Here is a 56,112-nt window from a genome sequence, read left to right as displayed (position 1 = left end):
ACGCAGCCCCGGCACCAGGCCACAACGGTCAAACGCGCGCGCAGCCTTCTCCCAGCCGCCTGAGGCCAGCCATTTCAGTCCTCGGGTTCCGAGGGCCGGGCAGGCCGGCGCCCCGACAGCGTCTGGACTGCCTCTGCGATGCCCTCATCCCCTCGTTCAATCTCTTGCATGTAGAGTCTTCCGCTCGTAATGAGGCCGTCCTCGGTCTCGAAAATCGTCACCCCGCGCATGTCGAAGGGCCGCCCATCAGTCCGGGTGCCGGCCCAGGTCCATTCGCTCCACGTGGTATTACCGTCGTCCACGGAGCGGAGCACTTCTGCGTGAAAATCGGGAACGCCAGCGAACATCGCTGCCCAGTTCGCGTGCATCTGCGCCCGTCCCACAAATGCCCTGCCCGGGTGGACCGGCTGCACGCTTTTGTACGACTCATGGAACAACGCGGCCGCTGCCTCAAGGTCGTGGTCATTGAACGCAGCAAGCAGGCGTTGGATAAATTGGCTCATGTGATCACTCCTCGGTGTGGCGGAGCTCGTGCTCTGTTTCATGCACAGGCCCATTAACGGGCCCCCACTAGGGCCGGGATCCGGCCAGCCCGCATCGTCAATCTACGCCTCCGCCGTCGCCCGGTTCCAGACCGATTAGGTCTGGCCGCACAGGTCCGGACCGATCGGGCCCAGACCGGTGAGGTCCAGGCGCCAATCGGTCCGGGAATTCCTGAACTGACGCGGGCACCGCTAGCCAGTGACCTTCTTCATTGTTGCGTTCCACGTCAGGCGGCCGCGTTGAAAGTCCGATGCCCGGCCGACAGAAACCGAGTACGAGTCGCTCGTGGGATATCCCAGCCGGCTCGTCTCCCAGCCAAGCGACGCCCACTTAGACCGGATCGCACCGGTCACCGGGTGCGCCAGGGTAGCCGGCGTCCAGTAGATCGATGCCGAACCGGAGAAGTGGTTGTAGCGCCCCACTTTATCCGGGGTGCCCTTCTCGTCCGTGATCGGGTAACGCAGCGGGCCGGTTTCCCAGCCAAGTGCCGCCCATTTGGACCGGATGGCACCTAAGACAAAGTGCGCCCCCGTCGTCGGCGACCAGAAGATCGAGTTTCCACTTGCACCTGAGAAGTGGCTGTAGTGGCCCACCCCGTCCGCCGACGCCGTAGTGTCGGAAGTCGGATAGCCAAGCCCGGTCTCCCAGCCCAGGGACGCCCACTTGGCGCGGACCGCACCCGTCACCGAGTGCGCCCTGGTTGTCGGAGACCAGTAAATCGATGCCCCGCCGGCACCGAAGAAGTGGTTGTACCGTCCCACTCCGTCCGGAGTGCGCGTCTCGTCGGTGATCGGATACCCCAGGGGTCCTGTCTCCGCGCCCAGGGCCCTCCATTTGGACCGGATCGCGCCGGTCACCGAGTGCGCCCCGGTGGTCAGCGAATAGTAGATCGAAGTCCCGCCCGCACCAGAGAAGTCGCTGTACCGTCCCACCGTGTCCGGCGACACTTTCTCGTCTGTGGTCGGGAAGCCGAAGGCACCTCCGGCGCCGCCCTCGGCCCTGTAACGCTTGTAGATCTCATTGAGGACTGCATGGGCCCCGGTCTTGGGTGACCAGCAGATCACTCCTCTGGTGTAGTCCTGGCACTTGCCTTCGCCCACGGCGTACTCCGCGGTCAGCGACCGGCCGAGGCTCGAGCCGGGGCGGCCTGCGTCTATCTTCCACCCGTAGGCAGCGATGGGGTCATCGGTACCGTTCCCGGTGAGCATGACCTTCTTTGCACCCTGGCCGTCATCCGCGGTGATCAAATAATAGGTTTCTGTTGTCCCGGCCTGCCCGACGGCCGTCGGCGCGAAGGTCACGGTCTGGTAGGCGGTTTCACCGGCGGGAATTTTCAAGCCCTCGGAGATCGGATCCTTAGTGGAGAAGACCCCCTGCGGCGCTTTCGCCTTCGTGATAGTCATCGGGACGTTGCCGGTGTTCTTTATCTCGAAGGCCCTGATAACCGACGTCCCGGCGGGGACGTCACCGAAATCCAGTGAGCGCGGCATCTCCAGGTGCGCCGCGCCGGAGACGGCGGTCGCGGCCACCTTGACGGTCACTTTCCCGCGGTCGCTGGAGACCGCGACCGTATCGGTCACCGGAGCCGCCGATGTGGGGCTGAAGGTCATGGACACCGCAATCGATGCGAGGGGCTGGATGGTCTGGCCCACGACCGGAACCGTGGCCGGATCGACCCTGAGCTGGGAGTTAGCCGGCAACGCGACTCCGGTGATCTTGGCAACGGTTGTGCCCGTGTTGACGATGTTGACCGTCTGCCGGCTGACCGTTTTTGTCGGGACGTCGGTGAACTGGACCACGGCAGGAGTCGCGCCCAGGCCCTCCTTCGTGCCGACGCCGTGGACGCCGAGGAGGTCGGTCTCGCCGTCGGCCGTTTTGACCGTCAGGGTGCCGTCCGCCTGGCCCGGAACGGTCGGCGAGAAGGTCACGGGTACCGTCATGCTCGCGCCCTTGGCCAACTTCCGGGGCATCGTGAGCCCGGTTCCGATTTTGAACGGGTCGCGCGTCGTGATGGAGCTGACTGTTACCGCCCGCGACGCGGTGATCGTTACGCTCCCGGTCACGGAGGTGCCCACCTTGGCGTTACCGAGGTCGGTGTCCTTTGCCCCTACCGCCGATGTTGTCGGGGCGCCGAAGCCCATGACGTGCCCGTCCCGGGTGCCCACGTACACACGGCCCTTGTCAGTGGCCACCGAAGAGAACTTGGCCCCAATACCCAAGGGGGAGCTAAACACTTCCTTGAGGTTTCCCGTATTGTCCGGGATTGCCCGGTAGGCGCGCAGTTCCGCATCGGCCCCGGTGCCAGCGCTGACATAGACCACCCAGACAAGGGCGGAGGACCCGTCTTTACCGGTGGACGTCACTACCGGCGAACCGGAGCTGAATCCGAACATGCCGGCGGAGGTCCCGACGGCGGCAAGGCTGACACCGCCCGCAGCGCTCGTCACGATCTTGAACGCGCGAAGGTACCCGTTGCTCTCGACGACGTAGAGGTAGCCACCGTTGGTGGTCCCGAGAAACCCGGGCTTTCCCCACACTCCGCTGTACGGACCGGCTTTGTCCAGGACGGCGTCGGTTCCGCCTGGCCCCTGCGCCATGCCGCCCAAATTGTCCCGGTCCAGCAGGTACATGGTGCCGTCTTTACCGATTTGGGCCAGCAGGTGCGGGTGTGCCACGGTGCCATAGCCGTCCGGGATCGCGACGGGAGCGCCGGAGCCTAGATCGGCGTCGTTACGGTTCAGCTTCGCGTTGTCGGCCGGGCTGAAAAAGTCGGTGGGTTTCAGATTGCCGTCGCTGCCGACCCGGAGCCGGACCACCGCCTCCGCCAGCGTGGTGGGGGGCTTCGATCCCGGCCCGGGCTTGGGGGAAATGCCGTTCCCCGTGGTGAGCAGGATTTGACCCGGACCGTCGGACACCAGTCCACCGCCGGATTGCCAGATCCCGCCCTCGGCGTTGGCGTTGCCCGATTCGGTCGCCCACATCGTCGTCTGCCGGCCGGCGGTCGATACGCCGACGACATAACCCACGAAGGGGGTGTAGTCGCAGTGGCTGGCGAACCCTGCGTAGACCACGCCGTTCAAGAGCAGCAGCCCTGGGCGCTGCATCGCCGTCATCGGGTTGAACGGGCGGGTGGGGTCATTTGTCGGGGTGCCTTGGATTGTGACAGGGAATCCTGGTTTCTCCGCGCCGGTCGCCACATCCAGGGAGTGCATGTACCAGTGCGGGAACTGCTTGCTGGCCCCGTCATTCGTCTTCGCTAGCAGGAAGACGCTTTTCGTCGCCGGGTCGTAGACCGGAGTGGACGTGATTCCAATGTTGGGCGTGAGGTCACCGCAGTGAACAGTCGACGCCGGCCACGCTGGCCCGAGTTTGCGTGTCCACTTTGCCGCACCCGTGGCGCTGTCCAGCCCGTACACGGCATTGTTTTCCGTCGCGGCAATCACCGTACTGCCTACTACGAGCGGCTGGGCGTAGACCTGCCCGTCCACGGTTGCAGAGAACAGTTTGCCGAAGTTCGAGGATGCTACCGCCGACGGCGAGAGCCCGGGCTCATCCTTGTCCCATCCGGTCCGCAGCGAATCGTTGGCGATGGTCCCCACGTCCGCAACGGCGGTCTCGCCGACGGTCAGCGTGGCGAGGGCGAGTGTTGCCGACAACAGCGAAGCCCAGGCGCCTCGGGACCACGGCCGTCGTCGGGGCTCAGTGGCGTGGATCGCGGCCGCCTGCTGCCGCCGGAGATTCGGTGCCCCACCCGTCGGTCCACCGCGTAGCCGACCCTGAAAATGGCCGGACAGCACCCGAGATTTTGCTTGATCATGCATGGCTGAGACCCGATTCTGACCACTACATTGACTTTATTAACCCAGTACTTTGGAGCCTAGAAGCGGGGGGTGATGAGCGCGCGAGTGGAGGCTACTTGACTTTTCGCGTGCGATTCCCGAATTCTTCCGAGTGCTACTTGCACCGTCCGCGGGCGCGCCCGAGTGCCTACTTGCCGGGCGCGCGGAATCGCCCCGGCACTCCGGCCCGGGCCGCGGACTGCCCCGGCGTCGCGTTAGGCTCCTCCCATGCCGCCCGATCAATTTCTGGCCGAACTGGCCAACTCCCTGGACCACCTCGGCACGCTCGCCCGGCAGCCGCGGGACACTCTTGCCGGCGCCGTTCCGGCGTGCCCCACCTGGACGCTCGAGCAGCTCTTCGGGCATCTCGGCTCAATCGAGAGGTGGGCAGCCGGGGTGGTCCGGACGGGCACCTTTGTCCAGGAACCTGCACCGCCGGCCGAGGGCGCCGCGGCCTGGTTTCTCGCGGGCACCGCACCCTTCCTCGAGACGATGACGGGCCTTGATCCGGAGAGCGAATGCTGGACCTTTGGGCCGCCTCCGCGCACCGCCCGGTTCTGGCTTCGGCGGCAGGCCCACGAACATGCCATCCACCTGGTCGACGCCTGCCAGGCGCTTGGCCTGGAGATCCCCGTGCTGGCGGACAATTTCATGCTCGACGGTGTCGATGAGGTCCTTGCGATGTTCGCGCCGCGGCAGCTGCGACTGGACCGGATGCCGCCTCCGGACAAAGCTGTGACCTTCCAGGTGCCAGGGGCCGCCAGCTGGACACTGGGACCTGGTGCCGCCGTGGCCTTGATTTCCGCCCCGTTGCCGGTGATGTATCTGGGTCTTTGGGGTCGATCCAACCTGGCAGAGAACGCCGTCATTGAAGGTGACGCCGCCGCGGCCCTGCGTGTGCTTCGGGGTCCGCTCACACCATGAGTTCCGGCCTCGGGATTAGGATACGAACACGTCCCGCGAAGCCGTGGACGCTCCACGAGCCGCCCGATGCTTTCGTGACCGCATGTTCGAAGGGAACCCAAACGCATGTCAGAGCACGCCACACCCGGCACCGCAGGTCCCTCCACGCCCCAGGCCAGATGGGGAATTCTCGGCACCGGGTTTATCGCCGGGCTGCAAACGCCGGACCTGATCGACAACGGCTCAGTGGTCCAGGCCGTCGGCTCCAGGACCATGGCATCCGCGACCGATTTCGCGGCCCGGTTTCAGATCCCCACGTCCCATGGAAGCTACGCGGACCTCGTGGCCGACCCGGACGTCGACGTTGTCTACGTTTCTACGCCGCACCCGTTCCACCTCGAGAATGCGCTGTTGGCCCTGGACGCCGGTAAACACGTGCTGATCGAAAAGCCCTTCGCCATGAACGCCTGGCAGGCCCGGGAGATCGTGGAGCTCGCCGAGACGAAGGGGCTGATCGCCCTTGAGGCCATGTGGACACGCTACCTTCCGCACATGGTCCGCATCCGTGAGCTGATTCGGTCCGGCGCCCTGGGCGAGGTCCGCACAGTGATCGCTGACCACAACCAGAATCTGCCCAAGGATCCGGCGCACCGCCTCAACGACCCGGCGCTGGGCGGCGGAGCGCTCTTGGACCTGGGCATCTACCCCGTCTCCTTCGCCTTCGACGTCTTCGGGGCCCCGACCGGGATCCGGGCAGCGGCCAGCATGACTGAAACCGGAGTTGACCGGCAGACCGCGATGATCTTCGAATACGGTGACGGGCAGCAGGCCGTGCTGCACTGCGCGCTGGACACGGCAGGACCAAACCAGGCCTCGATCATCGGAACCGAAGGCCGGATCGAGATCCCGTCAGTCTGGTACACGCCGTCGGCCTTCACCAGGTATGACGCCGACGGAAACATCGTCGAGCGATTCGATGAACCCGTCACCGGCCGCGGCATGCAATACCAGGCGCGGGAAATGGAGCGGCTCATTGCGGCCGGCTCCGTTGCCAACGACATCCTGCCGCCCCGGCAGAGCGTTCAGGTCATGGAGGCCATGGACGAAGTTCGGCGCCAGATCGGCCTCGCCTACGCCAGCGACGACAAGGACCACGGGCGCGAATAGTAACGGTGCTGCGGCGGCCCCAGTTTTCCGTGAGGAGGCACGGCCGACGCTCACCCTCGCCCGATCAGCCCGGCCACGCGATCGAGTTCTTCATCCAGATTGTAGAAATGTACCGCCAGCCGGATTCTGCCCTCCCGGACCGATGCCACCACGTTGGCCTGGCGGAACCGCGCCAGGACCGCCTCAGTGTCTGTCACCGGCACGGAGAAGATCGTGGAGCGGTGCTGCTCGGCGAACGGCCGGAACGCGGAGCCCTGCGCCGCCAGGGCCTGCTGAAGGTGAAGGGCGAGCCGGGCGTTGCGATCGAGCAAGGCCCCGATGCCAAACCTGCGGAAGATGCCGAGCGCCGCCTGCTCGGCCAGGGCGGGAAACCAGGCCAAGGAGGTGTCGAGCTTCGAGGCCGTGGGTGAGAGGTCCATGGCCGGTCCGTAGAAGCTCCCGGCCGGGTTGCGCGCGGCCTTCCAGCCGGGACCGACGGGCTGGATCCGGTCAAGCAGTCCGCTGCGGACATAGAGGTAGCCCATGCCCCGGGAGCCGAGCAGGAACTTGTGGCTCGCGGCGGCCAGGAAATCCACGCCGTCGCGCACCACATCCAGGGGCACCGCGCCCGCGGCCTGGCAGGCGTCGACGAAGAACCAGGCGCCGGAGCGGGCCGCGACCCGGCTGAGCGCGGCCAGGTCCGCACGGTAGCCGTTGGCCGAATGGACGGCACTCACGGCGATCAGGCGGGTGCCGCCGTCGGCCGCCTGGCCAAATTCCTCGGCCGTCACGCCGTCCCCGCCCGGTGCCACGGCGCGGACCTCGTAACCGCGGTTCCGGAGCAGGAGCCAGGGGTAATAGTTCGAGGCGAATTCGTTCCCTGCAACCACGACGTTCTCGCCGCGCTTCGCCGGCGGCAGGTTGGCGGCCACTATCCCGGCGGCGGAGCTCACGGCCGGGACGATCGCGATCTCCCCCGCCGTCGCCCCGACGATCTCCGCGAACATGGCGCGGGCCTCCTCCCCTGCCCGCTCGGCATCCATCCAGTCAAACCTGCCGGCGGACCATCGCTTGACGGCCAGCTCGTAGGCCTCGCGGGCGGGTGCACAGCCGACGTTCATCGAGGCGGTGTTGAGATAGATGGTCTCCTGTAGCCCCGGGAAGAGTCCGCGAATTTCGGCCGCCTGCATGACACGGACCGCCTAGCCGTGCCCGCGCACGGAGTCCAGGCCCTTTGCGTAGGCCGCCTGCCCCACGTGCTGGAGGCAGTCGGCAATCGTGCTGACCAGCCGCACCCCGAGGGTGACGGGCGGGTCCCAGCGGGTATCGACGATGCGGTCGAAGTCGTCGTCGCCGAGGTTCTCCAGGAAATTCACGGTCTGCCGGTGGACAGCTTCGTAGTATTCGAGCAACAGTTCCGGCGGTGCCTGCACCGCGTCCACCTGGCCGCTCGTATGGCCGTAGCCCGTGTCCCGCTTGGAGAGCGGCAGGCCGAAGCGGGCGGCAAACCCCTCCGAGGTCCACACCTGGTCCAGGCCCGCGGCGGAGGCGACTTGCGCGTCCTCGACCCTGCTGAGGTGCCAGATGAGCCAGGCCATTGAATTCCCGTTGCTTCCGGGCCGTCGGAGCAGGGTGGCATCATCAACCCCGGCCAGGGCCGCGGCCACCGTCTCACGGATCCGGCCGAAGGCATCCAGCAGCAGTTCATTGGATTTCATCGAGTCCCCTCCCTGTGCATGATCGGAGTGCTTGCATGATCGGTGATCCCCATGCTTGCATGGAGGCCGCACCGGCGGATAGGGCCGGGCGTCGCCGTGTCAACGGCGCACGCGGAGACGATGACGGGGGCAACACGGCCACGCGCAGTTCCGCAGTCCACGAGGTCTTGGCAGCGGCGACCCCCGCGCCTACCCTTACGGATTATGAGCAACTTGTTGCCTGTAGCGCAGCCGGTTCGGGCGACGTCCAGTCGCTGGGAACGCCGGGACAAGTTCCATCTCGCCGGCATCACCGGCTTCGTCCTCCTGCTCAACGTGGTCGGCTGGAGTGTGCTGACCCTGGCCGTGGCTCCGCAGAACTTCGCGCTGGGCCGCTCCGGCGTGTACGGGGTGGGGCTGGGCGTTACCGCCTTTCTGCTGGGGGTGCGGCACGCGTTCGACGCCGACCACATCGCCGTCATCGACAACACCACCCGCAAGCTGGTCGGCGAGGGAAAGGCCGCGCTGGGGGTGGGCTTCTGGTTCTCGCTGGGCCATTCCACCGTGGTGTTCGGCGCGGCGCTGCTCCTGGCCCTCGGCGCGAGGGCCATGGCCGGCACCGTGCAGGACGGGGACTCGGCGCTGGTGCAGACGCTGGGACTGGTGGGAAGCGTCGTGGCTGGAACGTTCCTGATCCTGATCGGTCTGATGAACCTCGTCTCGGTGGTCGGCATCGCCCGGGTGTTCCGCGGGATGCGGACCGGGGAACTGGACGAGGCTGAGCTTGAGCACCAGCTCAACAACCGGGGCTTCCTGGCAAGGCTCCTCGGCGGAACCATCCGGCGGATCACCAAGCCATGGCACATCTATCCCGTCGGCCTGCTGATGGGCCTGGGATTCGACACCGCCTCCCAGGTAGCCCTGCTCGTGCTCGCCGCCGGTTCCGCGGCCTTCTCCCTGCCCTGGTACGCCATCCTGGTCCTCCCGGTGCTGTTTGCCGCCGGAATGAGCATTTTCGACACCGCCGACGGCGTGTTCATGTCCCGGGCTTATGGGTGGGCGTTCCTGAAGCCGGTCCGCAAGGTCTTCTACAACCTCACAGTCACGGTGCTCTCGGTGATTGTGGCGCTGGTGGTCGGTGTCACCGTGCTGCTTGGGCTCGTGGCGGACAAACTGGGACTCGAATCGGGGCCGGCGGCCGCCATCGGTTCGCTGGACCTCGAAAACGTCGGGTACATCGTCGTCGGACTCTTCGTCATCATCTGGCTGATCGCGCTCGCCGTCTGGAAATTTGGCCGGATCGAGCAGCGCTGGAGCCACGCCGGCACAAGCTGAGCGGATGCGGGCGCAACGTGGGTCAGCAGCTGGGCGAGTCGAACTCGTAGGCCCCCGAATCGGCAGCGGCCGTCCCGTTGCAGTCCCCGTCCTGGGGCACCGGACTTCCGGCGAGGTCGACGGCGGACAGGCTCGTTCCGGCGCGGTCGATGGCCGGGCTGGTGCCGGTCAGGCGGAGATCGGCCGGTGCGTTCACGAAGCGCGCAGACGCAGTGGTGGACGTGCTGTTCGGTACGAAGTTGACCGGGCCATTGAGGACGTTCTGGTTCTCGGTCCAACCCGAGCCGTTGATCCATAAGGAGTTCCTGACGCCCGCCAGGATGTTGCCGCGGATCACGGTCGATGCAGGGCAGCCCGCATGGCAGACAACGGCCTGGGACTGTGGCCCGTTCAGATACACGGTGTTGAATTCGAAGACTGTGCCGTTCGTCGGCCCGAAGGACGTCCCTGCACCGCGGGCGATCAAGCCCTTGGCCTGGGCACAGTTGGCACCACAGGTCGACCGGACCAGGTTGTAGCGGTAGGTGTTGCCGTCGGCCGTCCCGGAGGACCTTCCGATCTCGGAGAAGTTGTTGTTGTCCAAGGACACATTGTGATGGATGTAGTTCCGGCTGCCGTTGTAGATTTCGAAAGAACCGCCGTCGCGGGTGTAATCGTAGGAAAACGCAGTAGAGCCGCTGACCGTGTTGCCGGAAAGTTCGTTGTCGTTGCCGTTGATCAGCACGCCGGAAGCGCCCGAGTCGTCATTGCAGTTCACGGCCTGGGGTGTCCCGCAGTTCGTGCCCTGCGTCAGGACGTTCATGACGTTGTTGCTGGTCAGGACGTTGCCGGTGTATTTCCCGAAGTCAGACCCGGTCCCCGCCTTGATGCCAACAGCGTTGTTGGAGGCACTGGAATTCCGGACCGTATTGCGGTCGCCGGTGACGCTGATGCCCGCGTAGCCGCAGGAGACGCCCCGAAGTCCGTCAACGGTGGTGAAGTTGCCGTTGATCCTGATGCAGTTTCCAGACTTGCCGCCGGTAATCGTCGGGGCATTGCCGGTCCCGTAGCCGATCAAGGTGATGGGTGCGGCCTCGGTTCCGCTCTGGGTGGTCACAATGCCTCCGGCCCAGGTGTCGCCCCTGCGGAAACTGACCGTGTCGCCGGGCTTGAGGACGATCGAGTTGACCTTCGACAGTGACTTCCACGGCGCAGCGCTGGAGGTTCCCGGATTGGTGTCACTCCCCGAGGCACTGACGAAGTACGTAGTGCCCGCGGCCTGGGCCGGCGCCGGGAGGCCCACCGCCAACCAGCCGGCCGTCAGGATCAGGGTGGTTACGGCTGCGCGAACGGAGTTGATTCTCATGGCGATCCTCGCGGTTTGATGGTCAGAGGAGGAGAGCTCCGCGACCTTGAGTATGTCCGCTCCGGCTGCGGCCATGAGTCGAGACGCGGGCTTAGGTCATCCGCCGACCCTAGTGGGCGGGGGTTGTAAAAAGCTTGGGCATGATCAACCAGAGCTTTATCTCGAACAGCGCTGTATGATTTATTTGGTCAACAAAAGTGCCTGACCGGACCGGTCCCAGCGCGGAGACGTCGCACCGCCTACCTCAGTTCCTTCGTCCTGGAGTCTTGCCATGATGCCGCGCCCTACCCGCCCAGCCCTGGACAATCCGCCCCGCAAGCGTCGGTGGAGGCGGGGCCTGCGCATGGCGGGGGTGGTGGCGCTGAGCATTGCCGGCTTGCTCGCCGCCTCGACGTCGGCCAATCTCATCCTGGAAGAGATCGAAAAGTCCCACACGGTCGCATACGGCGAAAAAGTTCACCTCAATGAGGGAACCATCAATGTCACCCGCACCGGCGAGACCGGGCCGACGGTCGTGCTGCTCAGTGGACTCGGGACCCCTGCCCCGGGGCTCGATTTTGCCCCCCTGGTCCGGGAAATGCGCGGCTTCCGAACAGTGGTTGTTGAGGGATTCGGCTACGGCTTAAGCGACATGACTGCCCGGCCAAGGACCGTTGAAAACATCGCCGAAGAACTTCATGAAGTGCTGTCAAAGCTCGGCATCAGGGCTCCCTACACTCTCATGGGCCACTCGATCGCCGGCTTTTCCACGCTGTACTACGCGAACAAGTATCCAGCGGAGGTGTCCGCCGTTATCGGCATCGACCCCACCGTTCCGGCCAGCAGGATGTCCGTAGGCGAAACCACCGACCCCGCCGAGGCTCCTGCAGCGGACTACTGGTGGGCGCACGCACCGTCGACCACAGGCCTGGTCCGCTGGGCCACGGCGCTGGGTTTTGGAGAACCCGGCGGCGGCAGCTTCACGGCAGCAGAACGCCAACAAATGCGTCAGATAACGAGCTGGAACTTCGGCAACCCGGCAGTCACTGATGAAACTCTCCGGATGGGCGAGAATGCCGCCAAGCTCCAGGATCTCCGCTACCCCGACGCACTTCCGGTGCTCTACTTCCTTTCACAGGACACGATGAACCAGCAGCCTGACTGGTACGGCGCGCACGAACGGCAGCTGGCCAACGTACGGCGCCACGAGCTGGTGGTCCTTGGGGGCGAGCACTACCTGCACTGGACGCAGTCCAAGGCCATGGCAACGAAGATCACCGAGTTCCTGCGCCACGGCGGCACCCGGTAGATCTAGTGGAGAGACTTATCGGTCGGCAGGTCCGGCAGGTCCGGCGGGACCAGGAGGGCCCGGATCGTCGACGGAAGGATCTTTGCCGCCGCGACCTCATCCAGTCGTTCCGCCCGGATTTCGGCCGCCGCGCTGTGGAGGATGGCGTAGAAGCAGGCGGCCTGCCACGTGAGTGAATGATCGGTACGGAAGATCCCCTCACTCCTGCCCTTTTCCAGCACCGACATCACCCTGGCCAGCGGCTTGTCGTGGTGAGCCCTGATTTGGTCGGCTGAGAGGTATGGTTCGGCCGCCGCCAAAAGCGCGTTGAATTGATGGAGGACCCGCCAGGATGACTGGACGATCTCCTGCAGGGAGTTCCAGGTGTCTTGCTCGATGTCTACAGCGGCGAGTTCGGCCTCGGCGCGGTCCATGGCCCTCTCGAACACCGCGCCAACCAGGTCCTTCCGATCTGCGAAGTGGCCGTAGAGGGTCACCCTGCCCACCCCCGCAACCCGAGCAATTTCAGCCATGCTTGCACCGGGATTGTCACTGAGGCGTGTCAACGCGGCTTCAATGATGGCATCTTTGTTCCGGACGGCGTCCGCCCGCTTGGTGCGTTCTTTCTGCACTCCCGGCACCGGCCCTCCCAGCCCATTCAACTACTCAAACAATGATGTTCAGGTTACCAGCGGGGACAGGTCAGCCGCCCGGACCATCCGGTTCGGGTGAGGTGCCGGCCGGCGGAGCGGTCCTATGGTCAGGGCATGGGACTATTGCGGCACCGGCATGACGAACCCATGGGCGAGCGGTTTCAGATGCGCGAGAAACTGCTGTCGATCGGGGACGACTTCTGGATCGAAGACAGCCACGGCCAACGCGCCTACAAGGTCAACGGCAAGGCGGTCCGAATCCGGGACACGTTCGTTTTGGAGGACGCCTCGGGAAACGAGGTGGCCCGCATCCAGGAGCGCAAGCTCTCGATCCGGGACAAGGTCGAAATCGAGCGCGGGGGCGACACCGCCGCGACGGTCCACAAGGCCTTGGTAGGGCTCCGCGACCGCTTCTCGATCGACGTGAAGGACGGCCCTGACATGAAGGCGCACGGCAACATCGTCGACCACGAGTACGAGATCGAGCGCGACGGTCATACGGTCGCCACGATCTCCAAGAAGTGGTTCCGCGTGCGCGAGTCCTACGGCGTCGAAGTCGCGGGCGGCGAGGACGTCCCGCTCCTCCTGGCGATCACCGTCGCCATCGACTCATTGACCTAGCCTGTCCAGGCAGCATGTCGCCCAGGAAAAGCACCGGATCCCTAGTAGCCACGACCCTGTGGAGGCTATTCGGGTTCCTGACGGCGAGCGCGGTGTGCGGCGTCCTGGCCGCCAGCCTTCTGGTGCCCACCGTGGCCGCGACCGGCGTCGCCGTCAGCGACTCGATCAAATTGTTCAACAGCCTCCCCTCGGAACTGACTGTTGATCCGCCGTCGGAATCGACCAGGGTGCTCACCGCCGACGGGAAACCGATCGCCACCTTCTATGCTGAAAACCGCGTGAAGGTCCGGCTCGACCAAATGTCCCCGTACATCAAGGACGCGATCGTCGCGATCGAGGACCGGCGATTCTACGAACATGCCGGCATTGACCCCCAGGGGATTCTCCGGGCGCTGGTGTCCAACCTGACCAACGGCGGAAGGCAGGGTGCCTCCACCCTGACCCAGCAGTACGTCACCAACGTGCTCAATGAATCCCTCGTGTCGGCGGACAAGGGCGACCAGATTGTCCTCAACGGGCAAAAGAGCATGGCCGACAAGATCCGCGAGATGAGGCTCGCCGTCGAACTGGAGAAGAAATACACCAAGGACCAGATCCTGGAGGGGTACCTGAACATCGTGTTTTTCGCCCGGGACGCCTACGGCATCGAAGCTGCGTCCCGCTACTTCTTCAACACCACTGCCAAGGACCTCACCCTGCCGCAGGCTGCCCTGCTGGCCGGCCTCGTGAACAGCCCCAGCTTCTATAATCCTGACGTCCATCCGGAAAACGCCGTCCAGCGGCGCAACCAGGTTCTCGCCAAGATGCTCAGCTATGGCGCCATCACCCAAGCGCAGCACGAAGCGGCCGTGGCCGCCCCGGTGGATCTCAAGATCACCCCCGGGAGGCAGGGATGCGCCGGCGCGGAAATGGCACCGTACTTCTGCGACTACGTCTCCCACCTCATTCTCAACAATCCGGCCTACGGCGCGGATATTGCCGAACGCGAGCGGAAGCTGTTCCGCGGCGGCCTGACCATCACCACCACCCTGGACAGCCGGCTCCAAGTGGCCGCGCAGGCGCAGGTCGATGCCACGGCCGGGGCCAACCCGGACAAGTGGGGCGCCGCGATGGTCTCCATCGCACCCGGCACCGGCAAGATCCTGGCGATGGCGCAAAACACCGTGTTTCTCCCGGCACCTGGCAAATTCGACACGCAACTGAACTTCAACGTCGATTCCAAGGACGCCAACGGCAACGACCTCAACGGCGCCGGCGGGTTCCAGCCCGGCTCCACCATGAAACCGTTCACGTTTGCCGAATGGCTCAACGAGGGCAAATCCCTTTCCGCCATGGTGGACGCGTCCCGGCGCTCCTATCCGCTCGGGTTCCGCTGGAGATCAAGCTGCGGCAGGGTGCTCGGGGCCTACAGCACCAGCCAGAAGAGCCTCGGCGCGGCGGACGACCTCCAGAACAACGACGCCGGGTACTACCGCCGCATGCGCGTGGACTACGGGCTGTATAACTCCATCAACACCGCCACCTTCGCCGAGGCCGCGCAACTCGACTTCTGCGGCATCCAGAAGATGGTCGATGCCGCCGGGCTCCACAGCGGCGTGGACAACGCCCAAATCAACATGCACCAGCTGGGCAATCTGCTGGGCGCCATTGGCGTGGCGCCTCTCCATCTGGCCAACGCGTTTGCCACCTTTGCCAACGACGGAACCTACTGCACGCCGATTGCCATTTCGGCAGTGAACGACGCGGCGGGACAGAAACTGCCGGCCGAGACCAGCTCCTGTCACAAGGCGATCAAGCCCGAGGTCGCCCGCGGAGTGAACGCCGTGCTGCAGGACGTGCTGAAACGCGGGTCCGGCGTTTACATCAAGCCCAAGGTCCAGGAGCGGTTCCCGGTCGCGGCCAAGACAGGCACGTCCAATACCAATGGCGCCACCTGGGTGGTGGGCTACACAAGCGGCCTCGCTACGGCTTCCTTCTTCGGCGACGCCCTGGAGGGCCAGAAGAGGCCCGGGCAGAACATCACCATCAACGGCAAGTTCTACAAGGCCATTGACGGCTACATGCTCGCCGGCCCGCAGTGGGCGAACTACATGCGACAGGTCGCCCGTTACTACCCCACCGCCCCCTTCCCGGCGCCGCCGGAGTCCATGACCCGGACGCCCTCCGCGAGCCGCACGCCCCCGACGACCCGCACGCCGTGCTTCCCCGGTGTTAGTGGTGCGCTGTGTCGCTGACACTGGCCCGAAATGCTCCGGATCCAAAACCGCACTCTATGCCAACGGGGCCCGGAGCCTCTATCCTCTTGCCATGGGAGACGGGGCCAATTTCCGGCGAGGGGAATCGCGCCACCGCGCGCGGGTGGCTCATGAATCCCGATAGCGCCCAGCCCCACGACAACTACGACGCGTTCCTGTCGAGGCTGGACGCCGCCACCAGCAGCCTGAGCACCCGGGCCGCGTCGCTGGACAAAGCACTGGCAGCCGTTTCCCTCCTCTTGGGACCATCTGAGTCCGCCGTCCGGAAATGGGAACGACGGCGCCATTACGTGGGTGAGCAGCTCGCCGTTCACTCCGGGTCCCCGCAGTCGTACACCGCGCTGTGCGAGCTCCACGTCGTGGCAGGAAAGATGGAATCAATGCTCCGCGGCCATGTCCAGCGTGTCACCGAGAAGCTGGCGGTCATGCAAGGGCGTCGTGAGGCCATCGACAAGTCACTGCTGGAGCTTGAGCTGAGCAGAATTAAGCTGACGTCGTCCCGGATGCTGTCACAGGACCGCGAAAAGTTGAGCAGCATCTTTTCCGAAATCGCCGGCTCCACCGCGGCCAAAGGAGCCATTCCCGATATGGGGTTGCTGGGCGATCTCAAGGAAGCACGCGAGGCAATCATCCTGGCCGAAGCGCTCATGGAAGTGAAGGGGTACTAATCATGGAAATTTCACGGCGCGATCAGCCCCGGAAGGACATCGTCGCCCTCGTTCGCTGGTCAAAGAAACCGGGCGAAAACCCCGTCTTCAAGTTCATCATGTCGAGTATTTTGGGGCTGATTCTGTGCCTGTTCCTGATGATCTTTCTGCCCTTCCTCAGAAGTTTCGGTGCGCTGGTTTTGTTCACCCTCTTCTTCGCCGCGCTTCTGACGGTGCGCACGGTCATGGCCCAGCAGCGCTTCATGCGGGGGCTGACCAAGAGGATCAATGACACCCTCGCAGAGGTCACGAGCAGCCCGGGTGACCAATTGTCGGTCAGGCAGTTCCGGCACATGACCAAGACCGGCGAGCAGCTTCCGCTCCTTGTCAGCGGCGTACCCGGGCTGAACCTGCATGTGGCCCGGGCGTCAACGCTGGAGAAACATGCCCCCGAGAAATGGGTTGCGGTGTTCACGGTTGTGCCTCCGGAGAACGGAACCGCCAGCTTCGACCGCCTGGTGGCGGCAGCAGTCAACGCCGGCCCCGGTACCACCAGCGCGAAAGCGTCCTAGCGGCGGGAGCCTGCCGCCGTCGTTGCTCCAAATCATCCAGCGCCGCTGGTGGCTCTTCGGCTATGGCGGGCAAGCGGGACGTTCTGCCCTAGCGTCTGGGCCCCAAAGACCCAACAGTGAGGACATGACGACCACGTCGGGTCGCAGGCTGTCTCTGCTCAGCAACTTGTGGGTTGCTGTTTTCTTCCCTCCCAGGAGTGCAGAGAATTCAGAGATCTGGTTCCGGGGACCGAAAATGACGCCAAGACAACATGTTGACCGGGTGAGCGCCGAGGACATGATGTCCCTGGACGCGGACATCGGCTCAGCGCCAATGCAAGTCGGGGCCATCCTCATGCTCAGCACGGACGGCAGCGACGATTCGGCACCCCTCCTGGAAGCACTGGCGCGTCGGCTCGGCGCTGTCCCCCGGCTGCGCCAGCGGCTGGTCTCTGTCCCCTTCGGCTGCGGGCGGCCCATTTGGGCGGATGATTCCGGCTTTGATCCGGCACACCATCTGGGCGTGATCGCCTGTCCGGCGCCCGTTGGTGAGGAAGCCGTGCTCAACATTGCAGCCGAAATGCTCGCTGCGCCGCTGTCCCGTGACCGTCCTCTCTGGTCAGCCAAGCTCATCACCGGCGTAAGCCAGGACCGGTCAGCGCTTGTTTTCGTTTTCCATCATGTCCTCACGGATGGAATTGGGGGTCTCGCGGTCCTGGAGGCCCTGGCAGCCGCGGAAGCCGGGTGGAACGGTCGCCGGGAGCCAGAGATTCCATACTCGGCGCTCTACCTGGCCCTTGATGCTGCAAGGAGCCGATTCAACGCACTGGCCCGGCTGCCGGCCGCACTGCGGACCGCAGCCGCCGGAGCCTCCGAACTGCGGCAGACGGGCAAACCCCGGGCTGCCCGCACCTCACTCAACCGCCCGACAGGTCCGCAACGGACGCTTGCCGTCCTCCGCTGCGACATGGAGGCCGTCAGAGACGCCGCGCACATGCAGGGAGCGACCGTCAACGATCTCATCCTCACCGCCGTCGCGACCGCCCTGCACCGCCTGCTCCTGGCACGGGGCGAATATGTCGAAGAGTTCGTCATCTCTGTGCTGTTTTCGGCACGCCGCCACACGACAATCACCTATCTGGGGAACCGGAGCGGCATCATCCCGGTGACCGTTCCCGCGGTCGGTCCGGCCAAGGGCCGGGTGGCAACTGTTGCCGCAACGATGAGGAGTGTCAAGCAGCGGCCTCCCGGGGCCTCCACTGCAATCATCGGCCCCATATCCCGGGCCGCAGCGCACCTTGGCGCCTACCGCTTCGTCATAGACCACCAACACCTTGTCCATACATTCGTCACGAACCTGCGGGGGCCCGAACGCGCCCTGGCGATCGCGGGCAGGCCGGTAACCGGGATCATTCCACTAGGAGCGATCAGCGGTAACGTAACGGTTGCCTTTGCAGTCTTCTCCTACGCCGGCACGCTGACCATCACCACAATCGCCGATCCCGGGACTTGCCCGGACCTGACAGGACTGCGTGACGAACTTTCCAGCGCACTTGAAGCTCTGATGGTGACCGGGCCTTCATAAGCTTCGACCCGAGAATATCCGGTCATGAAGAGCCGACGGTTCGGCGCATTCTCCGCGGGTGGGATCCTAAGAGACTGACCGGGCGCTGGCTAACGGCGTATTTCCAGGCGTTTACGGACCTTTGTCCAAAAACCCGGACTGGCGCCATCGTGTGTCATCCGCCCGGTCCAGGGGCTCTTCGACGTGTCCCTCCGGTAGACATGCGCAACAGGAGCATTCCTGCTCACGAATGTCCGGCGGGCCGTCCAAGCTCAAGGTCATGCCCCGACCCTATTCGATGGACTGAGTGTCCTGCCCGCAACCGGGCCATAACTTCAGGCATTCGGGCCGCGCCCTCTTTGCCAGCTCGACTTCCTCACCAGCTGGAGTGCCATCGGAAAACGTCCGGCGGAACCGGCTTCGGCCACCGCAGCGACCATGCCTCCGGAACGCGAGTCGCAGGACGGACCGTGACGGTGCATGTCGCAAGCGCACACCGCATGACCGTGGACATCCGGACGTGGCTGTTCCAGACTCGGGAATGTGCCCATAACCGAGCAGTACGGGCTTGTCTTCGACGGTGACCTGCCGCCGATGCGTTCCCTGCGCACGGCGTGGCTGCTGTCATTGTTCCTGGGCTTCAGCGGCGCGGACAGGTTCTACCTCCACAAGCCGTTTACCGGCACCCTGAAGCTGTTGACGCTGGGCGGCGCCGGCATCTGGTGGCTCATTGACCTATTCCGGATCACCAATGAGTACGCTGCCGACGGGGCATCCATGCCGTTGGCCGGGACCAACTCCCTGCGACGCGGCCTGCGCCTGGCCTCGACTGTCCTGGTCGTCACCCTCGCCGGTGCGGTGGTCTGCGTCAGCGCCGCCCCCGTCACCAGGACTGTCAGCGCCACAGTTGCCGCGATGAACGCACTGCTGCATCCGGCCGCGCCGCCCCCGGTGAAAGAATGGGTCACCGTCGCGGAGGCCTCCGGCACAAAACCCCCGGGCCCACTCGTAACCCTCACCGGCAGGCTTCACATCGAGTACACCTTCACCGGGGCCGCCATTGCCTATCTCCAACCCGTGAAAGGACCGGCCCTCACCGTGCTGTCCCTGGCCAAGGCCGGCGCCGGGGCGATCGGCATCAGCCTGGCTCCGGGGACATACGCGCTGATAGTCAGCACCACCGGAGCCGTCTGGCACCTTACGGCCCAGGAATACCGGCCCTCCGGGTAGCACCGACTGAGCCTGAGCACGTCCGGGGGTTTCCGGGCCATGGCCTCGGTGTTTGCAGCGCCGTCGGCTCTGAACCTGTTCCCTATTGAAGAGACGCGGTCAGGCGCGCCAGATTGTCGAATACTTTTTGGGCTACGGGCCGCCGGATCCAGTCCTCGAGCTGCAGCTCGCGGCTTTCCACGCGGTACCCGTCTTCGATCCCGCGAATTGCGTCCACAAAATCGCGCCCGTGCACAAGTACGGATACCTCCATGTTGAGGCTGAAGGAACGCACATCCATGTTGCTGGACCCAATCACCGCAACTTCCTCATCGATAGTGAAGTGCTTGGAGTGCAGCACCTTCGGCGCCCGGTAAAGGTAAATCCTGACGCCGGCGCGAAGCAGTGCTTCGTAATACGAACGCTGCGCGTGATAGACCATGCTCTGGTCGCCGACCTCGGAAACAAAGAGCTCGACGCTTAGCCCCCGCGCAGCTGCCGTGACAATAGCCATGAGGATGGATTCGTCCGGGACAAAGTATGGACTGGTGATGCTGACGCGACGCTCAGCTTTGTGGATAAGCGTCGCGTAGAGCTTCAAATTGTTGTCGTTGTCGAAGCTGGGGCCACTGGGCAGGACTTGTGCGTCGATGAGTGCAGAATGATGACTGACGCCTATGGCGCTGGAATCCAGTGGCAGGATCACACCCGTTTCGCTGTACCAATCTGTCGCGAAGACCGCATCCAGCTCCCGGACCACTGGTCCTTCAACGCGCATCATCAGTTCGTGCCACTGAAGCCCGCGCTTCAGGTTGCTCTTCGTGTCGTAGCTCGCGTCGATAAGGTTCTGGGACCCCGTGAATCCCACGCGGCCATCGACGACGCAGATCTTCCGGTGATTGCGCAGGTCCGGCCTCTGCCATTCGCCACGCCACGGCCGCACCGGCAGCATGGGGCGATATTCCGCCCCTATCTCCTGGAGGAACTCCAGGGTTTCTTTCCGGCCAGGGAACTTCAGGCCAGCCAGATGATCGGACAGAACCCGCACGTCAACGCCGCGCCGTCGTGCCCGGGCCAGCGACTGAAAATACGGCTCTGTCGTTGCGTCCAGCACGAGGATGTAAAACTCCACGTGCACATAACTTGTGGCCGAATCAATATCAGCGATCATGGCATCGAAAGCTCCGTTGTACTCGCCCAACAGGGTCGCACTGTTGCCCGAGACCATAGGGAGGGCCCCAAGGTTGCTGTTCAACACCACCGCCGAATGCAGCCATTCCGGCCAATCAAGGCCGCGGCTAATGAACGGGCTGCCTTCAGTCCGGGCCAGGACCAGAGCGTTGACTTCGCGCTGTTTGTCCCTGCGCGCCTTGGGCAGTTTCGAGTAACCAACAAAGAAATACGCGACGGCACCAAGGATCGGTATGAAAATTATGGCGAGCACCCAGGCAATGGCAGAGGATGGACGGCGATTCATCGACACGAGGACAGCTGCGACGGTCACGAGTAGTATGTGGGCCGCCAGCAGGAGCAAGGCAAACGTTTCCGCGTCCTGGAAGGATCCGCGCACGGCTGCCTAAACGTACTTCGAGGCGCGAACGCCGTCAGACCAGCACCCGGCTCTTGGTTCCGTCAAAAAATCCCAATAGTTTTCCCGGAAACTCATTTGCTTTTCCTGCTCTCAAAGATGCGTTCTCGTTTCCGGGACGGCCTGTCCCATAGCCCTCCCTTTGGAGGGTATGACCATTGTTTGCATTAGGCCCGGCATGGGCCTCACCCGCTGCGGGTGAAATTCCGGAAATGCGTAGCGCGAGTTCCGAGTCGGGTTCGACCAGCTGGGCCCGGAGGCGACTGAAATCCCGGACCCGGTCCGCGGAAAAGTCCGCCCGCCTGGCTGTAAGGATCTGCAACCCGTTCCGAGCCGCGGCAGGGCCCGTGGCTGCGCCCGAGAAGGCGTCGCCGTTCGCAGTGGCCGCCAAGTAGACGGGCACGGAAAGGAAAGGCAGGCACCCCACGGGTGCCTGCCTTTACCATCGCCCATGCCGCGCTCAGTGGCTCTTGCGTGCGTCCTGCAGGTGCCGGCCGAGCTTTTCTTCGGCTTCGCGGCGCCGCTGACCGATGATGCGCAGCTGCTGCGTGATCGGATTTCCGTAGCCATCAACGTCGCGGTGATGCGTGCCCTTCAGGCGCTCGGGGCCGGAGGGCAAGGTCACCCGCGGTTCAGTATTTTCGCCCATACCGGGATGATCCCACACTGCGCGCCGGCTGAAAAGGACGGCTATCGCCTCGAAGAACCGGCCGGCACGCCGGGTTCATTCCGGCCTCGTGTCCCGATGCAGGTCCGTGTCGAGGGCATGGGCGCTGGCCAACCTGGCCAGCAGGATCCCCAGCTGCGCAGACTGTTCGCTGGTCAGGGGGGCCAGGAGTTCGGCCTCGTGCCGTTCGGCGATTCCGCGCAGTGCTCCGAGAACCTTCGTACCCTCGGCCGTCAGCCGGAGCTCGTAGTTCCGCCGGTCGGCGCTGCTGCGCACGCGGGCCACCAGCCCTCGCGTTTCCAGGGAGTCGATGAGGGGAACAACGCGGCTCGGCACCGCGCCCAGGCGGTCGGCCAGGGACCGCTGGCTCAGTCCGGGGCTGCGGCCGAGCAGACGGAGGACACCCGCGTCACTTGGGGTCAGGCCGAGTTCGCGCGTGCGCTCGGCGAAGCGTGCCGATGCCAGCGCCCCGAGCTGGGACAGCAGGAAGGCGGTTCGCCTCGGCCGCGGCGGATCCGGTGAGTCCATGCCCCAATATTACGCCATTGACAGAATCATTCAAGAGGTGAATCATTTTAGTTGTGACGTAATTATCGGAAAGAAGCGATCATGACTGACCTGTCCTCCCACCACACTGCTCCCTCGACGCGATCCGGCGGCCCCAACCCGGGCATCCTGGCGGCCGTGAGTCTGGGACTCACGATCGCAGCCCTGCTCAGCAGCGCGATGCTCACCAACGGGCAGGCCTACGTCTCGCCCTTCTCCCCCGCCGGCCAGGTCGCGGCATATTTTCACGGGAACACCGACGCCGTGCGGCTCGCCAGCCTGTTCCAATTCGGCTCAGCGGTCCCGCTCGGCATCTTTGCGGCCACCGTTTACGCCCGGCAGCTCCGGCTTGGCGTGCGCGTCCCCGGGCCTGCAATCGGCTTCTTTGGCGGCATTGCCGCCTCGGTTTTCCTCATGCTCTCGGCCGCCGTGGGGTGGGTCCTGAGCCGCCCGGAAATCACCACGGATGTGCCGCTGACCCATGCATTGTCGTTTCTCGCATTCATCACGGGCGGCGTCGCCTATGTCGTCGGTTTGGGACTCCTCATCGCCGGAATCGCCGTCCCCGCCCTCATCCTGCGCTTCGTGCCGCGCTGGCTGGCCTGGGCCGGCCTGGTCATCGCCGCCCTGTCCGAACTGAGTTTCCTCTCCATGGTGATCGAGCCGCTCCAGTTCCTGCTGCCCGTCGGGCGGTTCGGCGGCCTCCTCTGGCTTGTTGCCGTCGGATTCCTGTTGCCGCGGAGCCGGGCTGCCGCGAATCGTCGCGAACCGTGAGCCTGTCGAGCTGGCCGCCCGGTCTAGGCTCCCTCCCCGGAAAAGCCTCCGAGCACGCCCGCATCCGCGCGGCCATAGCGCACGCGCTCGATGGGACGGTGATGCAGCAGGGGTTGGCGGGCGGCTGAACGGCGCCCGGTCGACCGTCCGGCGCCTGATGTCGGGGGCTGTGCGGGCGTTTCCGCCGCCCCTTCGTCCTTGACGAGTGTCAGGTTGGTTCGGCGGTCCCGGGCAGTTTCTTCCCGGAGGGCGATCAGGTGTTCCGCCAGCGCTGCTTCCGGCCGGCCCGGGTTGGCCTGCAGCAAACGGCACAGCTGCTCCCGTGCACGGGCCTGCCCCGGCGAAGAATCAGACAGCACTTCGGCGATGATCTCGGTGGCCTGCAGGCGTATCCCCCGCGCCCAGCTGTCCTCCGGCCCATTGACCGACGCGTCCGTGGGCGTGTGTCCGTGTGAGGGTTCCGCACGGGACGACAAGTCAATGGACATTGGCGATTCCTTTGTTCCCGTTCCGGCAGAGCCCGGAACCGGCCACGATCCCGAGAGCCCTGCATACATTCCTGGAGCCAGCGGGGGCGGAAGACCGTGAAGACACTTTACAACGGGAAAGACCGGTCTGTCTCGGATCGGGAGCGGATTTGATTGCGGTGCCAGGCCCTGTGGCAATTCCTAATCGCGGCTCTGGATGACTTCCTTCAGCCATGCAATTGCGTCGGTCCTGGATGTAAAGAACTCGTGCGGGTACTTGGTCTCCCGGCTCGTGGCGGAAGCGATCACCCTGTCGACTGTGCTGGATCCGAGGACCGCGATGGCCACCACGCCCCTGCTCTGTGCGAATTGGTATCTGGCCGCCGCGCTGAACACCACGTCGGTCATCTCGGAGAGCATTGGCATCGGCGTCCCGCCACTGATCCGGTCCACGGCAAGCATGGCGTCCCTGGCATCTTCGGCGTCCACAAAGGAACCCGGGCGCCAGACGCTCTCGAGTATCCCAGCATCGACGCTGAGCGAGTTCTTCCCGTCGGCGGCGTCGATTGGTCCCTGCATCATGCCGTTGATCCTAGGCCCGAACTGCGGCGGCGCCCGGCACCGCGCCCACGGCGTGGCCGGCGAACGCCGCACGGCGTGGATTCTGGCCTCGCCTGCGGAACAACCGCGGGGTGCCGTACGTTGCACTTAGCCTAGTTAAGACTCGAGAAAGCGAACAAGCCACGTGGCAACCGATTACGACGAAGTCCGCTCGGACGTTAAGGAAACCCAGGAAAACTCCCTGGAAGCACTTCAGTCCGCCAACGCACCGGACGCCCGCAGCGTCGTCCAGGAACTGGACGAGGCCGACGGGCTGGACGGGGCCGGAGTCCCCGGCGGCGAGTTCATCGCCGAAGAGCTGATTGTCCAGGTCATCCCGCAGGCCGACGACGAGTTCACCTGCAGCTCCTGTTTCCTGGTCCGGCACCGTTCCCAGATCGCCCGGCGGTCCGGCACCGATATCTACTGCACGGACTGCGAGGGCTAAAAGCGGGGAAGGCCCAAAGCCAGGTCCGTGTTTTCACTCGGATCGGGTGGCCATGATGGCGGTATTGGCGCGGACGAGTCCGAAGGTAGCCGTCACGGCCGCCAGCGCGAGCAGGATGCTGAAGGACAGCGCGGCATAGTATCCGGGGCCGGGCCAGGTGATGTTCCGGCCCCCGCCAAATGAGATAACCATCAGCCAGGCCACGAAGAATCCGAGCCCGGCTGACAGCAGAAGCACTGCCACAAGGGGAACCGCGGCCTCTCTTGCGATGATCCCGCGAACAACTTCAACGGGCATGCCCATCAGCCGCATCAGGCCCAGCACGCGTTTTCGGTCCAGGATCGCGGCAGCCGTGGACACGGCCAGCGAAATGCCGGCGATGACTACGGCGACAAAGGCGCCGAGGTAGGCAAGGGCCGCCAGCCCCTGGATGAGCCGGGCGCTGCTCGTCGTTGCGGTGTCCGCTCGGGAGGTGGCGGGCGTGGCAGTGACCCCCGACGTATTCAAGGCCGTGCGCGCCCGGTCAATCGCCGCAGGTGTCCCGTCGGTACCGGCTACCATGACCACCGGAGCCAGGCCGGCCAGGCTCTGGACGGGCGCGGCCGTGAGCGGGACCGGCGCGGTGGTCCAGGAATTCAAGAACGACGCATCGAAGGCCGCAAGGTGCTCTGCCCGGCTCTCCGGGAACCCGAGTGATGGTGCATCCCCGGCCGCGATGTATATGTCATCGATGCCCGTCGGGCCGGGGGCAGCAGGGGCGTAGCCGATGGTGACGTCGCGGATTCCGGCACGTTCCCCAGCCCTCTGGGCAGCGGCCGACACCTGGCCGGCAGCGTGTCCGGGCGCCACGAGCGCGTAGACGCTGGTGGGCAGGAGCAATCCCGGACGGGCCTCAGGCGGTTCAGCGGTTTCAATTGCGCTGGCGCCTCCGGCGAAGACGGAGACCATGAAGACGGCAATGACCAGCCCGGACACGGAGCGGAAGGTGGCAACGGGCGTTCTGCTGATGCGGCTGGCGGCGATGACCGAGGCTGCGCTGCGCGCCTGGTGCAGGCCGATGGTGCTGGCCATCCGGGTCAGCCACGGGCCGATGGTGACGATGCCGGCGGCGGTCAGCGCGAAGCCGCCGAGCAGCAGCGGAGAAGTCCACGGGTTGCCGTCCGTGTCGATCCTGGCCAGAACGGCGCCTGTGGCCATGCCCGCCAGGCCGGCCAGCAACGGCACGGCCCGCCACAGCGTGGGCGCTTTCTCATGCACGGCCCGTGTAACTCCCAGCGGGCCAATGCCCGTCCGGGCAGTGCGCCCCGCGGCCACCAGCGCGCACGCAGCCACCACGAGCACGACGGCGGCCAGCGCAGATTCCGCGCCGAAGGTGAAATCCGCCACGAACACTCTGGTGCCGTTGACGGGGATCTGGGCTGCGACCGGCCCGAACACAGCCGCCATGACGACGCCGAGCAGGGCACCGGCCAGGCTGGGGATGGCGGTCTCCACGGCCGCCATTCCTGAAATCAGCCGCGGCGACGCGCCGATGAGGCGAAGGGTGGCAAAGCGTTCCCGGCGCTGTGCCGCGCCCAGGCCTGTCGCGATGCTGACCAGCAGGAGCACCGGGAACAGCACCGCGATTCCGCCGACCAGCAGCGCCGTGCGGTACAGGCTGGCGCTCTCGCCGAAGGGATTGGTGGTGAAGTCCGTGACGAACATTGCCGCCGGACCCTGCCGGAGCCGGGCCTCCGTAACGCCGGTGATGACCACCAAGGCATCGGGGCCCGGGAGGGCGGCGTCGTCGATGACGCCCGCAAACTGCCCGTACCGGTCCCCCAGCTCCTCAGCCGGAGTCGATTCGATCAGTCGCTGCAGGGCGGGCGAGGCGTAGTACTCTCCCGGTGCCGGCGGGGCCTCGATGCCCGGAATTTTCACGGTGGTTGTGGGGAGCGCGGCGACGTCGCGATGACTGATGAGCTGGTCACGGAAGATATCCGCCGGGAATCCCAGCAGAATCTTGTCCGGTGTCAACGGGATCGGTTCCGGACGGCCGCTGGCGGTGAGCCCGTCGGCTGCCAGCGCAAGGGTGACCGAGGTTTGGCCCAGCTCGCGGAGCCAGGCGCCCCGCGCGTCGCGCTGGGCCAGACCGTTCGCCGCACTCCATAGCAAGAGCACCAGGCACACGCCGATCGCCACGCCGCCGCCTACACCGGCCATCCGGCCCCAGGAGGACCTGCTGCCCAGCAGCGCTATTTTCAGGAGTGCCGGGTTCATGCCGGCACCCGGTGGCCGGCAGCGACGCTTCCGTCGCGCACGATCACTTCCCGGTCGGCATATGCGGCGGTCCGGGCGTCGTGGGTGATCATCACTACGGTGGTGCCGGCTTCCCGGACAAGGTCCAGCATCAGCGTCAGGACGTTCTCGGCCGCCAGGGAATCCAGGGACCCGGTGGGTTCATCGGCGAACAAGACTGCGGGAGAGGTCACCAGGGCACGGGCGATGGCCACCCGCTGGGCCTGGCCTCCCGAGAGCTCCCCCGGCAGCTTGGCAGTGCATCCGTCCAGCCCGAGCCGTTCGAGCACTTCCTGCGAGCGCCGGCGTGCTTCGGCCCGTTTGGTACCGCCCAGAAGCAGGGGAAGGCTGACATTGTCCAGCGCCGTGAGTTCGGGCAGCAGCTGGCCAAACTGGAAAACGAAGCCGAAGTCGGTCAGACGCAGCCGGGACCGTTCAGCCTCACCCAGTCCGCTGATACTGACAGGCTCCTGGCCGCGGGGCGCATAGGCCACGGCGCCGCCGTCCGGGGCAAGGATGCCGGCCAGGCAGTGCAGCAGGGTGGACTTACCCGACCCCGACGGGCCCATGACCGCGAGCACCTCACCGGCGTGAACGTCGACGTCGATACCGCGCAGCGCCTCGGTCTGTCCGAACGCGTGGCGGACACCGCGGGCGCTGAGGATGGGTGCAGTGGTCTCGATCGTGCTCATGCGCTCTGGAGCTCCTTTTGGAGTTGGGACAGCCGGGCACTGGTCAGCTCGATCCAGCGCAGGTCAGCCTCGATGTGGAAGAGGCCGTAGTCGCACATCAGCACCTGCAGCAGGTCGGCGTCGCGCTTGAGGCGGGTCAACTCGCGCATCCGGGCCATGTGCTCGGCGCGCTGCGCATCCAACAACCGGTCGGCGTCGTCGTCGAGCAGCAAGGCGACCACGGTCTTGGCGAACAGCTCGCTCTGCAGGGTTTCGGAGGGCACATCGGGGGTGAAGAGCCACTGCCGCACCTTGTCCCTGCCGGCAACGGTGGCCTCATACTTCTTGCGGTCCGGACCGCCGCCGCTCTCCTCGCCCAAGGCGATGATCAGCTCGTCACGGAACATCCGGGCCAGCGTGGAATACACCTGCCCGAATGCCAACGGTTTCTGGGTGCCGAAATAGCGGTCATAGGAATGCTTCAGGTCGTACCCATAGCTGGGTTCCCGGCTCAGCAGCCCGAGGAGGGCAAGAGAGTTGTTCACACCTCCATCTATACACTCAGTGCATAGTCGGAGTCCAGCGCATCGGCGGCAGGCTTTCGTGGGCCAGGCGGCCTCACTTCGGACCGGTACCAAGGTTTTCCAAAGTTGCGGTGGGGATCATGGGCGACATTCCACAACTGCATTGGGGGCACGGTCATGACTACTCAGACCGAGATCGTTTCTGCTCGGGACGACGGGCGTGCTGTTTCACCCAAATGGACATCCCGAGACCTGGATGGAGGAAATCGGTGATGAGGCAGCACTTCAGAGGGCGCCTGCGCCGGACAGCGGTCATCCTCGTGCTGGCCGTGGCCGGCGTCGGCGCAATCAGCGGGGCTGCGCAGGCCGCCCCCAGCCACGACAACCGCCATTACACGGCGGGCGCTCCCGGCAGCGGGGACGCGTATTTCCCGTTCGCCGGCAACGGCGGCTACGACGTCCTGCACTACGACCTCGCCCTCCGCTATACGCCACCGACCAATCCCGCGGTGCTCGCAGGCCGCCTCAGCGGGGTCGCGACTGTCACCCTCCGTGCGAAGCAGAACCTGGAGTCGCTCAACTTCGACCTGCGCGGCCTCGGCGTCACGTCGGTCCGGGTCGACGGCAAGGCCGCCAAGTGGTCCCAGGTGCAGAACGACGCGAACCGGATCTGGGAACTCACGGTCGGGCTGCGGCCGAAGCTGAAGGCCGGACAGACGACGTCGATCGTGATCGAGTACGGCGGAATCACCGGCCGGCCGCTCGACACCACCGGAGCGCTCTACGGTTGGGTCACCACCGCTGACGGTGCGATGGTCGTCAATGAGCCCGAGGGTGCGGCGACCTGGTACCCCGTGAATGACGACCCTGAAGACAAGGCGACCTATACGTTCCGCATCACGGTGCCGGTGGGGAAGACGGCCGTGGCGAACGGCCTGCCCGTCGGCCGGCCGGCGACGAAGGCGGGATGGACCACGTGGACGTGGAAGGCCTCGGACCCGATGGCCAGCTATCTGTCGACGGCGAACGTCGGCGACTTTGCCCTGTCGTACGACGTCGGTCCGCACGGGCTGCCCATCATCAATGCGATCGACGCGGACGTGACGGGAGCGGCACTGGCCGAGACGAAGGCGTCGCTTGCGTTGCAGCCCAAGATGATCGCATTCCTTGAGGGCCAGTTCGGGCGGTACCCGTTCGAGGCCTTCGGCGCGATTGTCGACGACGACACGGTCGACTATGCGCTGGAGACGCAGACGCGGCCGGTCTACTCGGAGGTTGCGGACGAATACACGGTGGTGCACGAACTCGGGCACCAGTGGTTCGGAGACGCGGTGAGCCCGTCCGACTGGCAGGACATCTGGCTGAACGAGGGCTGGGCGACGTACATCGAGTGGCTGTGGGCCGAACACCAAGGCACGGCCACGATGCCGGAACAGTTCGGGGACGCGGTGGCATACCTCGACGCGAACAACCGCTGGGCGCTGAACATCGCAGACCCGGGCCGTGACAACTTGTTCGCGGGCCAGGTCTACCTCCGCGGTGCGGCTGCCCTCTACGCGCTGCGCGCGAAGATCGGCGACGCGGCGTTCCTCAGCGGCACCCGGACGTGGTTGAGCCGCTACAACGACTCGACGGCGACGACGGAAGACTTCGTAGCCGTGATGGAAAAGGCCTCCGGCCAGCAGCTCGACGCGTTCTTTGACGACTGGCTGCGCGAAGGCGACCGCCCGGCGATGCCACAGCAAGCGGGAGCAAAAACTCTCGTGATCGCAGGACGGGCCCCCACGCATTCCCACAACTCGCCGCGGAGCACACTCCGGTAACAGAGGCCATCTGGAACATCGGGGGGAGTCTGCAGGATCGCGGCTTCTCCGGCCCGCACCCACTCGATGGCCCTGCGGGCCACCCACCCGCACCGGGCCCGCACCATCAGCCCTGACTCCATGGAGCGTCAGTCGCGCGGGCGCATCAGCGGGGGGTTGAGCACGGCCCGGGCCGGCTGGCCAGCGGTCGGCCGGGCTGCTTGGACGAGCCGGAAGAGCGCCGCCGGGCGGCCCGCCTCGCCCGTCGTCATCCGCCCGGTGTCTTCCAGAAAACCCGGCGTTCCTGTGGCCTTGCGGTGGAAGTTCCGGGGATCCAGCCGCGTGCCCCAGACGGCCTCGTACACGGCCCGGAGCTGGGCAATGGTGAACTCATCGCCGCAGAACGCGGCCCCCAACGGGGAGTATTCGAGCTTTGACTTCGCCCGCTCCAAGGCGTCGGCGAGGATCTGCTCGTGGTCGAAAGCGAGCCGCAATTCGCCGCCCGGGACCTGGCTGACCGGGTACCACGCTGCATGCTCGGCGTCGCTCCCGGCGGACAGGACGGGGAAGTTGGGTGCGAGCAGCAGGTGGGCCACCGTGAGCACATCCCCGCGCGGGTCGCGCCCCTTCGGGCCGTAGCTTCCCAGTTGTTCCAGATGGCCCGGGACCTCTTCGACGCCGGTTTCCTCGGAAAGTTCGCGGCTCGCCGCGGTCGCCAGGTCCTCACCCGCCAGCACGAAACCGCCCGGCAAGGCGAGCCTGCCGCGGAAGGGCTCGATGAGGCGGGTGATGAGCAGGACGTTCAGGACGTCGTCGGTCACGGTGAGGGCGACGACGTCGACCGTCACCGGGAAGCGCGCTGGCGCCGGGTGGGATTCAGGCATGAACCCATCGTAGGCACTTATCGTCATCTTGACAATAATTCAAAAGCAGCCCTAAAGTTAGTTATCGTCAGATTGACGACAATATCGAACGGTTTAGGAGAATCACATGGCCAGCATCAAGCGCTACCCCTGGATCAGCCACTTCCTGGGCAGCCCCACCGGCTATGTCGTCCACCTGCAGAAGGGCGAGGTCCGACACCGGGGAGTCGGCCAGGCCTTCTGGTTCCGGCCGGCTAACTCTGTGCTCAGCGAGGTTCCTGTGGATGATCAGGAACTGCCCACCCTCTTCCACGCCATCACCCGTGACCACCAAGACGTCAGCGTCCAAGCCAACGTGACCTACCGCTTCATCGACCCGGTGGCCGTTTCCAACCGGCTGGACTTCGGCCTCCAGACGGCCGCTGCGGCGCCTGCGACTGGGAAGGAGCAGGTGGCCACGATCATCGGCCAGCTGTGCCAGAGCCACGCCATCGACCAGATCGCCACCACCACGTTGGCCGAGGCACTGGAACGCGGAGTCAGCCAGCTCCGCACCATCCTCACCGGGGCCCTGAGCGCTGACGCCCGGCTCCTGTCCACCGGCATCGAGATCCTGGGCGTGCAGGTCTTGGCGGTCCGGCCGGAGTCCGACGTCGAACGGGCCTTGCAGACGCCGGTCCGGGAACAGCTCCAGGCCGAGGCAGACCGCGCCGTGTACGAACGCCGGGCGGTCGCCGTCGAACGCGAACGAACCATCTCCGAGAATGAGATGGCGAGCCAGATCGAGCTGGCCACCAGACGCGAACACCTGGTTGCCCAAGAAGGCGCCAACGCCCGGCGTCAGGCCGAGGAAAAAGCCGCAGCGGGACTCATCGAGGCGCAGGCTTCGGCCGAACGCAAAGGTATCAGCGCAACCGCCGAAGCGAACCAGGTCCGGATTGTCGGCGAAGCAACCGCGGCGCGTGAGGCCGCCACCATGGAGGTCTACAGCGGCATGGAACAGGCCACCCTGCTGGCACTGGCCCTGCGCGACGCAGCCGGATCACTGCCCAACATTGGCAACCTCACCATCACGCCGGACCTTCTCAGCGGGGCACTGGCCGGGCTGTTCAGGGAGCCCGCGAGCGGCGCGGCTCCGGCTGCTGCCGCCGGCGTGGCGGCATGCACCGCCGGCAGCTTCGAACACTAGGATCTCGACATGGCAAACCCCCGCCTCGTCATCGTCCACCGCCGGACCGAACTCCAGGAACTCCTGAACAGGCACGCCACCCGCGGCCAGGCCGAATTCTTCCTCCGCACCCGTGGCCGCACCCTCCAAGACGCGCAGGAGCGCCACGACCGGCTCACCACGGCCCTGGCGACGGTCCGCGCCGCAGTTCCGGCCGAATGGCGGCACGCCGAAGTGGAACGCGCGGACCTCAGCAGGTTCCTGCTTACACCGGAGGACGTCATCGCCGTGGTCGGTCAGGACGGGCTCGTGGCCAACATGGCGAAGTACCTCAACGCCCAGCCCGTCATCGGGATCGATCCGGAACCGGGAGCAAACCCGGGGGTTCTGGTTCGACACTCGCCCGAGGCGGCCGCAAGGCTCCTGCACGACGCCGCTGTGGCCGGCGCCGTTGAGCGGCTGCAGTGCCAGGACCTCGCCACAGTGACAGCACGGCTCGATGACGGGCAGGAGCTCTCGGGGCTCAACGAGGTCTTCATCGGGCACGCCTCGCACCAGTCGGCCCGATACCAGCTCACGACCCCGGCCGGCCAGGCTGAACGTCACTCTTCCTCGGGCCTGATCGTCTCCACGGGCACGGGCGCCACGGGCTGGTGCGCCTCCATCGCCCTCGAACGCGGCGGGCGCACCCTGCCGGCGCCAACAGACCCCCGACTGGCGTGGTTCGTCCGGGAGGCATGGCCCTCCCCCATCACCGGCACATCCTTGACCGAGGGTGCGCTGGAGGCAGGCGAAAGACTCCGCGTCACCGTTGCATCCGACCAGCTCGTGGTGTTCGGCGACGGCATGGAGGACGACCACCTCACCGCATCCTGGGGTCAGGAAATCACGGTCCAGTTGGGCGAACGGCCACTGCGGCTGGTGGGGCAGGAATTCCGGCTAGCGCCTCCTGCAGCGGGTCAATCTGACAGGCGCGCTCCTGGCCGAAAATCGGGTCAGTGAGCGCGGCAGTGGGGACACCGACAAAAGCGGGGTCACCCACGTACTTGCCGCGGTTCGCGAAGGCCAGCGCGCTGGCCTCGAGTCCGCGCCGGTCATCGGCCAGAATCACTCAGGGGCCGCCGATCAGGGCCCGTCCTTGGGGAGAAACTTTGAAGACCTCAGGTACCGCTGCCGCTGTTCTGCTGGCTGCGGCCGGCCCGCTGCTCACGTCCGTGCCGGCCAGCGCCGGAACCTGACCGGCCGGCCAAGGCGGGAACGAAATGGGCGGCGGCTCGGGCTTCTGTGCTCCGGTCTTCAGCGGCGGAGGTACCGGCGGAATCGGCACCTTCAACGCGGGCGGCACGACTGCCCCGCCACCCCAAGCCCAATTCTTCCAGAACCCCAACCCCTACTAGGCGCCGGTGTACGCGCCTGCACCTGCCCAGGCACCCGCGCCGGAATATCAAGCGCCGGCCTACCGCGTCCTGGACGCGCCCGTGGTTACGGCGTAGTGCTGTCAGCATGGCCGGTGCCCCGGCACGCGCCCCACCGGGATGCCGAGCAGGCTTATTGCCTTCACTCACTTTTCCCGCGACGAGTGGTTGTGAAGGCTTAGAGAGCCGTGGCCACGGAGGACCGGAAACGGTCGATGGCCGCCTCATTGCGGGCGAAGTACGTCCACTGTCCAATGCGGGTGGTCTGCACGAGGTCCGCGTCTGCGAGGGTAGCCATGAACTGCGAGGCGGTGGACTGGGAGACCTCGCAACGCTTCCTGATGCTTGAGACGCACACCCCGTAGCGTGTGGCGTCGACTTTCTGTTCTTCAAAATTCGTCACAGGGTCGCGGAGCCACTGCAGGATCGCCAGGCGGTGTGGGTTGGAGAGTGCGCGCAGTGCTGCAAGCAGCTCATCCTGCTGGAGCTGGGTCCCGGGGTTCTCATCTGTAGGCACTCCATAAGACTACCTCAAAATCGTCATATCGCAATTTACCGATGAACGTGCTAAAACTTAAACCTCCCCCTCGAAAGGAACGAACATGCCTATCACCACAGAAGTTTCCACCGCTGTTCACAACTGGAGCTCCAGCCTGGCCGCCCTTCCCCCGTTGCTCCGCGGAGAACCGTCGGACACGACCCTCGATGAACTGCGCACCGCATACGACGAGATGCTGGCCGCCCATCCCACCCCAGAAGGGGTCACCGTCGAAGAGGTGGACATGGGAGGGATCCCAGGAATCGTGGTGACGCCCGAGTCCGTGGAGGACAACCGGGCCCTTTTCTACATCCACGGAGGTGCTTACATCGTCGGCAGCCCGGCGGGCTACCACGGCCTCGCCGGAAACTTTGCAGTTCGACTAAACGCCCGGGTGTTCCTGCCGCACTACCGGCTGGCTCCGGAACACCCCTTTCCCACGCCGATCAATGACACCGTCGACGCGTACCGTTGGCTGCTGGCGCAGGGTCAGGACCCGGAGCGTCTGATGGTCGCTGGTGATTCGGCCGGCGGCGCCATGACAGTCACGGTGATGATCAAGGCTCGCAATCTGGGGTTGCGGCTGCCGGCAGCCGGGGTTGCCCTGTCACCCTGGGCGAACCTGGAGCACACAGGCGCGTCGATGACCAGCCGGGAAGGCCTCGACCCGCTGAACAGCAAGGCCGTCCTGGACCTGCTGGCACGCAGTTTCCTAGGCGGGGCACTGCCGAATGACCCGGACGCATCCCCGGTCTTCGCCGACGTACGCGGACTGCCCCCGATCCTGGTCACAATCGGGGAGAACGAACTCATGCTCAGCGACGCAGTCCGGCTCGCCGGGCACCTGGCCGAGAATCGCGTGCGAGTGAGCCTGGACGTCTGGCCCGAGATGTTCCACGTCTGGCAAATGCACCAGGACCGGCTCCCCGAGGGGCGCAAAGCCCTCGACGACGCGGCCCGGTTCTTGCTCGCGGCGCTGCCCGCCCGGTAGGTACATCATCGGGGCGCCGTTGAGGCGCCCTGCAAGATGGGCAACAACAGATCGTCAGCCCGATCCAAAATGGCTGCGCCCTTACACATCGACCTCCTCGTCACACGCTCAACGCGGAGGTCACCTCGAACAACTCTTTCCCCAGATTGCTCGGGTAATCAACCGCCGAAGCCCACACACGGGCCTCCTCCCGCCAATAAAAGAGAAAAGGACAGGACATGAGCTTTCCCCGGACACGACCCCGGCGCCTCCGTCGTTCGCCCGCCATCAGGCGCTTGGTAGCCGAGTACCGCCTCACTGCCTCTGAGCTGATCCTGCCGGCCTTCATCCGGGAGGACCTTACCGAACCCGCAGCCATAGGCTCCATGCCCGGCGTCGTACAGCACACCACAGACTCGCTCAAGCGAGCCGCCGCACGAGCCGCCGAACAGGAACTGGGCGGCATCATGCTGTTCGGGATTCCGGCACACCGGGACCCTGTCGGCTCGGCCGCCCTGGACCCCGAGGGTGTCCTGAACGCAGCTATCCGCGATGTCCGGGCGGAGGTGGGCGATGACCTCGTCGTGATGAGTGATCTGTGTCTGGACGAGTTCACCGACCACGGACACTGCGGCGTACTGGACGACACGGGATACGTGGACAATGACGCCACCTTGGAACTCTATGGCCGGATGGCCATCGCCCAGGCCGACTCCGGGGCACACATCGTGGCTCCCTCCGGCATGATGGACGGCGGCACCGGGGCCGTTCGCCGGGCGCTGGAGAGCGCGGGCCATACGAACACCGCCGTGATGGCCTACGCAGCGAAGTACGCGTCAGCGTTTTATGGCCCCTTCAGAGAGGCTGTCGATTCACAACTGACCGGGGACAGGCGAACCTACCAGATGAACGCCGGTAACCGCCGCGAAGCACTGACCGAGGTCAGACTCGACGTCGAAGAAGGCGCCGACATCGTGATCGTCAAACCCGCGATGAGCTACCTTGACATCCTGGCGGACGTCGCCGCAACAAGCACGGTACCGGTCGCGGCATATCAGATCTCGGGCGAGTACGCGATGATCGAAGCTGCGGCCGCCAACGGCTGGATCGACCGCCGCGGCGCCGTCCTTGAGTCGCTGCTTGGGATTAAACGCGCCGGGGCCGACATGATGCTCACGTATTGGGCATCCGAGGCCGCGGCGTGGCTGAAAGAAGCATGATGGACGGCGGCCCCGCAATCCCACGCGCCCTACCGGCTAAAGCCACAGCTGGCTGAACAGATCTTAGGAATATAGGCCCAAGCTCGAGAGCCGGCCAGCACGTGGTCCGTTTCCGTGCGAGGCCCGCTTAGCCTCCTGAGGCCACTGTTCCGTCTCAGCAGGGATTCTTTGATGAGATGGCAAGCCGACGAGTTGCTGTATCCCGAAGTCCTAAACTCGGCAACGGGCTAGCAGGTGGCCGGCTTCCGTGGAGAGGAAAGCCGCATCGGCGCGCACCTCTGGAGAAACGCCCAAATGGCTAAGCGCCGCCGAAGGAGAAAACGCATCTCGCAAATCTTCTTAAACGGATAAGCTGATGTCTATGGTGACGGAAGCACGGTCAGGCCCGGATAAGAGCGTGCGCGTTACCATCCGCGACGTTGCACAGCGGGTGGGTGTCTCATCCGCGTCAGTGTCCTATGCAATGAGCGGGCGGCCCGGGGTTAGTGATGATCTACGCGATCGCGTCCTCACTGCTGCGGAAGACCTGGGGTACCGCCCCAACAAGGTAGCCCAGCAATTGCGCCGCGGACGGACAGATGCCGTCGGCCTGCTTTTCGCCGACATAGCCAACCCGTTTTACCCTGATCTTGCCAGCGGAGTGATCGCCGCGGCCACCCTGGAGGGCTTCGAGGTATTCGTCTCAAACGTCGGCATAAATGGGGAGCGACAGACCGAAGCGGCAATGGCCCAGCTTGACAGGAATTCGGCCGGCCTGCTCTTCACCTCTGTAGCCGATCAGGACCGCGACTTGCTTGAAAGCCTCACCCGACGCGGTGTCCCCTTCGTACAGTTGCATCGAGTGCTCGAGGGAGCTGCCGCCGATTCGGTGGTGGTCGACAATCTGGCTGCGGCCCGGGAGCTGGCACAACATGTGGCGGAGACAGGCCGGACAAGAGTCGCGGTGCTCGGCGGCGCCGGCGCGTCCAGTGTTTCCCGAGACCGTGAGCGGGGCTTCCGGGAGGGCCTGGCGATGGCGGGAGCGACCGTTGTGAACGAGGACGGGCTGTGGGGTGCGCTGACCAGGGAATCCGGGGCCGCTCGGGCCCGGACGCTCTTGAGCGCCGGGCATCAGGTTGATGCCGTGTTGTGCGGGAACGACATGATCGCGGTGGGTGTCCTCGACGTCTGCCGGGAACGGGGGCTCCGGGTACCGGAGGATTTGGCGGTCGCCGGATTCGACGACATGAGCTTCTCCAGCGCCGGGCCGCTGCAGCTGACCACAGTGACGGTCCCCCGCGAAATGATGGGCCGGCGCGGCTTCGAACTGCTGCTCCGCAGAATCCAGGGATACGACGGGCCCCCCGAGCGCATAGTGCTCCCCCACGTCCTTCAAGTCAGGGACACAACAGGCTAAGCCACACTCGAATGTGAGCCGGCAATAAAAAATCCTCGAGAGCTCTTGCGCACCGGGCCGATGGCATGAATACTTAACTTAATCGATTCAGCAAAACGGGTTTTGGCCATGTTCGAACTTAATCGATTCAGTTCCGCAAGTGATGTGATATCCACATCGGTTCCTAAACTTCGAAGGAGAAGAATGACTGCGAATGCTGCTGAAGCAACCATGGATGAGGCTGCCGTTCCTTACCGCGGCGAGCAGCCCTACGGCATCATCGATGACGTCATCGTGCCCGGTGCACTCGACCTGGACGCGGACGAGCGCCTGTGGGTGCCCCAGTCGAGGGACGTGTCCTTCCGCCCGCTGATTCTCTCGGCGAGCCAGGGATATTTCGTGAACATCCTGCGCGTGCGCAAATCCGGGATCCTCTCCCGCCACAGGCACGCCGGGCCGGTTCACGCGATCACCCTGAAGGGCCGATGGCACTACCTGGAGCACGAATGGTGGGCCGAAGAAGGCACCTACGCCTTCGAAACACCGGGCGATATCCACACGCTCGTCGTTCCTGACGGGGTCGAGGAAATGGCCACCCTGTTCCACGTCACAGGCACCTACATCTACGTGGATCCCGACGGCAACCCGACGGGCATTGAGGATGTCTTCACGAAGATTGCCCTTGCCCGGGCACATTACGAAGCAGTAGGCCTTGGCGCCGACTACGTCGACCAATTCATCCGCTAAGAGGCCTCCTCTCCCCTCGGGGGCCGGACCGCGATTCCCGGAATCGCCACCAACCGGCCGCAACCCGGGGCCGAGTCCGGTGCTGCTCCTGCGGCCACTTCAGCCAGGAGCGGCACCGGGCGGCATCCAGATACACCAATGACGCTGTCAACCTGCCCCGGCGCTGTTCGGCGCCGACGGACCAGCCGTTACCACCGACTGCGGAACTTCGAAGGAGAAGAACCGATGAACAAATTCGTACAGGGTTGACCGTGAAAGCCCTTAGAAAACAAAGCACCTCACCGAAAGACGTGCAGGTGCAGGAGCATCCCAAGCCCGACCCGGCTCCCGGCGAGCTCCTTGTCCAGACACTGGCCTGCGGCCTCTGCGGCAGCGATGTGCATGCGTGGCGTCAGGATACGGGTTACGAATGGGTGCATTGCCCGGTGACACTGGGTCATGAAGCGGTCGGCGTCGTTGTAGGTATCGGAGCGGGAACGGACAGCCAGTGGATCGGTCAACGCATTGTGCCCATTGCCATCGACGGCTGCGGATCCTGCGATCTGTGCCGTCGTGGAACTCGTCAACTTTGCCTGGATCGAACCGTGCTGGGGCTTTCATTTGACGGAGCCGCCGCAGATCTCTTCTCCATCCCTGAATACCGCGCCGTGCCGGTGGACAATGATCTGCCCGCTGCGGTTCTCGCCCTCACAGAGCCGCTGTCCGTGGCCCTGCGCGCGGTGACACGCCTGGAGCAATCAATACCGGCCCAGGCCCGTGTCATGGTCAGCGGTCCCGGGCCGATAGGCCTCATGGCCGCGTTACTCCTGAACCAGCGCGGGCATCGGGTTACGCTTCTCGGCGCAGCACGCGACGAAGAGCAGCGCCTGCCCCTGGCCCGGTTACTTGGTCTAGATACCATCCTGGCAGAGGATGTGACCCCGGGAGGGTTGCACGGTTGGCTGGAAGCATCGGGCGCGGCCCAGGCATTGTCATCTGCGGTGGCAAATATTGGCCCGGGTGGAACCATCGTCGTCGCCGGACTGTTCCCGTCGATCCCGGCAGTGGACATCAATGTGCTGGCCAGGAACGAGATTCAACTTGTCGGGAGCTACGGCTCAGTCGCCCTCGACTACCGTAACGCGCTGGCAGCGCTGGAGGCAGCGCCTGACATGTGGGCGTCACTGGTGACTACCTTCCCGCTGACCGAGGGCACTCGCGCACTCCAAGCGGCAGCCGACGCCGAAGCCGTCAAGGTCGTGCTCCTTCCCTAAGGCGCCTGCAGGTCAACGCTGACCGTAACCAGAAGCCATCATCAAGCATCGTGACACATCCAACGGAGACCCCCATGGTTAACGCACACACCCAGACGTCCGTCGCCGTCGCACGGACGCCCATCCGCAAGGTCGTATTTGCCAGCCTTATCGGAACGGCCATCGAATGGTATGACTTCTTTCTCTACGGATCAGCCGCAGCGCTGGTCTTCGGAGCGGTATTCTTTCCCAGCCAGGACCCGGCAACCGGAGTGCTTCTGGCCTTCGGCACCTACGCTGTCGGCTTTGTCGCGCGGCCGCTGGGCGGCATCATCTTCGGTCACTTCGGAGATCGCGTAAGCCGCAAGAAGATGCTCGTCATCAGCCTGGTGCTCATGGGTGCGGCCACTTTCGCCATTGGCCTGCTGCCCACCTACGCCATGATCGGAGTTGCCGCTCCACTGCTTCTCGTCTTCTGCCGCTTGCTCCAAGGCTTCGCAGTGGGCGGTGAATGGGGCGGAGCTGTCCTCATGGCCGCCGAACACGGCGATGACCGGCACCGTGGATTCTGGTCCTCCTGGGTCCAGGCCGGCGTACCCCTGGGCAACCTGATCGCCGCAGTCGTGCTGTGGGTGCTGGCCGCAGTGCAGTCAGACAGCGATTTCCTGGCCTGGGGTTGGCGCATCCCCTTCCTCCTGAGCGCCCTGCTGGTGCTTGTCGGGCTCTGGGTTCGCCTGAGTATCGAGGAGTCCCCCGTCTTTGCCGAAGCCAAGAAGGCAGCATCCATGCGCGAGAAGACCAAGGCCCCAATCTTCGAGGTCCTGCGCAAATACCCGCGTGAGGTTGCCATCGCCATGGGCATGCGCCTGGCCGAAAACATCGCCTACTACATTTTCAGCATTGTCGTCATCACCTACATGGTCACGTATCTGGGCATGCGCAAGGATGTCGCCATAGCCGGCGTGCTGATCGGCTCTGTGGCCCAGTTCGTGCTCACTCCGATCATCGGATCCCTGTCCGACCGCGTAGGCCGCCGGCCCCTTTACCTGGCCGGAGCGGCAGGCACGGGTCTTTGGGGCTTTGTCTTCTTCCCGCTCATCGACACCCGTAACGACGGACTTATTATCCTTGCCATTGTCGTCGGCCTCGTCTGCACCACGTTCATGTACGCTCCCCAGGCAGCGTTCTTCTCTGAACTGTTCGGCACCAGCGTCCGCTACAGCGGCGCCTCCCTCGGCTACCAGCTGGCATCGGTCTTCGCCGGCGGACTGGCACCTCTCATCTCCATCGCCATTCTCGGCAGCGTGGACCAGAAAAACACCCTCGGTGTCAGCATCTACCTCGGCACAGCGGCAACAATCACCTTTATTGCAGCACTTGTGGCAAAGGAAACCGCCAAATCATCACTGCGGCACGACCGCGTACTCGAACCGGAGACCACGAAATGAAGCCCGCCGGACCCGGTTCAGCAATGGGGAACACTGCAACCCTTGCGGCCGGACAGCCACTCGTGGCGAACCCCTTCTCCCTGCACGGCAAAACTGCCCTCGTCACAGGCGCCGGCAGAGGACTGGGCCGTGCGGTAGCCACTGCCCTAGGACTTGCCGGAGCAGAAGTCATGGCGCTGGACCTCTCGCCTCTGAACGAATTCAAGGACGAACTGGAAGGGCAAGGCGTCAGGTGCCGGATCCGGTCGCAGAACCTTGCCAATCTCTCGCCGGACGAGGCCGCAGAAATCATCACCTGGGCCAAGGAAACCGGAAAAGGGCCCGACATCCTCGTCAACAACGCCGGACTGATCCGGCGCGGTCCTGCGCTCACAACCACCCTCGAAGACTGGGAATCCGTGATCGGTTTGAACCTGACTACACCTTTCGTGCTCTCCCAAGCGTTCACGCGCTCCCTGATCGACGAGGACCGGCCTGGAAGCATCATTAACATCCTCTCCATCAATGCCTTCCAAGGAGGCGTCGAAGTACCCTCCTATGCGGCATCCAAACACGGACTCCTGGGGGTGACCCGTGCCCTCGCCAACGAGTGGGCCCCCCATGGAATCAGAGTCAACGGTATAGCCCCCGGATACATGGAAACAGAGCTCACCGCAGCCCACCGCGAAGACCCTGCGCGGTACCAGGCCATGCGCAGCCGCATGCCTATAGGCCGCTGGGGACAACCCGACGAAATCGGCGGGGCCGCGGTCTACCTCGCGTCCGCGGCGTCCACCTATCTATCGGGAACCGTCATTAACGTCGACGGGGGCTGGCTTTCCCGCTAAGTCGGCCGCCAAGCTGTCCACCACGATCCCGCCGGCTCGATTCGCCCCTCCGGCCAGGCCGGCTGATAGGCCTCCAGACGGGCCAGTTTTGTGCCGGGGTGAACGACCTGCGAGGGGCCGGCCGCCGGAGCGGGGGCCAGAATTACTCATGGACTTCCCGCACGCAGGAAATCGCTGATATAGACATTCGTGATGTTCCTGATTCTCGCCCCCCGAATTAGACAAGAGGCAAGCGACACTCCGTTAGTTCCGCTTAGTGTTGGACGGTGAACAATGCAACGGAATTTGGATCAGGCCAAGAGGCTGCCAACGATCATCGCATCTTGGTCTTCGGGCGCCTACTGGGTGCGGCGAACCGGCTGGAGTTTCTCCTCGGCCGCGCCCTGGAACAGGAGTTCGGGCTCAGCCATTCACTCTTTGAACTTCTCCTCCTGGTGGCAAGGGGCGGCAACAAGGGAATTCCAGTGCGTGACATCGCGCAGGCGCGGGTATTGACGTCCGGCGGAGCCACCCGACTGGTGCAGAGGGCGTCAGCGCTGGGCCTTATTGAACGCGAGAGCTCTGCTGTCGACGGCCGGGTCCAGCTCATCCGCCTCACCACACATGGCGAAGACGTCCTCCTCCGGGCAAGCACCCGCCACGTGGAAAATATTGAACGGTACATGCTCGACCTGCTCTCACCCGCAGAAGCCGAGGTGTTCTCAGCGGCCGTGAAGAAGATCAGCAAAAACGCTGCACAGCACCTGCCGATCATGCCATGATCGAACGGTCTTATCCCTAGGGAATAGCTGACTAGTCAGCTATTGTTGGATTTGAGTAAGCGTATCTGCGCGACTCGCTTCGGACACTCCGGGGCATCCGAGAAAGGTTCACCAGCATGTCGCTGCATTTTGAAGTCTTGGATCTCGACTTCCCCGCAGGTTCACCCAACAAGTCAGCAACATTGATCACCGGCCCATCAAAGGCCCTCCTCGTGGATGCCGGCTTCACCCGGGCCGACGGTCACCGTCTCGTCGCGGCCATCCTGGACTCCGGTAAAGAACTGGAAACCGTTTTCATCAGCCACGCTGACCCTGACTACTACTTCGGCCTGGAAGTCATCGCCGATGCGTTCCCAAATGCCACAGTCCTGGCGACACCGATCGTCATCGAGCACATCCAGGCAACCTACGAAGGTAAACTCCAGGCGTGGGCAGCACTGGGTGCCAATCTTCCGACCCGCTTGGCAACGATCGCGCCCCTGAGTGCAGACGCGATCGAACTCGACGGGTACCGCTTCGAACTCCGAGGCGGCTCTGACCTGCTACCGGACAGGCACTACCTCTACAACGTCGATCAGAATGCAGTCGTCGGTGGAGTCCTTGTCTTCCAGGAAGAACACGTCTGGACAGCAGACACGGCCACCCCCGAACAGCGCTCGGCTTGGATCGAACTACTTGACCAGATGCGGGCCCTGAACCCGGATCTCGTCATCGCAGGCCACCGGCTGCCGGGAACGGCCAACGATTCCACAGCCATTGACTACACACGGTCCTACCTCCAGGAATTCGAACGGATCCTCGCCCGCTCAGCAAATGCCGCGGCCATTACGGCTGCCCTGATCGAAAGCTACCCGAATTCCGGGATGTTGATCGCGGCGCAAATCGGACCCAAGGTCGCCAAGGGGGAAATGACATGGGGCTGAGTGACATCACCGAACTTGCCCGCTCAACCTCCCCGCGCGATGTCGTCCGCCGGCAGTATCTGGCTTCAGCAGCCGGTGACCTCGAAGCGCTCCGCGCCACGATGGCCCCGGATGTTGAATGGACTGAGATGGCCGGCTTCCCCCTCGCAGGGACCTACCGCACCCCCGACGGGGTCACTTCCAATGTCATGGAAATTCTCGGCCGGGACTGGGACGGCTGGGTAGCCCACGACGACACGTACATCGTAGAGGGTGAAAACGTAGTTGTCCTCGCCAGGTACACCGCCACGCACCGGGCAACCGGGAACCCCCTGAACGTCCGGGTGGCCCACCATTTCATCGTCCGCGGCGGGCTCATCGTCCGCTTCGAACAATTTGTCGACACCGCAAAAGTCGTCGAAGCAAGCGTGTTGGTATAAGTCTGCGACGACTTTCGTTTTTGACCCTCAAGGTCGGCTGAACCGGACCTGGATCCCGAAGCCGGCCTGCCCGCGGGGGCAAATGCAGAGTGAGGAAAACGCTGTGACCGGAACGACGATGGTGAGTGGACCGCACTGGCGGCGTGTAGTGGCAGCCCTCGCTAACACGGACGCTCGGACCGCCTACGCGCAAATAGTGCTCGGCGCCAAGCTCCCCGACGTGCTTGCGGACCTGAATGACCACCGGCGAAACCGGGCCATCGCTGCCCTCCTTGAGTCAGGACTTGTGGAAAGCAATGCCGCCAGTGACCTTGAGGCACCCGGGGCGATCTTCCGCGACCTCCTCACACAGCAACCCCGGCGGCAGCCGCAGACCGGATTGGCCCGCTTCATGCGCTTGGGGCGGATCGAGAGGTATCCAGCCAACATGACGGAACGGCGGGAGCTCCTGGCCTGGATCGTCAGCGAAGCTTTTGAGCCGGGCGAACACCTAACGGAAAAGCAGGTTAATGAACGACTGCTCAGTTATACCGATGACGTCGTCATGCTGCGCCGCTACATTATCGACTTCGGACTACTGGAACGGACGGCCTCGGGTTCCTCGTACTCCCGGCAGGCATAACGCGGGCTCCAGGCGGGCATTACGTGGGCTTTGAACTCGACGCTCTCATGGCGCCCAAACCTGCCCGAGAGCCAACATTGGCACCCACGGGATGCAGCGGTTTCTTGTGCCACCGCGAGTCCAGCATGATTCTCAGCGGTCAGCCCGCGCCCTGGCCCTCGCGGGCCACTTCTTCCAGAATCCTGGCTGTCGGCGCTGCCGTCATCAGCTGCCCGATCACCTCGGGTTTGTCCCACACCTGGCTGCGCAACTTATCCAGAAAGCCGGTCGCGGCGTCCCTGGTGTCGAAGTCAAGGAGCACGGCCACGCTGTTCTGGTCCTCCGTATCCCTCAACAGGCGGACAGACCGGGCGCCGGAGGCGGCTCGGCCTGCAGGATCGCTGTCGAAGACGTTCTTAAAGGCCTCGTAGTCCCGGACCGGATAGCTAATCTGCAGGGTGAACATCGTCGTTCCTTTCCCTCGGGCTGTGTCAGGACCACGATAGGCCGTCCAGCGTCATCCCGGTAGGGCCGGAGAGCGAGTTTGATCCGTTGCTGCGCCGCCCTCCTCACAAGCCATCCCTGGGTATCAGTTCAAGTGGGCGCCCGACAGGAGCGGGTGTTCCACGGGTCCTCTGATACCGGCGCCTTTGACCCGGTCGGTGACATTAGGCAGCACAGTCGCTACGTTGAAGACCGGACACTAGTGCCCTGGGCTCGGGCGCCGAAAGAAGGACTGAGTGGACAGTGATGCTGGTACGTGGTTTCTGAGCCGTGCTGAGCGGGGGAATTTGGCCACAGACGTACACGCGGGCGGGGCCGGATCGCCGCCGTGGTCGGAGGGCAATCTTGTGCGGCCCCTGATTCATGGAGCGACCTACTTCGCCCGGCTGCATGAGGAGTTGACGGCTCTGCAGCCCGGGGACCGCGTGTGGTTCACCGACTGGCGTGGCGACGCCGACGAGCGGCTGCTGGCGGACGGACCGTCGATCGGTGAGGTGCTCGCTGGCTTGGCCCGTGAGGGAGTGGAAGTGCGGGGCCTTGTCTGGAGATCCCATGGAGAGCGCGTATCGGCCCCGATCAGCGGCCGTTCCAATGAGCTCCTGAGCCGTCAGGTCAACGACGCCGGCGGAGAGGTGCTGCTGGATCAGCGAGTACGCGTGTTCGGCTCCCATCATCAGAAGCTCTTCGTCATTCGCCATCGCGACAATCCCTCGCGGGACGTCGCGTTCGTTGGCGGGCTCGACCTTTCCCACAGCCGTCGGGACGACGCCGACCATGCGGGCGACCCGCAGGCGGTGAGCATGGATTCCCGGTACGGGGAACGACCCCCGTGGCACGATGCCGCCCTCGAACTGCGTGGCCCCGTGGTCGCAGATGTCCTGGCAGTATTTGCTGAACGGTGGAACGACCCGCATCCTCTGGACCGGCGCACCCCCTACCGGATGCTGCTGCAACGACTGGCCCGCATGCCCCGGCACCCCGAACCGCTCCCGGCCACTGCACCGCCACCGCCACCGGCGGGCAAGCACGCCGTGCAGCTGCTGCGCACCTACGGGGTGAAACGTCCCCCGTTCCCGTTCGCGCCCGACGGGGAACGCAGCATTGCCCGCGCCTACACGAAAGCCTTCGCCCGCGCCCGCTCGCTGATCTACGTCGAGGATCAGTACCTGTGGTCGAAAGAGGTCGCAGCCGGAATCGCGGAGGCCCTCGACCGGAATCCCGACCTGAACGTGATCGCCGTCGTACCCCGTTACCCCGACGCTGACGGGCCTCTCGCAGGGCCGGCGGCCCGGATCGGGCAACTGCGTGCCATCAGCATGCTGCGTCGGGTCGCGCCCGACAGGGTCGGCGTGTTCGACCTGGAGAACCGTGCGGGAACTCCGATCTATGTCCACGCCAAGATCTGCATCATCGACGACATCTGGTTCACCTGCGGCTCAGACAACTTCAACCGCCGGTCCTGGACCAACGACAGCGAGCTCACGTGCGCCGTACTCGACACGACTGTCGACAACCGGGAGGCGCCCGGCGCAGACAACCGCCACGACGCTTCCCGGCCGTTGGCCCACGGGCTCCGGCTCCAACTCTGGGGAGAACACCTGGGGCTGGACCAGAACGATCCCCGGCTCGTCGACCCGGCGGCCGGGCTCAAACTTTGGAACACCACCGCAGACGCTCTCGACCGCTGGCATGAAGCCGGCCGCCGCTCCCCCCAACCCGCCGGACACGCGCGCCACCACACTCCAGAGCCGGTGTCGGCCCGCCAACGCCTCTGGGCCGATCCGATGAACCGCCTCCTCATGGACCCCGACGGCCGCCCCCGCCGGCTGCGCGGCACTACCCAGTTCTAGGCAAGACGCTGACGGCCGCGAACCAGCAGAACGCCTGAACGACTCCGGGGACTGTAGCCCCGCCACGCTGTTGCGTCTCCGCCTCAGCCTTCGTGCATCCCAGACAGACGACGGTGAGCACCACGCCGCAGCGGCAGTCCTCCTCGACGTCGTGACTTCTGTACTCAACGGCTATAACCTGACCGGCGACGATCCGGTCCACATTGAACCGCGTTCTCCGCCTCATGGATGTGCAGAGCTTGAAGATTTCAATCTTAGGGAGGAGCTGCCGATGTCCACGCTGAGCAAGGCTGCGCCAGACGTACTCCAGCGCTACTACCGGATCCTGGCCGCCGGCATAGATGCGTTCGACCCCGACGGCGAGCTGCGCACTTTGCTCGTCGACGACCTCGAATTTGAAGGTCCGATCGCAGGGAAGCGCACAGGGGCCGCCGGATTCTGCCAAGGCGTAAAAGGCTTCATCGCCACGGTGTCGGACCTCGAGATCCTCCAAGAGGTCCACGGCGCAGATGGCTCCGCGATACTCTACGACGCCCGCATGCCGGCAGGGATTGTCCGGCTCGCAGAGTTCTTCCGCTTCGACAACGGCAAGATCTCGACACTCCGGATCCACTACGATCCCGCCGACTACGTACGACAAGGCGGCCGCTGATCTTCGGTTGCCCGCTCAGCATCGCCAGCCGGCCGGCGTCGCGGAATGATTCAGTCTAAATCCGTCCGCGGCGTCGACGACAGACCCCCGGCAATTGCCCCTATGCGATGGAACAGCGCCGCCGGGGAACCACCCGGCGGACAACCACCTCGGAACTGTCACTAAGCCTGCGCCCTTGCTCTCCCCGGTCACTACGCGTATGAGAGAAGCATGGGTTCGCGACGAGATGTCCTCCGCGGTCGCGTGGCAGTCGTGACTGGCTCGACGCGCGGCCTGGGGTTGGCCATGGCCCGGTTGCTGGGGCATCAGGGTGCGACGGTGGTGCTGGCGTCCAGGTCGGACGCCGACGTCGAGGCCGCAGTCGAGCGGCTGCACGCGGAAGGGATCGTGGCATCCGGGCGTCACTGCGACACCGGTGAACTGGCCGACGTCGAGGCCCTGCGCGACGAGGCCCTTAGCCGCGGGACGCTCGACATCTGGGTCAACAACGCCGGAGCTTCCGGTGTCTTCGGGCCGACGGCCTCCACGCCGGTCGAGGACTTCACGCAAGTGGTGCGCACGAACATCCTCGGCACGTTCCACGGGTCGAGGGTGGCGTTGCCGGTGTTCATCGGCCAAGGTCGCGGCGACCTCGTCAACGTGTACGGCCACGGCGACCAGGGGCCGGTAGCGCTGCAGAACGCGTACGCGTCAAGCAAGCGTTGGGTGCGCCAATTCACCGAGACGTTGCGGGTGGAGACCAAGGGCACCGGCGTCCGGGTGCATGGCATGAATCCGGGCCTGGTGATCACGGACATGCTGGGGCACGTCACGTCCCAGCCCGGGTACGAGCATCGACTGGGCGGGCTGCAGGTCGTCGTCGGGCTGTGGGGGCAGACCGCTGACGACGCCGCGCGGCCGCTGCTGGACCTGGTAACGTCGGACGCCGCCGAGTTCCGGTATCTGACCAAGACGACCATGGTGACCCGCGGCGTGCGCAACGTGCTGGCCGGACGCCTCCGTCGCGCCAAGCGCATGCCCCTGGACATCACCGTCCTGGACACGAACCGCCAGGGCTGACCGGGTCAGTGTAAAAAGCGGTTCCACAGCCACTCCCCCTCCGCTAGACCGTCCGTCAGCCCACGCGAAGACTTAGTAGGTGTAGAAACCCTCGCCCGTCTCGACGCCGAGCTTGCCCTGGTCGATGTAGTTGTCCTTGAGGTACCGAGCGAAGGCCTGCGATCCGGGGTCTGGCGATGAGGCGGCAATGTTGTAGGCGGTTCCCAGCCCGACGACGTCGTAGATCTGGAACGGACCGCTCGGCGCTCCGGTGGCAATGCGCCACGTCTTGTCGATCGTTTCCGGGCTGGCGACGCCTTGCAGCAGCAGGCCGGCGGCCGCGTTCAGGAGCGGGACCAGCAGGGAGTTCAGCACGTAGCCGGCCTTCTCCTTCCTGATCTCGATTGGCTCCAGCCCGCTGTTTCGCGCGAAGTCGACGACGGCGTCGAAGACTGCGGGATAGGTTTCGTCGGTTCCCATCACCTCGGCGATGTTCTGCACCCAGATGTTGTTGGCGTAATGGATGGCGAGGAAGCGGTCGGGGCGGCCGGTGGAATCTTTGAGATCACTGGGCAGCAAAGTTGATGAGTTCGTGGCGAAGATGGTCTTGGCGGGGGCCAGATCTGCGAGCGTGCGGTAGACGTCCCGCTTCACCTCCAGCAGTTCAGGAACGGCCTCGATCACGAGGTCTGCATCGGCGACGGCGTCCCCGAGGTTGGCGGTGAGGCGGAGGTTTTCAAGAGCTGCCTCGGCTTTGCCCTCTCCGGCACCGCCGACGTCGGCCGCCCGGTAGATGCCGACAAGCCGGGCGAAGCGCGCCCGGGCCTTCTCCAGGGCGTCGCCGTCGACGTCGTAGGCGGTGACAGCGAATCCGTGGAAGGCGGCCTGATAGGCGATCTGGGAACCGAGCACTCCGGTGCCGAGCACGGTCAGGGTCTTGATCTGGTGGGGCATGCGGGTTCTTCCTTTCCACCCGGGCGCTAGGAACGGCCGGGGTTGACGGACCCGTAGATACTGCGGATCCAGATGGTGGATAACACGTCCAGGGCATGGGACTCCGCGATCGCGGGAATCTCCCGGTTGAGGACGGCGGTGATCACCCGCTCGTTCATGAGATTGAGGCTTACGGCCAGGTCATGGGCGTCGATGCCGTCCGGCGCGGCCCCTCGGGCTTGCTCCGACGAGATGATATCGCTCGAGAAATCGACCCAGGACTGCATCGATTTGGACCAGAGGGCGCGCACCTCGTCGTTGCGGGCCCGCGCTGCAATCGCCGCGGTGGCGACGCCGCGATGCGCCACGAACACCTCAACGAACATGCCAATGGAGCGCGTCCAGGCTCCCGCGGGGTCACTTTCGAAATTTCGCGGCAACTCACTGACACGGTGCTCTACCTCGGAGATCACCCTGTCCAGAAGGGCCAGCAGCATCTCATCCTTGGACGAGAAGTAGAAGTAGAAGGTGGGGCGCGAGATGCCGGCGCCGCGGGCCAGCTCCTCGATCGAAACGTCGTCGAAGGACCGCTCGCCAAGGAGCGCCTCGGCAGTTGTGAGGATCGCGTCCTGGCGTTCATCCCCCGAGACCCGTGCTGTACGTCTTCCACGTGGAGCCATGCGCCCATCCTAACGCGAGGCATCAACACGGTGTTGACTCTCTCGACTTTAAGTCGATAGCTTGGCATGATGAGCGCGCACGTGGATGTGTTGATTGTCGGAGCCGGGCTGAGCGGCATAGGTTTCGCGGGCCGGCTGAAACGCGAAACACCAGGGAAGACGTTCGTGATCCTGGAGTCCCGGGACACGGTGGGCGGCACCTGGGATCTCTTCCGATACCCGGGCGTCCGCTCCGACAGCGACATGTACACGCTCGGCTATTCCTTCCGGCCCTGGGCCGGTGCCAAGGCGATCGCCGACGGCGATTCGATCCGCGACTACATCGAGGCGACCATTGCGGACGAGGGCCTGTCCCCGCAGATCCGGCTGAACACCCGGGTGGTCTCTGCCGACTGGTCCAGCGACACCGCGCTGTGGACGGTGACGGCCGTCCACACATCCGAGGGCGAATACCGGCACGGCGACCCGGGACCCGGCACCGCCGAGGCGGTCACGTTCACATGCTCTTTCCTGTCTGTGTGCTCGGGCTATTACCGCTATGACGAGGGGTTTACCCCTGCCATTGAGGGCGCCGACACCTTCGCCGGATCGATCGTCCACCCGCAGCACTGGCCGGCCGACCTCGATTACGAGGGCAAGCAGGTGGTGATCATCGGCAGCGGGGCCACCGCGGTGACACTTGTGCCGTCCATGGCGAAGTCAGCCGCGAAGGTGACGATGCTGCAGCGCTCCCCCACATACATCGCCCCCGTGCCGTCCCGCGACCACCTGGCCGACCGCCTCCGGGGCAAGCTGCCCGCGCAACTGGCGTACGACGTCGTTCGGGTCAAGAACATTCTCTTTTCGATGGTCACTTACCAGCTCAGCCGACGGCGGCCGGAGACCATGAAAGCGATCCTGCGCAAATCGGCGGTCGCCAAGCTGCCGCAGGGCTTTGCGGTGGACACGCACCTGGCGCCGTCGTATCAGCCGTGGGACCAGCGGGTCTGCGCGATCCCCAACGGGGACCTCTACCGCGCGATCAGCGCAGGCACTGCCGACATCGTGACCGACAGGATCTCCCGGATCACGCCGGACGGGATTGACCTGGTCTCGGGCGGGTCGATCCCGGCCGACGTCATCGTCACGGCGACGGGATTGAATCTGCTGGTGATTGGCGGGATGACGCTCACCGTCGACGGCGAGCCCGTGGACGTGGGCAAGACCCTGACCTACAAGGGCATGATGCTCGACGGCGTGCCCAACTTTGCGCTCACCATCGGGTACACCAATGCATCGTGGACCCTGAAGGCGGATCTGGTCGCAGGCTACGTCTGCCGGCTGCTGAAGCATCTTGACCGGCGGGGACTGCATTGGGTGGTGCCCGCGGCGCCTGCCGAAGTCGCCAACGGTGAGCTGTCCTCCCTGATTGACCTGAAGGCCGGCTACATTTTCCGCGGGGCCGATCAGCTGCCCCGGCAGGGTGCCGGTTCACCGTGGCGGCTGCACCAGAATTACTTCCGGGACTTTGCCCTCCTGAGGGCCGGCAGGTTGACCGACCGGGTCCGTTTCGGTCGGCGCGGACAACAGGTGCGGGCGTCCGGTGGGGCGCCATGTGTGCGCCGGGATCCCCTGGCGCTCCCGGGAACGGGATACGTCGACGTCGCAGGCACGCGGTTGCGCTACCGGAAGACCGGCAGCGGCGACCCGGTGCTGGTCCTGCACGGGATCGGCCAGAGCCTGGAGGACTGGAACGGGCAGCACGAGCGGCTCTCGGCACGCCACGCCGTTTACAGCGTGGACCTGCCCGGATTTGCTTACTCGGAACGGCTTTCCGGGCCGGCGACGTTGGCGAAGCTGGCCGACGTCTTGCCGGCTTTCCTCGACGCCGTCGGGGTGCACGAGCCGCTCCCCGTGATGGGAAACTCGCTGGGCGGGGCCGTCGCCATGAAACTGGCCGCCGAACACCCGGACCGTGTTTCGGCGCTGGTTCTTGCGAACAGTGCCGGGTTTGGCAAGGAGGTTGCGCTGGTATTGCGCCTGCTCGCGGTCGGGCCGCTCGCGGCGTTGCTGCTGCGTCCGGATCCAGTGGCTTCGCGCCGCACCGTCCAGTCGATCTTCTACGACAAAGCACTGGTGACCGACGCCCGCGTTGACCACGCGTTCGCTTTGTCGCAGCGGGCATCCCACCGCCAAACCCTCCTCGACGTCGCCCGCGACCTCGGAACCATCGTTGGCGTCAGGGCCGGGTGGCGGAGGGCCCTCCTCGGGGCGTTGGCGCAGTCGGAGACTCCCACGCTCGTGGTCTGGGGCGACCACGACCACATCCTCCCGTTCAGCCACCTCGAGGCGGCAGTGGCAGCGCTGCCACACGCCGAGTCGTACACATTCTCGAAGACGGGGCACATGCCGCAGATCGAACGGCCTGACGAGTTCGCCGCGGTGGTGGAGGACTTCCTGTCACGGGTGCCGGCGGGGAGGCAGGCGGCGGCCATCTGAGGCGTGTGGGCGATTGAAAGGCATAAATAACTTGCCCTGGCTGTAATTACTGGCCGCGTCCCGGAAACTTTGCTTTCAAGCGGGACATTCGGCCCGCCGTTATAAGAATTGGGGGCTACACCATGCATTCACATCGCGCCAGACTCTTCACTGCCGTCACCATCGCAGGTTCTTCCATCGGCCTCGCCCTTGCCGGCTGTGGGCCACAGCCGGGGGCTCCGGCCGCCGCTTCGAGCCTTGTCGTGAGTACCATGGCAGACCGCACGGCGACTTTAACTTTCCCACCTGCTTCCACTGCAGGACCGACGGCGCCTGCCGCCAGGGCGGTACCGGCGTCGGAGGTTCCCGCCTCAGCGGCCAAGCACGGGTCTCCCGCGCTGAAGACCTTCACGTTCCCGGACGGACACATCTCCTTCGCCTATCCGGAGACGTGGACCGTGCGAACCGTGCACCCGCCCGCCGGCCTCCCCGGCGTTGAGGTCACCGTTGCTGACGGTGCGGGAAACGATCTGCTCTTCCTGGCCAACGGCGTCACTGCAGGGTGCACTGGCGGTCCCGTGACGCGTCACGTGTTCGATCACAAGGCAGTTTCCGGTATGACGGCGCCGGACGGCAAGAAGCCCGTCTTCGGATTCGCTGTGGAATCCTTTGGTGATGGCGATGCCTACTTCATGGGGCTAACTGATCCCCGGTCGCTGAAGGAGGGCGAGGGCGTCGCATCATGGTGCAATCTCGTCTCCACCGCCAACGGCGGACTGTTCACCCGGGTCCTTTTCGGCGACCCGGGGTTCCCGAACAGGGAGGCCGCGAAGGCCTGGATGGCGACAAACCAATACACCCAACTCAAAGCACTGCTGGTCAGCCTGAGCTACACCTGACCGACGGACCGAGGATCGCGGCCACTCGTACCCACGCAGGTGCGGGCGGCCCGATCACGGTCGACGCATGAGATAGTCGACCGCCACGCTGGATTCCTCGCTGGCGGCGGGGCGTTGCTTATGGGGGACTTCAACAGCAACACGGTCTGGGATAGGCATCATCCGAAGAGGAACCACAGCATGCTGGTCGAAAAGCTTGCTGGGCTTGGACTCAGCAGCACGATGAGCTTGGCAGGGCAACAGTCCCGGGGCTTAGTTCCGGCCAGCCCTGCAGGCTCATCAATACTCCACAGGTCTAAAATAGAGGCGTTCCCCAGGATCCCTGCAGGAGGCATGCCATGGACTTCGACACCGTCCTCGAGCAATACCACGAGGCATTGGACACCTTCGCCAGAGGCGACGCCGGGCACATCAAACGGTTGTACTCCCACGGTAATGACATCGTCCTCGCGAACCCGTTCGGCCCTGCTGCCCAAGGCTGGGCCGATGTTGAAGAGCGAACGGACTTCGCAGTAGCGCACTTCCGCGACGGGGAGTGCAGGTCATTCGAAGGCCTGTACCGCCTGGTGTCGGCCGACACAGCCGTCATCCACGAAGTCGAACACTGGAAGGCCAAGGTTTCGGGGCGGACGGAAGCACGTCCGTTCACCCTCCGGGTCACAACGGTCTTCCGAAGGGAAGACGGAGCCTGGCATGTTGTGCTCCGGCACGCGGACCCGATCAGCAGCCCAGACGAGAACGGGCCGCTCCGGGGCGGGACCACCTAGTCAAATGGCCGGAAAGCGGGCCGCAGCCGCGCTGGTTCTACCGCTTCCGCCTGAACATTCACGCCGCGGATTCAACAAGTGTCCGGTCGAATTTAACATCACAGGAGAGGGGAGCGTCGGCCGGCGGCCCTGCCAACAATGTCGGCGTGTATGTGCGCAAAGAACTCAACCGGACCCAGACCTCACAGTTGGCCAACAGCATCGAGCAGCAGTTGGCCAACTACCGTGAAACGTGGCCACGTAAGTCGGGAAATGGCCACGTAGCGTGGAACGTCACATCACACACAGGACCAAAAGACCGTTTAGTTTGTCCAGGGACCTTTTAGCTCGTCCAAAGGACCAAATAGCCTGTCTAACTAAATGAGACTAGAAGTCCCAGTCGTCATCCTCAGTGTTGACAGCCTTGCCAATCACGTACGACGAACCCGAACCCGAGAAGAAGTCGTGGTTCTCGTCAGCGTTCGGCGACAGGGCCGAGAGGATCGCCGGGTTCACGTCGGTGACCGAGGCCGGGAACATGGCCTCGTAGCCCAGGTTCATCAGGGCCTTGTTGGCGTTGTAGTGCAGGAACTTCTTGACGTCCTCGGCCAGGCCGACGGAGTCGTAGAGGTCGTGCGTGTACTGGACCTCGTTCTCGTACAGCTCGAAGAGCAGCTCGAAGGTGTAGTCCTTGATTTCCTGCCGGCGCTCCTCGGAGACCTTCTCCAGGCCCTTCTGGAACTTGTAGCCGATGTAGTAGCCGTGCACGGCCTCGTCGCGGATGATCAGGCGGATCAGGTCGGCCGTGTTCGTCAGCTTGGCCCGCGAGGACCAGTACATCGGCAGGTAGAAGCCCGAGTAGAACAGGAAGCTCTCCAGCAGCGTGGAGGCCACCTTGCGCTTGAGGGGATCGTCGCCCTGGTAGTAGTCCATGACGATCTGGGCCTTCTTCTGAAGGTTCTCGTTCTCGGTGGACCAGCGGAACGCCTCGTCGATCTCCTTGGTGGAGGCCAGCGTGGAGAAGATGGAGGAGTAGCTCTTGGCGTGCACGGACTCCATGAACGCGATGTTCGTGTATACAGCCTCTTCATGCGGGGTGAGGGCGTCCGGAATCAGCGAGACGGCGCCGACGGTGCCCTGGATGGTGTCCAGCAGGGTCAGGCCCGTGAACACGCGCATGGTGAGCTGCTGCTCGTCCGGGGTCAGCGTCGCCCACGACTGCACGTCGTTGGACAGCGGCACCTTCTCCGGCAGCCAGAAGTTGTTGACCAGGCGGTTCCAGACATCCACGTCCTTGTCGTCCTGGATGCGGTTCCAGTTGATCGCCTCGACGTGGCTAAGCAGCTTGACCTTTTCGGTCATGTCATCCCCTAAATGTTGGGTTTAGTTCTTAGTTAAAGCGTACGACGGCGGGCGGGCGCCCGCCGTCGTACTGTCACGATTTAGTTGAAGCTACAGCATGCAGCTGACGCAGCCCTCTACCTCGGTCCCTTCCAGCGCGAGCTGGCGGAGACGGATGTAGTAGATGGTCTTGATGCCCTTCTTCCAGGCGTAGATCTGGGCCTTGTTGATATCGCGCGTGGTGGCGGTGTCCTTGAAGAACAGCGTCAGGGACAGGCCCTGGTCCACGTGCTGCGTGGCTGCGGCGTAGGTGTCGATGACCTTCTCGTAGCCGATCTCGTACGCGTCCTGGTAGTACTCCAGGTTGTCGTTCGTCAGGTACGGCGCCGGGTAGTACACGCGGCCCAGCTTGCCTTCCTTGCGGATCTCGATCTTGGACGCCACCGGGTGGATCGACGAGGTGGAGTTGTTGATGTAGGAGATCGAACCGGTGGGCGGCACAGCCTGCAGGTTCTGGTTGTAGATGCCGTGCTCCATGACGGAGGCCTTCAGCTCGCGCCAGTCAT

The 56,112-nt window shown here is 64.8% G+C and carries 53 protein-coding genes (1 of these 53 only partly in view); 32 read left to right on the top strand and 21 right to left on the bottom strand.

The window, feature by feature from the left end; all coding sequences use genetic code 11:
- Nucleotides 1-74: 74 nt before the first annotated feature.
- Both AC1DDH_RS00825 and AC1DDH_RS00820 read right to left on the bottom strand, forming a co-directional pair.
- Nucleotides 75-503 (bottom strand): nuclear transport factor 2 family protein, encoded by a 429-nt coding sequence (locus AC1DDH_RS00825; RefSeq protein WP_476954643.1) that lies wholly within the window; start codon nt 501-503, stop codon nt 75-77.
- A 231-nt stretch (nt 504-734) separates the two neighbouring features.
- The gene (locus AC1DDH_RS00820; RefSeq protein ID WP_476954642.1) at nt 735-4,199 is read right to left on the bottom strand and encodes an Ig-like domain-containing protein; all 3,465 of its coding nucleotides are present in this window, start codon (nt 4,197-4,199) and stop codon (nt 735-737) included.
- A gap of 411 nt (nt 4,200-4,610) precedes the next feature.
- Here AC1DDH_RS00820 and AC1DDH_RS00815 point away from each other — a divergent pair, with 411 nt between their 5' ends.
- Nucleotides 4,611-5,306 (top strand): maleylpyruvate isomerase family mycothiol-dependent enzyme, encoded by a 696-nt coding sequence (locus AC1DDH_RS00815; RefSeq protein ID WP_476954641.1) that lies wholly within the window; start codon nt 4,611-4,613, stop codon nt 5,304-5,306.
- A 105-nt stretch (nt 5,307-5,411) separates the two neighbouring features.
- Nucleotides 5,412-6,452, top strand: coding sequence for a Gfo/Idh/MocA family protein (locus AC1DDH_RS00810; protein ID WP_476954640.1), 1,041 nt, complete (start codon nt 5,412-5,414; stop codon nt 6,450-6,452).
- A gap of 50 nt (nt 6,453-6,502) precedes the next feature.
- Here AC1DDH_RS00810 and AC1DDH_RS00805 read toward each other — a convergent pair whose 3' ends face one another.
- Together AC1DDH_RS00805 and AC1DDH_RS00800 are read right to left on the bottom strand one after the other, a co-directional pair.
- The gene (locus tag AC1DDH_RS00805; protein WP_476954639.1) at nt 6,503-7,621 is read right to left on the bottom strand and encodes an aminotransferase class V-fold PLP-dependent enzyme; all 1,119 of its coding nucleotides are present in this window, start codon (nt 7,619-7,621) and stop codon (nt 6,503-6,505) included.
- Between the two features lie 12 nt (nt 7,622-7,633).
- Nucleotides 7,634-8,149, bottom strand: a complete 516-nt coding sequence (locus AC1DDH_RS00800) for a mycothiol transferase (protein WP_230009918.1) — start codon at nt 8,147-8,149, stop codon at nt 7,634-7,636.
- Nucleotides 8,150-8,353: 204 nt separating this feature from the next.
- Between AC1DDH_RS00800 and nicT the strand changes: the two genes are divergently transcribed.
- Nucleotides 8,354-9,463 carry a Nickel transporter NicT gene (gene nicT / locus AC1DDH_RS00795; RefSeq protein WP_476850063.1) on the top strand — a complete coding sequence of 370 codons (1,110 nt, stop codon included), beginning with the start codon at nt 8,354-8,356 and terminating at the stop codon, nt 9,461-9,463.
- A gap of 22 nt (nt 9,464-9,485) precedes the next feature.
- Here nicT and AC1DDH_RS00790 read toward each other — a convergent pair whose 3' ends face one another.
- Nucleotides 9,486-10,808, bottom strand: a complete 1,323-nt coding sequence (locus AC1DDH_RS00790) for a right-handed parallel beta-helix repeat-containing protein (RefSeq protein WP_476954638.1) — start codon at nt 10,806-10,808, stop codon at nt 9,486-9,488.
- A 271-nt stretch (nt 10,809-11,079) separates the two neighbouring features.
- On the opposite strand from AC1DDH_RS00790, the gene AC1DDH_RS00785 reads away from it, so the two are divergent.
- Nucleotides 11,080-12,096 (top strand): alpha/beta fold hydrolase, encoded by a 1,017-nt coding sequence (locus tag AC1DDH_RS00785; RefSeq protein ID WP_476954637.1) that lies wholly within the window; start codon nt 11,080-11,082, stop codon nt 12,094-12,096.
- A gap of 2 nt (nt 12,097-12,098) precedes the next feature.
- Here AC1DDH_RS00785 and AC1DDH_RS00780 read toward each other — a convergent pair whose 3' ends face one another.
- The gene (locus tag AC1DDH_RS00780; protein ID WP_476886410.1) at nt 12,099-12,608 is read right to left on the bottom strand and encodes a TetR/AcrR family transcriptional regulator; all 510 of its coding nucleotides are present in this window, start codon (nt 12,606-12,608) and stop codon (nt 12,099-12,101) included.
- Between the two features lie 234 nt (nt 12,609-12,842).
- Between AC1DDH_RS00780 and AC1DDH_RS00775 the strand changes: the two genes are divergently transcribed.
- The 6 genes from AC1DDH_RS00775 to AC1DDH_RS00750 all read left to right on the top strand — a co-directional run bounded on the left by AC1DDH_RS00775 (nt 12,843) and on the right by AC1DDH_RS00750 (nt 19,596).
- Entirely contained in the window at nt 12,843-13,349 is a 507-nt protein-coding gene (locus tag AC1DDH_RS00775) for an LURP-one-related/scramblase family protein (RefSeq protein ID WP_476871662.1), read from the top strand.
- A 14-nt stretch (nt 13,350-13,363) separates the two neighbouring features.
- Nucleotides 13,364-15,583: a transglycosylase domain-containing protein gene (locus AC1DDH_RS00770; protein WP_476858359.1), complete on the top strand. Its 2,220-nt coding sequence runs from the start codon at nt 13,364-13,366 to the stop codon at nt 15,581-15,583.
- A gap of 131 nt (nt 15,584-15,714) precedes the next feature.
- Nucleotides 15,715-16,272: a hypothetical protein gene (locus AC1DDH_RS00765; protein ID WP_476954636.1), complete on the top strand. Its 558-nt coding sequence runs from the start codon at nt 15,715-15,717 to the stop codon at nt 16,270-16,272.
- 2 nt (nt 16,273-16,274) lie between these two features.
- Complete coding sequence (locus AC1DDH_RS00760; protein WP_223916845.1) at nt 16,275-16,823, top strand: hypothetical protein; 549 nt, start codon at nt 16,275-16,277, stop codon at nt 16,821-16,823.
- Between the two features lie 235 nt (nt 16,824-17,058).
- The gene (locus AC1DDH_RS00755; RefSeq protein ID WP_476858357.1) at nt 17,059-18,387 is read left to right on the top strand and encodes a wax ester/triacylglycerol synthase domain-containing protein; all 1,329 of its coding nucleotides are present in this window, start codon (nt 17,059-17,061) and stop codon (nt 18,385-18,387) included.
- A gap of 522 nt (nt 18,388-18,909) precedes the next feature.
- The gene (locus tag AC1DDH_RS00750) at nt 18,910-19,596 is read left to right on the top strand and encodes a TM2 domain-containing protein (protein WP_476954635.1); all 687 of its coding nucleotides are present in this window, start codon (nt 18,910-18,912) and stop codon (nt 19,594-19,596) included.
- 82 nt (nt 19,597-19,678) lie between these two features.
- Here the strand turns inward: AC1DDH_RS00750 and cls are convergent, their stop codons facing one another.
- From cls to AC1DDH_RS00735, 3 genes are all read right to left on the bottom strand, one after another.
- Nucleotides 19,679-21,145, bottom strand: a complete 1,467-nt coding sequence (gene cls, locus AC1DDH_RS00745) for a cardiolipin synthase (RefSeq protein WP_476954634.1) — start codon at nt 21,143-21,145, stop codon at nt 19,679-19,681.
- A gap of 478 nt (nt 21,146-21,623) precedes the next feature.
- Nucleotides 21,624-21,812, bottom strand: a complete 189-nt coding sequence (locus tag AC1DDH_RS00740; protein WP_476954633.1) for a hypothetical protein — start codon at nt 21,810-21,812, stop codon at nt 21,624-21,626.
- Nucleotides 21,813-21,887: 75 nt separating this feature from the next.
- Nucleotides 21,888-22,358: a MarR family winged helix-turn-helix transcriptional regulator gene (locus AC1DDH_RS00735; RefSeq protein ID WP_476954632.1), complete on the bottom strand. Its 471-nt coding sequence runs from the start codon at nt 22,356-22,358 to the stop codon at nt 21,888-21,890.
- Between the two features lie 81 nt (nt 22,359-22,439).
- Between AC1DDH_RS00735 and AC1DDH_RS00730 the strand changes: the two genes are divergently transcribed.
- A complete protein-coding gene (locus AC1DDH_RS00730) occupies nt 22,440-23,150 on the top strand; it encodes a hypothetical protein (RefSeq protein ID WP_476930839.1) in 711 nt (236 codons plus the stop codon).
- Between the two features lie 23 nt (nt 23,151-23,173).
- On the opposite strand, the gene AC1DDH_RS00725 is transcribed toward AC1DDH_RS00730, so the two are convergent.
- Nucleotides 23,174-23,638: a hypothetical protein gene (locus AC1DDH_RS00725; protein ID WP_476930838.1), complete on the bottom strand. Its 465-nt coding sequence runs from the start codon at nt 23,636-23,638 to the stop codon at nt 23,174-23,176.
- Between the two features lie 180 nt (nt 23,639-23,818).
- The gene (locus AC1DDH_RS00720) at nt 23,819-24,199 is read right to left on the bottom strand and encodes a DUF7793 family protein (RefSeq protein WP_476850075.1); all 381 of its coding nucleotides are present in this window, start codon (nt 24,197-24,199) and stop codon (nt 23,819-23,821) included.
- A 163-nt stretch (nt 24,200-24,362) separates the two neighbouring features.
- Between AC1DDH_RS00720 and AC1DDH_RS00715 the strand changes: the two genes are divergently transcribed.
- Complete coding sequence (locus tag AC1DDH_RS00715; RefSeq protein WP_476850076.1) at nt 24,363-24,665, top strand: DUF4193 domain-containing protein; 303 nt, start codon at nt 24,363-24,365, stop codon at nt 24,663-24,665.
- Between the two features lie 33 nt (nt 24,666-24,698).
- Here AC1DDH_RS00715 and AC1DDH_RS00710 read toward each other — a convergent pair whose 3' ends face one another.
- Genes AC1DDH_RS00710 through AC1DDH_RS00700 form a run of 3 tightly spaced genes read right to left on the bottom strand, consistent with a single transcriptional unit; the run spans nt 24,699 to nt 28,158 of the window.
- The gene (locus AC1DDH_RS00710) at nt 24,699-26,924 is read right to left on the bottom strand and encodes an FtsX-like permease family protein (RefSeq protein WP_476954631.1); all 2,226 of its coding nucleotides are present in this window, start codon (nt 26,922-26,924) and stop codon (nt 24,699-24,701) included.
- The gene (locus AC1DDH_RS00705) at nt 26,921-27,634 is read right to left on the bottom strand and encodes an ABC transporter ATP-binding protein (protein ID WP_476954630.1); all 714 of its coding nucleotides are present in this window, start codon (nt 27,632-27,634) and stop codon (nt 26,921-26,923) included. The genes AC1DDH_RS00710 and AC1DDH_RS00705 overlap by 4 nt, the downstream gene beginning before the upstream one ends.
- Complete coding sequence (locus tag AC1DDH_RS00700) at nt 27,631-28,158, bottom strand: PadR family transcriptional regulator (protein ID WP_476871671.1); 528 nt, start codon at nt 28,156-28,158, stop codon at nt 27,631-27,633. The genes AC1DDH_RS00705 and AC1DDH_RS00700 overlap by 4 nt, the downstream gene beginning before the upstream one ends.
- Nucleotides 28,159-28,409: 251 nt before the next feature.
- Between AC1DDH_RS00700 and AC1DDH_RS00695 the strand changes: the two genes are divergently transcribed.
- A complete protein-coding gene (locus tag AC1DDH_RS00695) occupies nt 28,410-29,960 on the top strand; it encodes a M1 family metallopeptidase (RefSeq protein WP_476954629.1) in 1,551 nt (516 codons plus the stop codon).
- A gap of 128 nt (nt 29,961-30,088) precedes the next feature.
- Here AC1DDH_RS00695 and AC1DDH_RS00690 read toward each other — a convergent pair whose 3' ends face one another.
- Entirely contained in the window at nt 30,089-30,823 is a 735-nt protein-coding gene (locus AC1DDH_RS00690) for an NUDIX hydrolase (protein ID WP_476954628.1), read from the bottom strand.
- A gap of 106 nt (nt 30,824-30,929) precedes the next feature.
- Between AC1DDH_RS00690 and AC1DDH_RS00685 the strand changes: the two genes are divergently transcribed.
- Nucleotides 30,930-31,991, top strand: a complete 1,062-nt coding sequence (locus tag AC1DDH_RS00685; protein WP_476954627.1) for an SPFH domain-containing protein — start codon at nt 30,930-30,932, stop codon at nt 31,989-31,991.
- Nucleotides 31,992-32,000: 9 nt separating this feature from the next.
- Nucleotides 32,001-32,972, top strand: a complete 972-nt coding sequence (locus tag AC1DDH_RS00680) for a diacylglycerol kinase catalytic domain-containing protein (protein ID WP_476954626.1) — start codon at nt 32,001-32,003, stop codon at nt 32,970-32,972.
- A gap of 591 nt (nt 32,973-33,563) precedes the next feature.
- Here the strand turns inward: AC1DDH_RS00680 and AC1DDH_RS00675 are convergent.
- On the bottom strand, nt 33,564-33,902 hold the full coding sequence (locus tag AC1DDH_RS00675) for an ArsR/SmtB family transcription factor (RefSeq protein WP_476850084.1): 339 nt from the start codon (nt 33,900-33,902) through the stop codon (nt 33,564-33,566).
- 85 nt (nt 33,903-33,987) lie between these two features.
- On the opposite strand from AC1DDH_RS00675, the gene AC1DDH_RS00670 reads away from it, so the two are divergent.
- The 11 genes from AC1DDH_RS00670 to AC1DDH_RS00620 all read left to right on the top strand — a co-directional run bounded on the left by AC1DDH_RS00670 (nt 33,988) and on the right by AC1DDH_RS00620 (nt 44,467).
- Nucleotides 33,988-34,914 carry an alpha/beta hydrolase gene (locus AC1DDH_RS00670; protein WP_476954625.1) on the top strand — a complete coding sequence of 309 codons (927 nt, stop codon included), beginning with the start codon at nt 33,988-33,990 and terminating at the stop codon, nt 34,912-34,914.
- 218 nt (nt 34,915-35,132) lie between these two features.
- Nucleotides 35,133-36,113, top strand: a complete 981-nt coding sequence (gene hemB, locus AC1DDH_RS00665; protein WP_476930829.1) for a porphobilinogen synthase — start codon at nt 35,133-35,135, stop codon at nt 36,111-36,113.
- Nucleotides 36,114-36,468: 355 nt separating this feature from the next.
- Nucleotides 36,469-37,509 carry a LacI family DNA-binding transcriptional regulator gene (locus AC1DDH_RS00660; protein ID WP_476954624.1) on the top strand — a complete coding sequence of 347 codons (1,041 nt, stop codon included), beginning with the start codon at nt 36,469-36,471 and terminating at the stop codon, nt 37,507-37,509.
- A 183-nt stretch (nt 37,510-37,692) separates the two neighbouring features.
- On the top strand, nt 37,693-38,235 hold the full coding sequence (locus AC1DDH_RS00655; RefSeq protein ID WP_476850087.1) for a 2,4'-dihydroxyacetophenone dioxygenase family protein: 543 nt from the start codon (nt 37,693-37,695) through the stop codon (nt 38,233-38,235).
- 251 nt (nt 38,236-38,486) lie between these two features.
- Nucleotides 38,487-39,488: an alcohol dehydrogenase catalytic domain-containing protein gene (locus tag AC1DDH_RS00650; RefSeq protein WP_476850088.1), complete on the top strand. Its 1,002-nt coding sequence runs from the start codon at nt 38,487-38,489 to the stop codon at nt 39,486-39,488.
- Between the two features lie 74 nt (nt 39,489-39,562).
- Nucleotides 39,563-40,915: an MFS transporter gene (locus tag AC1DDH_RS00645; RefSeq protein ID WP_476954623.1), complete on the top strand. Its 1,353-nt coding sequence runs from the start codon at nt 39,563-39,565 to the stop codon at nt 40,913-40,915.
- A 23-nt stretch (nt 40,916-40,938) separates the two neighbouring features.
- Nucleotides 40,939-41,742 (top strand): SDR family oxidoreductase, encoded by an 804-nt coding sequence (locus AC1DDH_RS00640; RefSeq protein ID WP_476954622.1) that lies wholly within the window; start codon nt 40,939-40,941, stop codon nt 41,740-41,742.
- Between the two features lie 266 nt (nt 41,743-42,008).
- On the top strand, nt 42,009-42,503 hold the full coding sequence (locus AC1DDH_RS00635; RefSeq protein ID WP_476850091.1) for a MarR family winged helix-turn-helix transcriptional regulator: 495 nt from the start codon (nt 42,009-42,011) through the stop codon (nt 42,501-42,503).
- Nucleotides 42,504-42,619: 116 nt separating this feature from the next.
- A complete protein-coding gene (locus AC1DDH_RS00630) occupies nt 42,620-43,426 on the top strand; it encodes an MBL fold metallo-hydrolase (protein WP_476954621.1) in 807 nt (268 codons plus the stop codon).
- The gene (locus tag AC1DDH_RS00625; protein WP_476850093.1) at nt 43,417-43,845 is read left to right on the top strand and encodes a nuclear transport factor 2 family protein; all 429 of its coding nucleotides are present in this window, start codon (nt 43,417-43,419) and stop codon (nt 43,843-43,845) included. The genes AC1DDH_RS00630 and AC1DDH_RS00625 overlap by 10 nt, the downstream gene beginning before the upstream one ends.
- A gap of 103 nt (nt 43,846-43,948) precedes the next feature.
- Entirely contained in the window at nt 43,949-44,467 is a 519-nt protein-coding gene (locus AC1DDH_RS00620) for a DUF2087 domain-containing protein (protein ID WP_476954620.1), read from the top strand.
- Nucleotides 44,468-44,606: 139 nt separating this feature from the next.
- Here AC1DDH_RS00620 and AC1DDH_RS00615 read toward each other — a convergent pair whose 3' ends face one another.
- Nucleotides 44,607-44,912 (bottom strand): hypothetical protein, encoded by a 306-nt coding sequence (locus AC1DDH_RS00615; protein WP_476954619.1) that lies wholly within the window; start codon nt 44,910-44,912, stop codon nt 44,607-44,609.
- A 385-nt stretch (nt 44,913-45,297) separates the two neighbouring features.
- On the opposite strand from AC1DDH_RS00615, the gene AC1DDH_RS00610 reads away from it, so the two are divergent.
- The 3 genes from AC1DDH_RS00610 to AC1DDH_RS00600 all read left to right on the top strand — a co-directional run bounded on the left by AC1DDH_RS00610 (nt 45,298) and on the right by AC1DDH_RS00600 (nt 48,511).
- Entirely contained in the window at nt 45,298-46,800 is a 1,503-nt protein-coding gene (locus tag AC1DDH_RS00610; protein WP_476954618.1) for a phospholipase D family protein, read from the top strand.
- A gap of 271 nt (nt 46,801-47,071) precedes the next feature.
- Entirely contained in the window at nt 47,072-47,452 is a 381-nt protein-coding gene (locus tag AC1DDH_RS00605; RefSeq protein ID WP_476850097.1) for a nuclear transport factor 2 family protein, read from the top strand.
- 252 nt (nt 47,453-47,704) lie between these two features.
- Nucleotides 47,705-48,511 (top strand): SDR family oxidoreductase, encoded by an 807-nt coding sequence (locus tag AC1DDH_RS00600; RefSeq protein ID WP_476954617.1) that lies wholly within the window; start codon nt 47,705-47,707, stop codon nt 48,509-48,511.
- A 72-nt stretch (nt 48,512-48,583) separates the two neighbouring features.
- Here AC1DDH_RS00600 and AC1DDH_RS00595 read toward each other — a convergent pair whose 3' ends face one another.
- Together AC1DDH_RS00595 and AC1DDH_RS00590 are read right to left on the bottom strand one after the other, a co-directional pair.
- Nucleotides 48,584-49,444 carry a 3-hydroxyacyl-CoA dehydrogenase gene (locus tag AC1DDH_RS00595; protein ID WP_476954616.1) on the bottom strand — a complete coding sequence of 287 codons (861 nt, stop codon included), beginning with the start codon at nt 49,442-49,444 and terminating at the stop codon, nt 48,584-48,586.
- Between the two features lie 26 nt (nt 49,445-49,470).
- Nucleotides 49,471-50,103 carry a TetR/AcrR family transcriptional regulator gene (locus tag AC1DDH_RS00590; RefSeq protein WP_476954615.1) on the bottom strand — a complete coding sequence of 211 codons (633 nt, stop codon included), beginning with the start codon at nt 50,101-50,103 and terminating at the stop codon, nt 49,471-49,473.
- A gap of 69 nt (nt 50,104-50,172) precedes the next feature.
- On the opposite strand from AC1DDH_RS00590, the gene AC1DDH_RS00585 reads away from it, so the two are divergent.
- From AC1DDH_RS00585 to AC1DDH_RS00575, 3 genes are all read left to right on the top strand, one after another.
- A complete protein-coding gene (locus AC1DDH_RS00585) occupies nt 50,173-52,581 on the top strand; it encodes an alpha/beta fold hydrolase (protein ID WP_476954614.1) in 2,409 nt (802 codons plus the stop codon).
- 242 nt (nt 52,582-52,823) lie between these two features.
- Nucleotides 52,824-53,459, top strand: coding sequence for a hypothetical protein (locus AC1DDH_RS00580; protein WP_476954613.1), 636 nt, complete (start codon nt 52,824-52,826; stop codon nt 53,457-53,459).
- 338 nt (nt 53,460-53,797) lie between these two features.
- Nucleotides 53,798-54,226, top strand: coding sequence for a YybH family protein (locus tag AC1DDH_RS00575; RefSeq protein WP_476954612.1), 429 nt, complete (start codon nt 53,798-53,800; stop codon nt 54,224-54,226).
- A 366-nt stretch (nt 54,227-54,592) separates the two neighbouring features.
- On the opposite strand, the gene nrdF is transcribed toward AC1DDH_RS00575, so the two are convergent.
- Nucleotides 54,593-55,567, bottom strand: a complete 975-nt coding sequence (nrdF, locus tag AC1DDH_RS00570) for a class 1b ribonucleoside-diphosphate reductase subunit beta (protein WP_223916933.1) — start codon at nt 55,565-55,567, stop codon at nt 54,593-54,595.
- A gap of 90 nt (nt 55,568-55,657) precedes the next feature.
- Nucleotides 55,658-56,112, bottom strand: partial view of a class 1b ribonucleoside-diphosphate reductase subunit alpha gene (nrdE, locus tag AC1DDH_RS00565; protein WP_476947071.1) — the end only. 1,666 nt of this gene lie beyond the right edge of the window; only the last 455 of its 2,121 coding nucleotides appear in the window; the start codon falls outside the window, past its right edge; the stop codon is at nt 55,658-55,660.

It is taken from the genome of Arthrobacter sp. 10T425, assembly GCF_056393985.1.
The sequence above is the reverse complement of the archived record's forward strand: the minus strand, read 5'-3'. Positions and strand labels throughout refer to the sequence as shown.

What these genes read in the sequence shown, in the direction of transcription:
- nicT (WP_476850063.1), top strand. Translation starts at nt 8,354, where the DNA reads ATGAGCAACTTGTTGCCTGTAGCGCAGCCGGTTCGGGCGACGTCCAGT.
- AC1DDH_RS00590 (WP_476954615.1), bottom strand. Translation starts at nt 50,103, where the DNA reads ATGGCTCCACGTGGAAGACGTACAGCACGGGTCTCGGGGGATGAACGC.
- AC1DDH_RS00740 (WP_476954633.1), bottom strand. Translation starts at nt 21,812, where the DNA reads ATGGGCGAAAATACTGAACCGCGGGTGACCTTGCCCTCCGGCCCCGAG.
- AC1DDH_RS00695 (WP_476954629.1), top strand. Translation starts at nt 28,410, where the DNA reads ATGAGGCAGCACTTCAGAGGGCGCCTGCGCCGGACAGCGGTCATCCTC.
- AC1DDH_RS00615 (WP_476954619.1), bottom strand. Translation starts at nt 44,912, where the DNA reads ATGTTCACCCTGCAGATTAGCTATCCGGTCCGGGACTACGAGGCCTTT.
- AC1DDH_RS00815 (WP_476954641.1), top strand. Translation starts at nt 4,611, where the DNA reads ATGCCGCCCGATCAATTTCTGGCCGAACTGGCCAACTCCCTGGACCAC.
- AC1DDH_RS00780 (WP_476886410.1), bottom strand. Translation starts at nt 12,608, where the DNA reads ATGGCTGAAATTGCTCGGGTTGCGGGGGTGGGCAGGGTGACCCTCTAC.
- AC1DDH_RS00805 (WP_476954639.1), bottom strand. Translation starts at nt 7,621, where the DNA reads ATGCAGGCGGCCGAAATTCGCGGACTCTTCCCGGGGCTACAGGAGACC.
- AC1DDH_RS00605 (WP_476850097.1), top strand. Translation starts at nt 47,072, where the DNA reads ATGTCCACGCTGAGCAAGGCTGCGCCAGACGTACTCCAGCGCTACTAC.
- AC1DDH_RS00735 (WP_476954632.1), bottom strand. Translation starts at nt 22,358, where the DNA reads ATGGACTCACCGGATCCGCCGCGGCCGAGGCGAACCGCCTTCCTGCTG.
- AC1DDH_RS00670 (WP_476954625.1), top strand. Translation starts at nt 33,988, where the DNA reads ATGCCTATCACCACAGAAGTTTCCACCGCTGTTCACAACTGGAGCTCC.
- hemB (WP_476930829.1), top strand. Translation starts at nt 35,133, where the DNA reads ATGAGCTTTCCCCGGACACGACCCCGGCGCCTCCGTCGTTCGCCCGCC.
- AC1DDH_RS00755 (WP_476858357.1), top strand. Translation starts at nt 17,059, where the DNA reads ATGACGCCAAGACAACATGTTGACCGGGTGAGCGCCGAGGACATGATG.
- AC1DDH_RS00775 (WP_476871662.1), top strand. Translation starts at nt 12,843, where the DNA reads ATGGGACTATTGCGGCACCGGCATGACGAACCCATGGGCGAGCGGTTT.
- AC1DDH_RS00725 (WP_476930838.1), bottom strand. Translation starts at nt 23,638, where the DNA reads ATGTCCATTGACTTGTCGTCCCGTGCGGAACCCTCACACGGACACACG.
- AC1DDH_RS00575 (WP_476954612.1), top strand. Translation starts at nt 53,798, where the DNA reads ATGGACTTCGACACCGTCCTCGAGCAATACCACGAGGCATTGGACACC.
- AC1DDH_RS00595 (WP_476954616.1), bottom strand. Translation starts at nt 49,444, where the DNA reads ATGCCCCACCAGATCAAGACCCTGACCGTGCTCGGCACCGGAGTGCTC.
- nrdF (WP_223916933.1), bottom strand. Translation starts at nt 55,567, where the DNA reads ATGACCGAAAAGGTCAAGCTGCTTAGCCACGTCGAGGCGATCAACTGG.
- AC1DDH_RS00765 (WP_476954636.1), top strand. Translation starts at nt 15,715, where the DNA reads ATGAATCCCGATAGCGCCCAGCCCCACGACAACTACGACGCGTTCCTG.
- AC1DDH_RS00705 (WP_476954630.1), bottom strand. Translation starts at nt 27,634, where the DNA reads ATGAGCACGATCGAGACCACTGCACCCATCCTCAGCGCCCGCGGTGTC.
- AC1DDH_RS00660 (WP_476954624.1), top strand. Translation starts at nt 36,469, where the DNA reads ATGTCTATGGTGACGGAAGCACGGTCAGGCCCGGATAAGAGCGTGCGC.
- AC1DDH_RS00770 (WP_476858359.1), top strand. Translation starts at nt 13,364, where the DNA reads ATGTCGCCCAGGAAAAGCACCGGATCCCTAGTAGCCACGACCCTGTGG.
- AC1DDH_RS00690 (WP_476954628.1), bottom strand. Translation starts at nt 30,823, where the DNA reads ATGCCTGAATCCCACCCGGCGCCAGCGCGCTTCCCGGTGACGGTCGAC.
- AC1DDH_RS00625 (WP_476850093.1), top strand. Translation starts at nt 43,417, where the DNA reads ATGGGGCTGAGTGACATCACCGAACTTGCCCGCTCAACCTCCCCGCGC.
- AC1DDH_RS00720 (WP_476850075.1), bottom strand. Translation starts at nt 24,199, where the DNA reads ATGATGCAGGGACCAATCGACGCCGCCGACGGGAAGAACTCGCTCAGC.
- AC1DDH_RS00640 (WP_476954622.1), top strand. Translation starts at nt 40,939, where the DNA reads ATGGGGAACACTGCAACCCTTGCGGCCGGACAGCCACTCGTGGCGAAC.
- AC1DDH_RS00655 (WP_476850087.1), top strand. Translation starts at nt 37,693, where the DNA reads ATGACTGCGAATGCTGCTGAAGCAACCATGGATGAGGCTGCCGTTCCT.
- AC1DDH_RS00810 (WP_476954640.1), top strand. Translation starts at nt 5,412, where the DNA reads ATGTCAGAGCACGCCACACCCGGCACCGCAGGTCCCTCCACGCCCCAG.
- AC1DDH_RS00730 (WP_476930839.1), top strand. Translation starts at nt 22,440, where the DNA reads ATGACTGACCTGTCCTCCCACCACACTGCTCCCTCGACGCGATCCGGC.
- AC1DDH_RS00585 (WP_476954614.1), top strand. Translation starts at nt 50,173, where the DNA reads ATGAGCGCGCACGTGGATGTGTTGATTGTCGGAGCCGGGCTGAGCGGC.
- AC1DDH_RS00785 (WP_476954637.1), top strand. Translation starts at nt 11,080, where the DNA reads ATGATGCCGCGCCCTACCCGCCCAGCCCTGGACAATCCGCCCCGCAAG.
- AC1DDH_RS00630 (WP_476954621.1), top strand. Translation starts at nt 42,620, where the DNA reads ATGTCGCTGCATTTTGAAGTCTTGGATCTCGACTTCCCCGCAGGTTCA.
- AC1DDH_RS00790 (WP_476954638.1), bottom strand. Translation starts at nt 10,808, where the DNA reads ATGAGAATCAACTCCGTTCGCGCAGCCGTAACCACCCTGATCCTGACG.
- AC1DDH_RS00760 (WP_223916845.1), top strand. Translation starts at nt 16,275, where the DNA reads ATGGAAATTTCACGGCGCGATCAGCCCCGGAAGGACATCGTCGCCCTC.
- AC1DDH_RS00800 (WP_230009918.1), bottom strand. Translation starts at nt 8,149, where the DNA reads ATGAAATCCAATGAACTGCTGCTGGATGCCTTCGGCCGGATCCGTGAG.
- AC1DDH_RS00680 (WP_476954626.1), top strand. Translation starts at nt 32,001, where the DNA reads ATGGCAAACCCCCGCCTCGTCATCGTCCACCGCCGGACCGAACTCCAG.
- AC1DDH_RS00710 (WP_476954631.1), bottom strand. Translation starts at nt 26,924, where the DNA reads ATGAACCCGGCACTCCTGAAAATAGCGCTGCTGGGCAGCAGGTCCTCC.
- AC1DDH_RS00685 (WP_476954627.1), top strand. Translation starts at nt 30,930, where the DNA reads ATGGCCAGCATCAAGCGCTACCCCTGGATCAGCCACTTCCTGGGCAGC.
- AC1DDH_RS00645 (WP_476954623.1), top strand. Translation starts at nt 39,563, where the DNA reads ATGGTTAACGCACACACCCAGACGTCCGTCGCCGTCGCACGGACGCCC.
- AC1DDH_RS00825 (WP_476954643.1), bottom strand. Translation starts at nt 503, where the DNA reads ATGAGCCAATTTATCCAACGCCTGCTTGCTGCGTTCAATGACCACGAC.